The sequence below is a fragment of the Modestobacter sp. I12A-02662 genome (genome assembly GCF_041028325.1).
In the GTDB taxonomy this organism is placed as follows: Bacteria; Actinomycetota; Actinomycetes; order Mycobacteriales; family Geodermatophilaceae; genus Modestobacter.
The window spans coordinates 229,870-287,183 of the sequence record NZ_JABGDE010000008.1; the positions used below are offsets into that span (position 1 = coordinate 229,870).

55 protein-coding genes (1 of these 55 running past the window's edge) are annotated in these 57,314 nt (G+C 74.2%); 30 read left to right on the forward strand and 25 right to left on the reverse strand.

The window, feature by feature from the left end; genetic code table 11:
* Both HL189_RS13870 and HL189_RS13875 read right to left on the reverse strand, forming a co-directional pair.
* Positions 1-409, reverse strand: partial view of an SCO7613 C-terminal domain-containing membrane protein gene (locus HL189_RS13870; RefSeq protein WP_369134294.1) — the beginning only. Its footprint begins 1,418 nt before the window's first position; the window shows 409 of its 1,827 coding nt (coding positions 1-409); the start codon lies at positions 407-409; the stop codon falls past the left edge of the window.
* 68 nt (positions 410-477) lie between these two features.
* On the reverse strand, positions 478-2,559 hold the full coding sequence (locus tag HL189_RS13875; protein ID WP_369134295.1) for a DUF2157 domain-containing protein: 2,082 nt from the start codon (positions 2,557-2,559) through the stop codon (positions 478-480).
* 193 nt (positions 2,560-2,752) lie between these two features.
* Here HL189_RS13875 and HL189_RS13880 point away from each other — a divergent pair, with 193 nt between their 5' ends.
* The 8 genes from HL189_RS13880 (at position 2,753) to HL189_RS13915 (ending at position 9,722) form a co-directional block, all read left to right on the forward strand.
* Entirely contained in the window at positions 2,753-4,354 is a 1,602-nt protein-coding gene (locus tag HL189_RS13880) for an ABC-F family ATP-binding cassette domain-containing protein (protein ID WP_369134296.1), read from the forward strand.
* Positions 4,355-4,616: 262 nt separating this feature from the next.
* Positions 4,617-4,847: a helix-turn-helix domain-containing protein gene (locus HL189_RS13885; protein ID WP_222267087.1), complete on the forward strand. Its 231-nt coding sequence runs from the start codon at positions 4,617-4,619 to the stop codon at positions 4,845-4,847.
* Positions 4,844-5,662, forward strand: a complete 819-nt coding sequence (locus tag HL189_RS13890) for an enoyl-CoA hydratase/isomerase family protein (RefSeq protein ID WP_369134297.1) — start codon at positions 4,844-4,846, stop codon at positions 5,660-5,662. Before HL189_RS13885 ends, HL189_RS13890 begins: the two co-directional genes overlap by 4 nt.
* Before the next feature lie 85 nt (positions 5,663-5,747).
* Positions 5,748-7,646, forward strand: coding sequence for an ABC transporter ATP-binding protein (locus HL189_RS13895; RefSeq protein ID WP_369134298.1), 1,899 nt, complete (start codon positions 5,748-5,750; stop codon positions 7,644-7,646).
* 139 nt (positions 7,647-7,785) lie between these two features.
* On the forward strand, positions 7,786-8,064 hold the full coding sequence (locus tag HL189_RS13900; protein ID WP_369134299.1) for a hypothetical protein: 279 nt from the start codon (positions 7,786-7,788) through the stop codon (positions 8,062-8,064).
* Between the two features lie 109 nt (positions 8,065-8,173).
* Entirely contained in the window at positions 8,174-8,626 is a 453-nt protein-coding gene (locus HL189_RS13905; protein ID WP_369134300.1) for an SgcJ/EcaC family oxidoreductase, read from the forward strand.
* Positions 8,623-9,456 (forward strand): sulfurtransferase, encoded by an 834-nt coding sequence (locus HL189_RS13910; RefSeq protein WP_369134301.1) that lies wholly within the window; start codon positions 8,623-8,625, stop codon positions 9,454-9,456. Before HL189_RS13905 ends, HL189_RS13910 begins: the two co-directional genes overlap by 4 nt.
* Positions 9,453-9,722: a hypothetical protein gene (locus HL189_RS13915; RefSeq protein WP_369134302.1), complete on the forward strand. Its 270-nt coding sequence runs from the start codon at positions 9,453-9,455 to the stop codon at positions 9,720-9,722. The genes HL189_RS13910 and HL189_RS13915 overlap by 4 nt, the downstream gene beginning before the upstream one ends.
* Before the next feature lies 1 nt (position 9,723).
* Here HL189_RS13915 and HL189_RS13920 read toward each other — a convergent pair whose 3' ends face one another.
* The 3 genes from HL189_RS13920 to HL189_RS13930 all read right to left on the reverse strand — a co-directional run bounded on the left by HL189_RS13920 (position 9,724) and on the right by HL189_RS13930 (position 14,149).
* The gene (locus HL189_RS13920; protein WP_369134303.1) at positions 9,724-10,416 is read right to left on the reverse strand and encodes a sirohydrochlorin chelatase; all 693 of its coding nucleotides are present in this window, start codon (positions 10,414-10,416) and stop codon (positions 9,724-9,726) included.
* A 119-nt stretch (positions 10,417-10,535) separates the two neighbouring features.
* Entirely contained in the window at positions 10,536-11,297 is a 762-nt protein-coding gene (locus HL189_RS13925) for an SDR family oxidoreductase (RefSeq protein WP_369134304.1), read from the reverse strand.
* The gene (locus HL189_RS13930) at positions 11,297-14,149 is read right to left on the reverse strand and encodes an aconitate hydratase (protein ID WP_369134305.1); all 2,853 of its coding nucleotides are present in this window, start codon (positions 14,147-14,149) and stop codon (positions 11,297-11,299) included. Before HL189_RS13930 ends, HL189_RS13925 begins: the two co-directional genes overlap by 1 nt.
* Before the next feature lie 273 nt (positions 14,150-14,422).
* On the opposite strand from HL189_RS13930, the gene HL189_RS13935 reads away from it, so the two are divergent.
* The 6 genes from HL189_RS13935 to HL189_RS13960 all read left to right on the forward strand — a co-directional run bounded on the left by HL189_RS13935 (position 14,423) and on the right by HL189_RS13960 (position 21,508).
* A complete protein-coding gene (locus tag HL189_RS13935) occupies positions 14,423-15,955 on the forward strand; it encodes an AMP-binding protein (protein WP_369134306.1) in 1,533 nt (510 codons plus the stop codon).
* 238 nt (positions 15,956-16,193) lie between these two features.
* Positions 16,194-17,630, forward strand: coding sequence for an NlpC/P60 family protein (locus tag HL189_RS13940; protein WP_369134307.1), 1,437 nt, complete (start codon positions 16,194-16,196; stop codon positions 17,628-17,630).
* 272 nt (positions 17,631-17,902) lie between these two features.
* On the forward strand, positions 17,903-19,027 hold the full coding sequence (locus tag HL189_RS13945) for an AAA family ATPase (RefSeq protein ID WP_369134366.1): 1,125 nt from the start codon (positions 17,903-17,905) through the stop codon (positions 19,025-19,027).
* Complete coding sequence (locus HL189_RS13950; RefSeq protein WP_369134308.1) at positions 19,024-19,974, forward strand: DUF58 domain-containing protein; 951 nt, start codon at positions 19,024-19,026, stop codon at positions 19,972-19,974. Before HL189_RS13945 ends, HL189_RS13950 begins: the two co-directional genes overlap by 4 nt.
* Positions 19,971-20,927 carry a VWA domain-containing protein gene (locus HL189_RS13955; RefSeq protein ID WP_369134309.1) on the forward strand — a complete coding sequence of 319 codons (957 nt, stop codon included), beginning with the start codon at positions 19,971-19,973 and terminating at the stop codon, positions 20,925-20,927. Before HL189_RS13950 ends, HL189_RS13955 begins: the two co-directional genes overlap by 4 nt.
* Before the next feature lie 80 nt (positions 20,928-21,007).
* A complete protein-coding gene (locus HL189_RS13960; RefSeq protein ID WP_369134310.1) occupies positions 21,008-21,508 on the forward strand; it encodes a phosphohydrolase in 501 nt (166 codons plus the stop codon).
* A 13-nt stretch (positions 21,509-21,521) separates the two neighbouring features.
* Here the strand turns inward: HL189_RS13960 and HL189_RS13965 are convergent, their stop codons facing one another.
* The 4 genes from HL189_RS13965 to HL189_RS13980 form a co-directional block, all read right to left on the reverse strand.
* Positions 21,522-22,493, reverse strand: coding sequence for a zinc-binding alcohol dehydrogenase family protein (locus tag HL189_RS13965; protein ID WP_369134311.1), 972 nt, complete (start codon positions 22,491-22,493; stop codon positions 21,522-21,524).
* Positions 22,494-22,690: 197 nt separating this feature from the next.
* Positions 22,691-23,554, reverse strand: a complete 864-nt coding sequence (locus HL189_RS13970; protein ID WP_369134312.1) for a PhzF family phenazine biosynthesis protein — start codon at positions 23,552-23,554, stop codon at positions 22,691-22,693.
* Positions 23,551-23,931 (reverse strand): nuclear transport factor 2 family protein, encoded by a 381-nt coding sequence (locus tag HL189_RS13975; protein ID WP_369134313.1) that lies wholly within the window; start codon positions 23,929-23,931, stop codon positions 23,551-23,553. The genes HL189_RS13970 and HL189_RS13975 overlap by 4 nt, the downstream gene beginning before the upstream one ends.
* 13 nt (positions 23,932-23,944) lie before the next feature.
* A complete protein-coding gene (locus HL189_RS13980) occupies positions 23,945-24,571 on the reverse strand; it encodes an FMN-dependent NADH-azoreductase (protein ID WP_369134314.1) in 627 nt (208 codons plus the stop codon).
* 157 nt (positions 24,572-24,728) lie between these two features.
* Between HL189_RS13980 and HL189_RS13985 the strand changes: the two genes are divergently transcribed.
* The 7 genes from HL189_RS13985 to HL189_RS14015 all read left to right on the forward strand — a co-directional run bounded on the left by HL189_RS13985 (position 24,729) and on the right by HL189_RS14015 (position 32,734).
* The gene (locus HL189_RS13985) at positions 24,729-27,644 is read left to right on the forward strand and encodes a BTAD domain-containing putative transcriptional regulator (protein ID WP_369134315.1); all 2,916 of its coding nucleotides are present in this window, start codon (positions 24,729-24,731) and stop codon (positions 27,642-27,644) included.
* 200 nt (positions 27,645-27,844) lie between these two features.
* Positions 27,845-28,015 carry a hypothetical protein gene (locus HL189_RS13990; RefSeq protein WP_369134316.1) on the forward strand — a complete coding sequence of 57 codons (171 nt, stop codon included), beginning with the start codon at positions 27,845-27,847 and terminating at the stop codon, positions 28,013-28,015.
* Between the two features lie 2 nt (positions 28,016-28,017).
* On the forward strand, positions 28,018-28,230 hold the full coding sequence (locus tag HL189_RS13995; RefSeq protein WP_369134317.1) for a hypothetical protein: 213 nt from the start codon (positions 28,018-28,020) through the stop codon (positions 28,228-28,230).
* The gene (locus HL189_RS14000; protein ID WP_369134318.1) at positions 28,227-29,696 is read left to right on the forward strand and encodes an MFS transporter; all 1,470 of its coding nucleotides are present in this window, start codon (positions 28,227-28,229) and stop codon (positions 29,694-29,696) included. The genes HL189_RS13995 and HL189_RS14000 overlap by 4 nt, the downstream gene beginning before the upstream one ends.
* 109 nt (positions 29,697-29,805) lie before the next feature.
* Complete coding sequence (locus tag HL189_RS14005; protein ID WP_369134319.1) at positions 29,806-30,864, forward strand: ABC transporter substrate-binding protein; 1,059 nt, start codon at positions 29,806-29,808, stop codon at positions 30,862-30,864.
* Positions 30,865-30,938: 74 nt separating this feature from the next.
* On the forward strand, positions 30,939-31,946 hold the full coding sequence (locus HL189_RS14010) for a FecCD family ABC transporter permease (protein WP_369134320.1): 1,008 nt from the start codon (positions 30,939-30,941) through the stop codon (positions 31,944-31,946).
* Positions 31,940-32,734, forward strand: coding sequence for an ABC transporter ATP-binding protein (locus tag HL189_RS14015; protein ID WP_369134321.1), 795 nt, complete (start codon positions 31,940-31,942; stop codon positions 32,732-32,734). Before HL189_RS14010 ends, HL189_RS14015 begins: the two co-directional genes overlap by 7 nt.
* 264 nt (positions 32,735-32,998) lie before the next feature.
* On the opposite strand, the gene HL189_RS14020 is transcribed toward HL189_RS14015, so the two are convergent.
* On the reverse strand, positions 32,999-33,484 hold the full coding sequence (locus HL189_RS14020; RefSeq protein WP_369134322.1) for a MarR family winged helix-turn-helix transcriptional regulator: 486 nt from the start codon (positions 33,482-33,484) through the stop codon (positions 32,999-33,001).
* An 84-nt stretch (positions 33,485-33,568) separates the two neighbouring features.
* Between HL189_RS14020 and HL189_RS14025 the strand changes: the two genes are divergently transcribed.
* The 3 genes from HL189_RS14025 (at position 33,569) to HL189_RS14035 (ending at position 37,499) form a co-directional block, all read left to right on the forward strand.
* On the forward strand, positions 33,569-35,695 hold the full coding sequence (locus HL189_RS14025; RefSeq protein WP_369134323.1) for an MMPL family transporter: 2,127 nt from the start codon (positions 33,569-33,571) through the stop codon (positions 35,693-35,695).
* Positions 35,696-35,832: 137 nt separating this feature from the next.
* The gene (locus tag HL189_RS14030; protein ID WP_369134324.1) at positions 35,833-36,477 is read left to right on the forward strand and encodes a HEAT repeat domain-containing protein; all 645 of its coding nucleotides are present in this window, start codon (positions 35,833-35,835) and stop codon (positions 36,475-36,477) included.
* A complete protein-coding gene (locus HL189_RS14035) occupies positions 36,471-37,499 on the forward strand; it encodes a MerR family transcriptional regulator (RefSeq protein WP_369134325.1) in 1,029 nt (342 codons plus the stop codon). The genes HL189_RS14030 and HL189_RS14035 overlap by 7 nt, the downstream gene beginning before the upstream one ends.
* Before the next feature lie 67 nt (positions 37,500-37,566).
* On the opposite strand, the gene HL189_RS14040 is transcribed toward HL189_RS14035, so the two are convergent.
* Positions 37,567-37,725 (reverse strand): excisionase family DNA-binding protein, encoded by a 159-nt coding sequence (locus HL189_RS14040; RefSeq protein ID WP_369134329.1) that lies wholly within the window; start codon positions 37,723-37,725, stop codon positions 37,567-37,569.
* Positions 37,726-38,193: 468 nt separating this feature from the next.
* The gene (locus HL189_RS14045) at positions 38,194-39,258 is read right to left on the reverse strand and encodes a DUF2332 domain-containing protein (protein WP_369134326.1); all 1,065 of its coding nucleotides are present in this window, start codon (positions 39,256-39,258) and stop codon (positions 38,194-38,196) included.
* Positions 39,259-39,522: 264 nt separating this feature from the next.
* Here HL189_RS14045 and HL189_RS14050 point away from each other — a divergent pair, with 264 nt between their 5' ends.
* The gene (locus HL189_RS14050; protein ID WP_369134327.1) at positions 39,523-41,259 is read left to right on the forward strand and encodes an ABC transporter ATP-binding protein; all 1,737 of its coding nucleotides are present in this window, start codon (positions 39,523-39,525) and stop codon (positions 41,257-41,259) included.
* Entirely contained in the window at positions 41,256-43,265 is a 2,010-nt protein-coding gene (locus tag HL189_RS14055; protein ID WP_369134328.1) for an ABC transporter ATP-binding protein, read from the forward strand. Before HL189_RS14050 ends, HL189_RS14055 begins: the two co-directional genes overlap by 4 nt.
* Before the next feature lie 48 nt (positions 43,266-43,313).
* On the opposite strand, the gene HL189_RS14060 is transcribed toward HL189_RS14055, so the two are convergent.
* From HL189_RS14060 to HL189_RS14080, 5 genes are all read right to left on the reverse strand, one after another.
* Positions 43,314-43,472, reverse strand: a complete 159-nt coding sequence (locus tag HL189_RS14060; protein WP_369134329.1) for an excisionase family DNA-binding protein — start codon at positions 43,470-43,472, stop codon at positions 43,314-43,316.
* 446 nt (positions 43,473-43,918) lie between these two features.
* Entirely contained in the window at positions 43,919-46,150 is a 2,232-nt protein-coding gene (katG, locus tag HL189_RS14065) for a catalase/peroxidase HPI (RefSeq protein WP_369134330.1), read from the reverse strand.
* Positions 46,147-46,620: a Fur family transcriptional regulator gene (locus HL189_RS14070; RefSeq protein ID WP_369134331.1), complete on the reverse strand. Its 474-nt coding sequence runs from the start codon at positions 46,618-46,620 to the stop codon at positions 46,147-46,149. Before HL189_RS14070 ends, katG begins: the two co-directional genes overlap by 4 nt.
* A 109-nt stretch (positions 46,621-46,729) precedes the next feature.
* A complete protein-coding gene (locus HL189_RS14075) occupies positions 46,730-47,158 on the reverse strand; it encodes an RICIN domain-containing protein (protein ID WP_369134332.1) in 429 nt (142 codons plus the stop codon).
* 240 nt (positions 47,159-47,398) lie between these two features.
* Positions 47,399-47,884, reverse strand: coding sequence for a CAP domain-containing protein (locus HL189_RS14080; protein ID WP_369134333.1), 486 nt, complete (start codon positions 47,882-47,884; stop codon positions 47,399-47,401).
* A gap of 801 nt (positions 47,885-48,685) precedes the next feature.
* Here HL189_RS14080 and HL189_RS14085 point away from each other — a divergent pair.
* Entirely contained in the window at positions 48,686-48,865 is a 180-nt protein-coding gene (locus HL189_RS14085) for a hypothetical protein (RefSeq protein ID WP_369134334.1), read from the forward strand.
* A gap of 19 nt (positions 48,866-48,884) precedes the next feature.
* On the opposite strand, the gene HL189_RS14090 is transcribed toward HL189_RS14085, so the two are convergent.
* Positions 48,885-49,745: an AraC family ligand binding domain-containing protein gene (locus HL189_RS14090; RefSeq protein WP_369134335.1), complete on the reverse strand. Its 861-nt coding sequence runs from the start codon at positions 49,743-49,745 to the stop codon at positions 48,885-48,887.
* Between the two features lie 39 nt (positions 49,746-49,784).
* On the opposite strand from HL189_RS14090, the gene HL189_RS14095 reads away from it, so the two are divergent.
* On the forward strand, positions 49,785-50,381 hold the full coding sequence (locus HL189_RS14095) for a LysE family translocator (RefSeq protein ID WP_369134336.1): 597 nt from the start codon (positions 49,785-49,787) through the stop codon (positions 50,379-50,381).
* 15 nt (positions 50,382-50,396) lie between these two features.
* Here the strand turns inward: HL189_RS14095 and HL189_RS14100 are convergent, their stop codons facing one another.
* Genes HL189_RS14100 through HL189_RS14120 form a run of 5 tightly spaced genes read right to left on the reverse strand, consistent with a single transcriptional unit; the run spans position 50,397 to position 53,050 of the window.
* A complete protein-coding gene (locus tag HL189_RS14100) occupies positions 50,397-51,194 on the reverse strand; it encodes a hypothetical protein (RefSeq protein ID WP_369134337.1) in 798 nt (265 codons plus the stop codon).
* On the reverse strand, positions 51,191-52,132 hold the full coding sequence (locus HL189_RS14105) for an ABC transporter ATP-binding protein (protein ID WP_369134338.1): 942 nt from the start codon (positions 52,130-52,132) through the stop codon (positions 51,191-51,193). The genes HL189_RS14100 and HL189_RS14105 overlap by 4 nt, the downstream gene beginning before the upstream one ends.
* Entirely contained in the window at positions 52,129-52,326 is a 198-nt protein-coding gene (locus tag HL189_RS14110) for a hypothetical protein (RefSeq protein ID WP_369134339.1), read from the reverse strand. The genes HL189_RS14105 and HL189_RS14110 overlap by 4 nt, the downstream gene beginning before the upstream one ends.
* Entirely contained in the window at positions 52,323-52,571 is a 249-nt protein-coding gene (locus tag HL189_RS14115) for a helix-turn-helix domain-containing protein (protein ID WP_369134340.1), read from the reverse strand. Before HL189_RS14115 ends, HL189_RS14110 begins: the two co-directional genes overlap by 4 nt.
* Positions 52,571-53,050, reverse strand: coding sequence for a DUF2975 domain-containing protein (locus HL189_RS14120; protein ID WP_369134341.1), 480 nt, complete (start codon positions 53,048-53,050; stop codon positions 52,571-52,573). The genes HL189_RS14115 and HL189_RS14120 overlap by 1 nt, the downstream gene beginning before the upstream one ends.
* Positions 53,051-53,247: 197 nt before the next feature.
* Here HL189_RS14120 and HL189_RS14125 point away from each other — a divergent pair, with 197 nt between their 5' ends.
* Both HL189_RS14125 and pntB read left to right on the forward strand, forming a co-directional pair.
* Positions 53,248-54,783 carry a Re/Si-specific NAD(P)(+) transhydrogenase subunit alpha gene (locus HL189_RS14125; protein WP_369134367.1) on the forward strand — a complete coding sequence of 512 codons (1,536 nt, stop codon included), beginning with the start codon at positions 53,248-53,250 and terminating at the stop codon, positions 54,781-54,783.
* Entirely contained in the window at positions 54,780-56,186 is a 1,407-nt protein-coding gene (gene pntB / locus HL189_RS14130; RefSeq protein ID WP_369134342.1) for a Re/Si-specific NAD(P)(+) transhydrogenase subunit beta, read from the forward strand. The genes HL189_RS14125 and pntB overlap by 4 nt, the downstream gene beginning before the upstream one ends.
* A 19-nt stretch (positions 56,187-56,205) precedes the next feature.
* On the opposite strand, the gene HL189_RS14135 is transcribed toward pntB, so the two are convergent.
* Both HL189_RS14135 and HL189_RS14140 read right to left on the reverse strand, forming a co-directional pair.
* A complete protein-coding gene (locus HL189_RS14135; RefSeq protein WP_369134343.1) occupies positions 56,206-56,505 on the reverse strand; it encodes an AzlD domain-containing protein in 300 nt (99 codons plus the stop codon).
* Positions 56,502-57,233: an AzlC family ABC transporter permease gene (locus HL189_RS14140; protein ID WP_369134344.1), complete on the reverse strand. Its 732-nt coding sequence runs from the start codon at positions 57,231-57,233 to the stop codon at positions 56,502-56,504. Before HL189_RS14140 ends, HL189_RS14135 begins: the two co-directional genes overlap by 4 nt.
* Positions 57,234-57,314: the final 81 nt, after the last annotated feature.

Sequence of the window (57,314 nt, forward strand, 5' to 3'; positions counted from 1 at the left end):
CCGACAGCGGCCACGCGACGGAGGTCCGCCGGACCAGGCCCAGGACGAGGCACGCGACCGCGAGGCCCCCGAGCACGGTGACCGCCGCCGACGTGCCGTCCGCGGCCCGGCTGCTGATCAGGACCAGCACGACGGCCGACGCGGCGAGCGTCTCCTCCGACGCCCGCAGGCCGCGGCGGCCGCACAGCAGCGACGCGGCGGCGGTGGCGAGCGCCAGCGTGGCCTGCAGCAGCCAGCCCCGGGGGCCCAGCGAGGCGGATCCGGCGGCGACCAGGGCGACGGCGCCCGCGCCGAGCAGGACCTGCTGGAGGGTGAGCTGGCCGAGCCCGTCCTCGTCGTCGGGCGCGGGCGGCGGGGTGGGCAGCGAGCCGACCGGCGGTGGGTAGACGACCTCCGGGGTCCGCGGCACGCTGCACCTCCTCGTCCGGCCGGCTGCGGCTCACGCTACGGCCCGCGGGGCCGGCGCGGCGGCCGGGCTCAGCTCATCTGGGCCACCCAGGCGACCGCCTCGCGGGCCTGCTGCCGGCGGCGCTCGTAGGTCGCGCCCACGACGAGCAGCAGGAGCCCGGCCGTGGCGAGCACCACCCAGCGGGGGAGCAGCGGCGCGTACGGGCCCAGCCGCCCCAGGACGACGAACGCCAGCGTCGCGGCGCCGAGGACGAAGGGCGCCTGCCGGTGGTGCAGCGCGCCACCGGCGGTGAGGACGGCCGCCGTGGCGACGACCAGCACCAGGCGCAGCGCGGTGGGTTCGGCGACCACGACGAACGCCGAGGGCAGCAGCCCGACGGCCACCGCCGCCCCCTCCGCCGACCAGGACGGGGCACCGTCCCGCAGCCGGGGGACGGCGACGAGCAGGAGTCCCGCCGCTGCGGGCAGCGTGTAGGCCTCCGGGGTCTGCACGCCGGCTCCGGCGATCGCCACCCAGCTCGCGGCGACGAGGTCCGCCACCGCCACCGCGCCGACCCACCGGCGGCCGCCGACGAGGGCATAGCAGCCCGCGGCGGCCCCCACGACGGCGAGCTGCAGGCCGACCTGGCCCCAGGCGCCGACGTCGCTGCTGATCGCCGCCGCGGCGACCCCGGCGAGCGAGCCGGCGGCCGGCCCGGCCCACTCGTCCGGGAGTCCGGACCGCAGCGCGCCGACCGCGAAGCCGACCGCGCCGAGCAGGGCCAGCAGCAGGCCGGCGGGCACGGCCGCCAGCCAGCCGTCCTCCAGAGCCAGCTCGACGGCGACCGCCGGCGCGAGCAGGGCGGCGACGGTGGCCCAGGCCCGCACGCCGGGCAGCCGGACCGCGGCCGTCGCGGCCGGCACCGCCGCGGCCAGGGCGAGCAGGGCCAGCGGCCGCAACCGCCCCGCGTCGTCCAGCAGGAGGCAGCCGGTCGCGGTGAGCGCCGTCCCGGCCGCCAGCAGCGCGGCCCCGGTGGTCCCCGTGCGCGTCAGCACGGCGCCGGCGCCGGTCAGCGCGGCCAGGCCGAGCGCGCCGGCGACCACCGGACCCGGGGCGCCCAGCGTGCGCAGCGACCCGGCGAGAGCGAGCCCGGCGACGCCGGACGCGGTCGCGACGACGACCACCGTCGAGGGCAGCCGGGAGGCGAGGCGCGGCTGCCGGCCGAGGACGGTCGCGGCGATCCCCGCGGCGACCAGGGCGGCGGTCGCCCCCCACGACTCGGCCGCGTCGTCGCCGGCGGCGAGGACGAGCCCGCCGAGCACCCCGACGGTGACCCAGACGCCGGCCAGCACCTGCGCGACCCGGTCCACACCGGGGCGCAGCACCGCGGTGGCGGCCAGGTCGGCCGCCGCGACCCCGAGCACGACGGCGACTCCATCCGGGCTCCCGAGCAGGTCCGGCGGGAGGAGCAGCGCCGCCACCGGCTGGGCTGCCAGCAGGCACACCAGCGGCCAGGTGGTGGTGGAGCGGGTGACCCGGTGCAGCCCGCCGGCGGCCGCGGCGACGACGGCGCAGGACAGCGCGGTCCACAGCCGCAGCGGTACGGCGTCCGCGCCGAGCAGCCCCAGGGCGTGGGCCGCGCCCAGGTCGACCGCCAGCAGGGCGGCGCCCGCGGCGGCCAGCGCCTCCTCGGTGGCACGCAGGCCGCGGCGCGCGGCCCAGGCCGACGCAGCACAGGCGGCGGCGGTGACCGCCAGCATCACGAGCGCCTGGAAGGTCATGCCCAACCGGGTCCAGGCGACCGCCACGAACGCCAGCGCGCCGGCCACGACCAGCAGGGCACCCAGGCCCAGGAGCACCTGCTGCGGGCTCAGCCGCGGGCGGTGCGGCCGGGGAGGTGGTGCGGCGGCGGGCGGCGTCCACGGGGGCGGCGGTGGTGTCGGCGGTGGCGTCCGGGCCGGTGGCGGATGCGGCGGGGCCCAGTCGGTCGGGACAGCCGGAGGAAGCGCGGCGGCGGGGCCGGGCGCGGCCGCCCGGAGCGTGACGAGCAGGGCGTCCCGGTCGCGGGCCAGTTCGTGCAGGGTGGCGCCGATCCGGGCGACCACCGTCGCGGCCTGGCCGGCCGCCGGGAGCCCGCACACGGGGCAGGCCGCCCCGGGTGCGCTGGTCACCGGCGTGAGGCAGACCGGGCAGGGCGGACCGGGAGGACCGGACGGCCTCGGGCGCGGGAGCATGGACGCATCCTGGCGGGCGCGCCGCCGGTCGAGGCCGGTTGTCCCCAGGACGTGCCCCGGACGGGCAATGCCGTCCACATCACCGGAAACCCGGTCGGAACCTGGGCCCGGAGCGCCTACCGTGGGATCAGTGATAACGACGACCGGCCTGGAGCTGCGCGCCGGCGCCCGCATCCTCATCAGCGACGCCGACCTGCGCGTGCAACCCGGCGACCGGATCGGGCTGGTCGGGCGCAACGGTGCCGGCAAGACCACCACCCTCACCACCCTCGCCGGCGAGCGTGTGCCGCACGCGGGCAAGGTCGAGGTGACCGGCGAGCTCGGCTACCTGCCGCAGGACCCGCGCAGCGGCGACCTGGACATCACCGCCAGCGACCGGGTGCTGTCCGGCCGGGGCCTCGACGTCCTCAAGGCCCAGCTGACCAAGGCCCAGATCGCCATGGCCGAGCCGGCGGACGACGCCGAGCGCGACCGCGCGGTGCGCCGGTACGGCCGGCTCGAGGACCAGTTCGCCGCGCTCGGCGGGTACGCCGCGGAGAGCGACGCCGCCCGCATCTGCACGAACCTGGGTCTGCCGGACCGGATCCTGGAGCAGCCGCTGCGCACCCTGTCCGGCGGTCAGCGCCGCCGCGTGGAGCTGGCCCGGATCCTGTTCTCCGACGCCGACACGCTGCTGCTCGACGAGCCGACCAACCACCTGGACGCCGACTCGATCACCTGGCTCAAGGGCTTCCTGGCGAGCCACCGCGCCGGGTTGATCGTGATCAGCCACGACGTCGAGCTGCTGGACGCGGTGGTCAACAAGGTGTGGCACCTGGACGCCAACCGCGCCACCGTCGACGTCTACAACCTGGGCTGGAAGCGCTACCTGCAGGCCCGGGAGACCGACGAGCGCCGCCGCAAGGCCGAGCGGGCCAACGCGGAGAAGAAGATCGACGCGCTGACCGCCCAGGCGGACAAGATGCGCGCGAAGGCGACGAAGGCCCGGGCCGCGCAGAGCATGGACAAGCGGGCCGCCCGCCTGGCCGCCGGGCTGGCCGAGGTCCGGGTGCAGGACAAGGTCGCCAGGCTGCGCTTCCCGACCCCGGCGCCCTGCGGCCGGACGCCGCTCACCGCCGAGGGGCTGAGCAAGAGCTACGGCTCGCTGGAGATCTTCACCGACGTCGACCTGGCGATCGACAAGGGCACCCGGGTTGTCGTCCTCGGTCTCAACGGTGCCGGCAAGACGACCCTGCTGCGGATGCTGGCCGGCACCGAGACCCCGGACACCGGCGCGGTCGTCGCCGGGCACGGGCTGCGGGTCGGCTACTACGCCCAGGAGCACGAGACGATCGACATGGACCGCACGCTGCTCGAGGTCATGCGGTCCGCGGCGCCGGAGTCCACCGACACCGAGCTGCGGCGCATCCTCGGCGCGTTCCTCTTCTCCGGGGACGCGGTCGACCAGCGGGCGGGCACCCTCTCCGGCGGTGAGCGCACCCGGCTGGCGATGGCCACGCTGGTCGTCTCCGGCGCGAACGTGCTGCTGCTGGACGAGCCGACCAACAACCTCGACCCGGCCAGCCGGGAGCAGGTCCTGCAGGCGCTGCGCACCTACGCCGGGGCGATCGTGCTGGTCACCCACGACGAGGGCGCCGTCCGCGCGCTGAGCCCGGACAAGGTGATCCTGCTCCCTGACGGCACCGAGGACACCTGGAGCGAGGACTTCGCCGACCTCGTGTCGCTCGCCTGACGGCAGCCCCGGGAGCCTCGCAGCGAGGAACGAGCGAGGAGCGGACCGGGGCGCGGAGTCAGGCCCACGGGCTCGCCTGAACGGGAGGTCGGGTCACTGGCCCGACGTCTCCGTTCCGTGATCGGCCGCTTGCAGTGGCCGACCCTGTGCGCCTGGGTGATCATCAGTCGTGGGACGCCGAGGTCACTGGGACCGCGGCGCCGGGGGAACAGCGGGCACCGTCGGTGCAGAGCCGACGGCACCCCTGACACGGAGGAGAGTCATGGCCGACTCGAGCACCACGGACCTGAGCAAGGGCAAGCGGATCACCGGGGACGACCGGTCGTCGCTGGCTGACGAGCTGCGCAACCGGTACGACGGCGGTGAGAGCATCCGCTCGCTCGCCACCTCGACCAACCGCTCCTACGGATTCGTGCACCGCCTCCTGTCCGAGTCGGGGGCGACGTTGCGTGGCCGGGGCGGTGCGAACAGGAACGCGAAGAAGACTGCGTGACGGAGGCCGACCCCGGGTGGGTGAGGACGGCGCGGAACGGCGCCGTCCTCACCGTCACCCTCGATCGGCCGGACCAGCTCAACGCGCAGACCCCCGCGACCTGGGCCGCGCTGCGGTCCGCCGGTGAGGGTCTCGACGACGACGTGCGGGTGGTCGTCGTGCGCGGCGCGGGGCGGGCCTTCTCCGCCGGCCTGGACCGCCGCATGTTCGACCTCGCCGGGCAGGCCGACGGTGGGCTGGGCGGCGGTGGGCTGGGCGGCGGTGGGCTGGGCGGCGGCGGGCTGGGTGAGCTCGCGGCGCTGCCGGCCGAGGACGCCCAGGAACGCATCCGCGGCTACCAGGCGGCGTTCCGCTGGCTGCGGTCGCCGGGGATCGTGTCGGTGGCCGCCGTCCAGGGCCATGCCATCGGCGCCGGCGCGCAGCTCGCCCTCGCCTGCGACCTCCGGGTGGTCGCCGAGGACCTGCAGCTCCGGCTGCCGGAGACCACGTTGGGCCTCGTCCCCGACCTCACCGGCACGAGCACCCTGGTGGAGCTGGTCGGGTACAGCCGCGCCGTGGAGATCTGCCTGACCGGCCGGGCCGTCGGGGCCGCGGAGGCGGTCGGCACCGGGCTGGCGAACGTCGCCGTCCCGATGGAGCAGCTGGACGGCGCCGTCGCCGACCTGGTCGCGGCGCTGCTGGCGCCCGACGCCGGCGCCGCCCGGGAGACCCTCGCGCTGCTGCGGTCCGCGGTGCGCAACGAGCCGGCGGCACAGGACGTCGCCGAGCGCGCCGCCCAGGTCCGCCGACTGGGGGCGCTGGCGGCCGGCCGCTGAGGAACAGCCCCCGTTCCGTCGGTGTTGACCGCGACACTCGGACCGTGCCGGCACCCGGCCGGCGCGGAGGGAGAAGGAGGCCGCGGTGGACTCCCCGATGACCTCCATGGCGGCGATGCGGTCGTTCCGTCAGGACGCGTCCGTGACCGCGCGGCAGATCCCCGAAGGGACGGTCCGGCGCATCCTCGGCATCGCCGGGCCCTACCGCCGCGAGCTGGTCGCCTTCCTCGCGCTGGTGGTGTTCTCCTCGGTGATCGGCGTGGTCACGCCGCTGCTGGCCGGGGACATCGTCAACCGCATCGCCGGGCTCACCGGGTCGGCAGGTGACGTCGTCCGGATCGCGCTGTTCATCGCCGGGCTGGCCCTGCTCGACGCGGTCGGCTCGCTCGCCCAGCGCTGGTACTCCGCCCGGATCGGCGAGGGAGTCATCTACGACCTGCGCAGCCGGGTGTTCGAGCACGTGCAGCGCATGCCGGTCGCCTTCTTCACCCGGACCCAGACCGGCGCCCTGGTCAGCCGGCTCAACAACGACGTCATCGGCGCGCAGCGGGCCTTCACCTCGACGCTGTCCGGCGTCGTCTCCAACGTGATCGCGCTGGTGCTCACCGCCGGGGTCATGTTCAGCCTGTCCTGGCAGATCACCCTGCTGTCGATCGTGATGGTGCCGCTGTTCGTGCTGCCGGCGCAGCGGATCGGCAAGCGGCTGCAGGAGATCACCCGGGAGTCCTACGGCCTCAACGCGTCGATGAACGCGACGATGACCGAGCGGTTCAACGTGGCCGGGGCGCTGCTGGTGAAGCTGTTCGGGCGCCCGGAGGCCGAGGCGGAGTCCTTCCGTGGCCGGGCTGCCCGGGTCCGCGACATCGGCGTGCTGTCGGCGATGTACGGGCGGGTCTTCTTCACCTCGCTCACGCTGGTCGCGGCGCTGGCCACCGCGCTGGTCTACGGCCTGGGCGGGGCGCTGGCGTTCACCGGGTCGCTGTCGGCCGGCGACGTCGTGGCGCTGGCCCTGCTGCTGTCCCGGCTGTACGGCCCGCTGACCGCGCTGGCCAACGTGCGGGTCGACGTGATGAGCGCGCTGGTCAGCTTCGACCGGGTGTTCGAGGTGCTCGACCTGGCACCGATGATCGCGGAGGCACCCGACGCCGTCCCGGTGCCGGCCGGCGAGCGGTCGATCGAGTTCGACCACGTGTCCTTCCGCTACCCGGCACCCGCGGACGTGTCGCTGGCCTCGCTCGAGGACGTCGCCGTGCCCGAGCAGCACAGCGGCACGGACGTGCTGCACGACGTGTCGTTCCGGGCCGAGCCGGGCGAGCTGGTCGCCCTGGTGGGCACGTCGGGGGCGGGCAAGTCGACGATGGCCGCCCTGGTGTCCCGTCTCTACGACGTCACCGGTGGGGCGGTGCGGGTCGGCGGGGTCGACGTCCGGCAGGTCACCAGCGCCTCGCTGCGCGAGGCCATCGGCGTCGTGACCCAGGACGCGCACCTCTTCCACGACACCATCCGCGCGAACCTGCGCTACGCCCGGCCCGAGGCCACGGACGACGAGCTGTGGGCGGCGCTGACCGGAGCCCGGATCGCCGCGCTGGTCGCGGCGCTGCCCGACGGGCTGGACACCGTCGTCGGCGACCGCGGGTACCGGATGTCCGGTGGGGAGAAGCAGCGGCTGGCGATCGCCCGGGTGCTGCTCAAGGCGCCGGGCATCGTCATCCTCGACGAGGCGACCGCGCACCTGGACAGCGAGTCGGAGGTGGCGGTGCAGCACGCGCTGGACGCCGCGCTGGCCGGCCGCACCTCGCTGGTGATCGCCCACCGGCTGTCGACCATCCGCGGTGCCGACCAGATCCTGGTCGTCGACGAGGGTCGGATCGTCGAGCGCGGCACCCACGACGAGCTCCTCGCGGCGGGCGGGCACTACGCGGACCTGTACCGCACGCAGTTCGCGCCCGCTGAAACCGCGCACAGCTCATCCGCCGCTGTGTGACGGGAGGATGACGTTCCGGATACATTCCGTCGCCGTCGTGGGCGCGGCGGCACCGGCGGTTCGACCCCGCGGCCGCCGGCGTGGCACCGTGGACAGGTGTCGGCGACCGTCGGCACATCGTCCCGAGAACAGGGTTCTAATGACTGCTCGCACCCCGCTGTCCGTCGCGTCCGGCAAGCCCTACCCGGTCGTGGTGCCGCCGGCCGGCGACCCCGTGTCGCTGGACCTCTTCCTGGGTGACGCGGAGTTCACCATCGACGGCACCGACGGCCAGCTGCTGATCCGCGGTCACGGGGTTCCCCTGGGCGACCTGGTCCGCTTCCACGAGAAGGACAGCATGGGCGGCAAGGACGTCCGGGTCTGGCACGTGTCCCAGCAGCGCGACGGCTTCGTGGCGGAGACCGTCGCCGCCTTCTGATCGTCGGAAGGGCCGTCCTCGGCCGGCCGCGGCGCGGGGTGGGCGGTGCGCGCCGGGAGGCCACTAGCGTGGACTCCTGTCCCACCCGCACCACCGGCAGGAGCAGTCGTTGAGCGCAGGCCATCCGCAGGACACCCAGATCCGGGCGTTGTACGCCCGCTTCCTCGCCGGGTGGAACCAGCGCAGCGGGGTCACCGTGTCCTCGGTGTTCGCCGATGACGGCGAGATGATCGACCTCGACGGCACCCTGCGCAGCGGCCGGCTGACCATCGCCGCCGACATGCGGCGGCTGTTCACCGAGCACGCCACCCCCACGTTCGTCGGGATCGTCCGCTCGGTCCGCCGCCTCACCGAGGGGGTCGCCGTGCTGCACGCGGTCGCCGGCATGGTCCCGCCGGGCAGCAACGCGCTCGAGCCCTCGCTGCACACGGTGCACTCGCTGGTCGCGGTGGAGGACGACAGCCGCTGGAAGATCGCCGTCCTGCAGAGCACGCCGGCCCGCTACGGGGGCCGGGCGGACGTCCTGGCCGCACTGACCGCGGAGCTCGAGGCCGCCCGGTGACCGTGCTGACGCCGGTCGCCGACCTGCTCGCCGACCCGGCGGCGGCCGTGCTGCTGGACGTCCGCTGGGCGCTCGGCGACCCGCACGGCCGGCAGCAGCACCTCGAGGGGCACCTGCCCGGCGCGGTGTACGTCGACCTGGAGACCGAACTCGCCGCACCCGGGTCGGTGGCCGAGGGGCGGCACCCCCTTCCCTCGGTGCAGTCGCTGCAGGCAGCTGCGCGGCGGTGGGGCGTCTCGAACGGCTCCCGGGTCGTGGTCCACGACGCGGGGCCGGGGCTGGCCGCCGCCCGCGCCTGGTGGCTGCTGCGCTGGGGCGGGCTGGCCGACGTGACGATCCTGGACGGCGGGCTCGCGGCGTGGACGGCGGCCGGCGGGCCGGTCGAGGCCGGCGAGGTCGTCCCCGCGCCGGGGGACGTCACGCTGACCGGCGGGTGCCTGCCGGTCCTGTCGATCGAGGACGCGGCCGCGCTGACCGGCGGCGGTGGCGTGCTGCTCGATGCCCGGGCCGCCGAGCGGTACAGCGGTCAGGTCGAGCCGGTCGACCCGCGGGCCGGGCACGTGCCCGGTGCGGTGAGCGCACCGACGACCGGCAACGTGGGTCCGGACGGCCGTCTCCTTCCCGTCGCTGTACTCGCCGAGCGGTTCGCCCAGCTCGGGGTCCGGCCGGGCACGACGGTCGGCGTGTACTGCGGCTCAGGCGTCACCGCGGCCCACGAGGTGGCCGCCCTCGCCGAGGTGGGCATCGACGCGGCGCTGTGGCCGGGCTCCTGGTCCCAGTGGTCGGCCGATCCGGGACGGCCGGCCGCGACCGGCCCGGACCCACGGTGAGCCGCCCGAACACGGCGACCTGGCTGCTGGCCGGGCTGGCCGCGATCGGTCACGCCGCCGTCGGGGTCCTCTACGCCGCCTCGGGGCTGCTCGCGCCGCTGTGGGCGATCGTCCTGCTCGGCGTCTGGTGGCTGGTGCTGGGGGCGGCGCTCATCGTGCTGGCCCGGCGCGGGTCGTGGTGGACGCCCGCCGTCCCCGTCCTCGCGTACGGCACGTGGTGGCTGGCCATCACCGCGGGGGAGCGGCTGCTCGGCTGGACGGCCTGAGTCAGGCCGGGACGGTCGTCAGCGCGGCGTCGAAGCGGTCGAGCAGCACCGCGGCGATCCGCTCGTCGGGGAGCAGAGGCGCTGTGACGGAATCCGCGCCCGCTCCCCGCAGCTTGTCGTGGAAGTGCCCCGGCGCGAGCAGGTAGGCCGCGACCACCACCCGCTCGGCGCCCGCCCGCCGCGCCGCGGTCACCGCATCGGCGACGGGCGGCTGCGCGGCGGAGCCGTACCCGGTCGTCACCGGCCCCGCCCAGCTCCGCTGCAGCAGGCCGGCGGTGTCCTCGACGTCCCGGACCGACCGGGGGTCGCTGGACCCGGCGGCGGCGAGCACGATCGCGGTGCGCGGGTCGCGGGGGTCGGCACCGGCCCCGGCCAGCCGGTCGGTGAGCACCGCGACCAGCCGGGGGTCCGGGCCCAGCGGCCGCGCGGCCACCGCTCGCGGGTGGGCGGCGACCGCACCCGCGATGTCGACGTGCACGTGGTAGCCGCCGGACAGCAGCAGCGGGACGACGACCGCCGGGGTGGCTGCGTCGGCCAGACCCCGCACCACGTCCACCACGGTGGGCGGCTGGACGTCGACGAACGCGGCGGTCGTCCGCAGCCCGGGGCGGAGGTCACGGGCCGCCAGCGCCAGCTCGGCGATCAGCCGGCGTCCCGTCGGGTTGCGCGTACCGTGCGCGCACGCCACCAGCACCGGTCGGCCCCCTCCCAGGGGCCCGCCGCGAGCTCGGATGGCCCCGTCCAGGGCACCGCCCTGAGCCTGCGAAGGGATGGGAGGACGGGGTCCTTCCCCGGGGGCGAGGGGGTCCTTCGTCACAGCGACCGGATCAGCCCGCCGTCGACCGGCAGCATGATGCCGGTCAGGTAGGAGGCGGCGGGGGACAGGGCGAAGGCGGCCACCCGGCCGAACTCGGCGGGCTCCCCGTAGCGGCGCAGCGGGATGGTCGACTCGGCGGCCCGCCGGGCCGCCGCGGGATCGCGCTGCCGGCCGTCGATCTCGACCACGCGGTCGGTGGCGATCCGGCCGGGCAGCAGGCCGAACACCCGGATGCCGCGCGGGCCGAGCTCGTCGGCCAAGGCCTTCGCGGTCATCGCCAGCCCGGGCCGCAGCCCGTTGGAGATGGCCAGGTGGCCGATCGGCTCGCGCACCGACGAGGAGAGCACCAGGCCGATCGCGGCACCCCGGCCCAGCACCGGCACCAGCGCCTTGACCAGCCGCACGGTGCCCAGCAGCACCGCGTCGAAGGCGGCCCGCCAGTCGTCCTCGGCCACGTCGAGCACGCTGCCCGGCGTCGGCCCGCCGACGGAGACCAGGGCCCCGTCGACCCGGTCCAGGCGCGCGGTGGCCGCCTCCACCAGTGCCGGAGCCGCCGCGGGATCGGCCAGGTCGGCCGTCAGCCCGGACGCCGCCGGCGCCCCACCGAGGGAGGCGACGGCGGCGTCCACGGAGTCGGCGCCGCGGGAGCTGATCAGCACCCGGGCGCCGTCGTCGACCAGGGCCCGGGCGGTCGCCAGCCCCAGCCCCCGGCTCGCGCCGGTGAGCAGGTAGCCGCGACCGCCCAGTCCCAGGTCCATCAGGCGGCGACGGTCCCGCGCAGCGAGCGCAGCACGAACTGCATGATCCCGCCGTTGCGGTAGTAGCTCGCCTCACCGGGGGTGTCGATCCGGACCCGGGCGTCGAACTCGACGGCAGGGCCATCGGACGGCTGGGCCTTGACCTTCACCGTGCGCGGGATGCTGCCGTCGTTCAGCGCGGTCACCCCGGTGATCTCGAACGTCTCGTCCCCGGTCAGGCCGAGGGACTCCCGGTCCTGGCCCTCCGGGAACTGCAACGGGAGCACGCCCATGCCGATCAGGTTCGACCGGTGGATCCGCTCGTAGCTCTCGGCGATGACCGCCTTGACCCCGAGCAGCGCCGTCCCCTTGGCCGCCCAGTCGCGGGAGGAGCCGGAGCCGTACTCCTTGCCCGCGAGCACGACCAGCGGGATGCCGGCGTCGATGTAGGCGCGTGAGGCGTCGTAGATCGACGTCGTCTCGCCGGTGAGGTGGTTCTTGGTGACGCCACCCTCGGTGCCGGGCGCGAGCAGGTTCCGCAGCCGGATGTTGGCGAACGTGCCGCGGATCATGACCTCGTGGTTGCCGCGGCGGGACCCGTAGGAGTTGAAGTCGCGGCGCTCGATGCCGTGCTCCTGCAGGTACTTCCCGGCGGGGGAGTCGGCCTTGATCGAGCCGGCCGGGGAGATGTGGTCGGTCGTCACCGAGTCGCCCAGGACGGCCAGCGCGCGGGCGCCGGTGATGTCCTGGACCGGGGTCGGCTCGGCCGGCATGCCCTCGAAGTACGGGGGCTTCCGCACGTAGGTGCTCTCGGGGTCCCAGTCGAAGGTGTCCCCGGACGGCGTGGGCAGGTTCTGCCACTGCTCGGTGCCGGCGAAGACGTCCTCGTAGCTGCGGCCGAACTGCTCCGCCGAGACCGCCTGGTCGATGGTCCGCTGGACCTCCTGCGGCGACGGCCAGATGTCGTGCAGGAAGACGTCGTTGCCGTCGGCGTCCTGGCCCAGCGGGTCGTTGTTCAGGTCGACGTCCATGGAGCCGGCCAGCGCGTAGGCGATGACCAGCGGCGGGGACGCCAGGTAGTTCATCTTGACGTCGGGGTTGATCCGGCCCTCGAAGTTCCGGTTGCCCGAGAGCACCGAGACGACGGCGAGGTCGGCGTCGTTGACCGCCTTGCTGACCGGCTCCGGCAGCGGGCCGGAGTTGCCGATGCAGGTGGTGCAGCCGTAGCCGACCAGGAAGAAGCCCAGCTTCTCCAGGTAGGGGGTCAGCTCCGCCTTCTCGTAGTAGTCCATGACGACCTTGGACCCCGGCGCCAGCGTCGTCTTCACCCACGGCTTGGTGGTCAGGCCCCGCTCGACGGCCTTCTTGGCCAGCAGTGCGGCGCCGATCATCACCTGCGGGTTGGAGGTGTTCGTGCAGGAGGTGATCGCGGCGATCACGACGTGGCCGTGGTCGACGAACGTCTCGGTGCCGTCCTCCATGACCACCCGGGTCGGGCGGGAGGCCCGCTCGGTGTTCGGGCTGCCGTGGACGGCGGTGTGCGGCTTGCCGGCCGCGCCGTTGCCGGAGGCGAACGGGCTGGCCGGGTCGGAGGCGGGGAACGACTCCTCGGACGCCTCGTCGACCGTCGACTCGGCCTCCGGCGCGACGTCGGGGTCGTGCGAGACCTGGTCGACCTGGGCGTAGGTGGGCAGCGCCTCGCGGAACGCCTCCTTGGCCTCGGTGATCGCGACCCGGTCCTGCGGGCGCTTCGGGCCGGCGATCGACGGGACGACCGTGGCGAGGTCCAGCTCCAGGTACTCGGAGAACGCCGGCTCGCGGGACGCGTCGTGCCAGAGGCCCTGCTCCTTGGCGTAGACCTCCACCAGCCGGACCTGCTCCTCGCTGCGGCCGGTGAGCTGCAGGTAGGTGATCGTCTCCCCGTCGATGGGGAACATCGCCGCGGTGGAGCCGAACTCCGGGCTCATGTTGCCGATCGTGGCCCGGTTGGCCAGCGGGACGGCGGAGACACCGGCGCCGTAGAACTCCACGAACTTCCCGACCACGCCGTGCTGGCGCAGCATCTCGGTGATGGTGAGCACCAGGTCGGTGGCGGTGGCACCGTCGGGCAGCTCGCCGGTGAGCTTGAAGCCGACCACCCGGGGGATGAGCATCGAGACCGGCTGGCCGAGCATCGCGGCCTCGGCCTCGATGCCGCCGACGCCCCAGCCCAGCACGCCCAGGCCGTTGACCATCGTGGTGTGGGAGTCGGTGCCCACGCAGGTGTCGGGGTAGGCCAGCGTGCGGTCGCCCTCCGCACGCGGGAAGACCACGCGGGCCAGGTGCTCGATGTTGACCTGGTGGACGATGCCGGTGCCCGGGGGGACGACCTTGAAGTCGTCGAACGCGCCCTGGCCCCAGCGGAGGAACTGGTAGCGCTCGCCGTTGCGCTGGTACTCGATCTCGACGTTGCGCTCGAAGGACTCCGGCGTGCCGAAGACGTCGGCGATGACCGAGTGGTCGATGACCAGCTCGGCCGGGGCGAGCGGGTTGATCTTCTGCGGGTCGCCGCCCAGGTCGGCCATCGCCTCGCGCATGGTGGCCAGGTCGACGATGCAGGGGACGCCGGTGAAGTCCTGCATCACCACGCGCGCCGGGGTGAACTGGATCTCCTGGTCGGGCTCGGCCGACGGATCCCAGTTGGCCAGGGCACGGATGTGGTCGGCGGTGATGTTCGCGCCGTCCTCGGTGCGGAGGAGGTTCTCGAGCAGGACCTTCAGGCTGAAGGGCAGCTTCTCAGCTCCCTCCACCGCGTCGAGCCGGAAGATGTCGTACTCGGTGCCGTCGACGTCGAGCGTCGACCGGGCTCCGAAGCTGTCCTTGCTGGCTGCCACTGCTGCGCCTCACCCTCAACTCGTCCCGCGCGCGCTACTGCTGCGCCTCGATGTTCCACCGGACATCTTCCCAGCCCCGTGCCGGGTTCGCGGACCAAGGCCACCCTTTCCTCACCCTGCGTGAGACGGGTCACCGCTGGGTGCGCGCCGCCCACCGCGGGACGGCTGCTCGCCCGCGACGGCGGGTCGTCCGGCGGCCCCTTGGCCGGTTAGCGTGACGCCCACCACGTCAAGCGGCCGGCGGCGCAGCCGGCCTCGGCACCGGGAGCCGGCATGCGCGTGCCCCTCACCACCCGTGACTTCCTCGACCGCGCCGAGCTCGTCTACGGCGACCGCGTCGGCATCGTCGACGAGCCCGCCCAGCCGGCGCCGTCCCTCGGCGAGCTGACCTACCGGGAGGTGGCCCGCCGCGCCCGCGCCGTGCAGGCCGGCCTCGACGCGCTCGGCGTGGGGGAGGGCGAGCGGGTGGCCGTGGTCAGCCACAACTCGGCCCGGCTGCTGGAGCTGCTGTTCGGCGTCCCGTCGTCCGGCCGGGTGGTCGTGCCGATCAACTTCCGGCTGCAGCAGCAGGAGGTGCGCTACATCGTCGAGCACAGCGGCGCGCAGGTGCTGGTGGTCGACCCCGAGCTGGAGCCGCTGCTGAGCGGGGTCGGCGCGAAGCACCGTTTCGTGGTGGGGGAGGAGTACGAGTCCGGGCTGCTGCGGTTCGACGCCGAGCCGGCGCCGTGGGCCCAGCCCGACGAGGACGCCACCGCCGCCGTCAACTACACGAGCGGGACGACGGCGCGGCCCAAGGGCGTGCAGATGACCCACCGCAACCTGTGGGTGGACGCGGTGACCTTCGGCCTGCACATGCAGGTGGGCGACCGCGACGTCTACCTGCACACGCTGCCGATGTTCCACTGCAACGGCTGGGGGCTGCCGTACACGGCGGCCGGCGTGGGGGCGACGCAGGTGGTCCTGCGCAAGGTGGACGGCGCGGAGATCCTGCGCCGCGTCGAGCGGCACGGCGTCACGCTGATGGCCGGGGCGCCGGCGGTGTGGAACGCCGTCCTCGACGCCGCCGCGGAGTGGGACGGCGAGGTCCCCGGGCGGGACCGCGTCCGGATCATCGTCGCCGGGGCCCCACCGCCGTCGCGCACCATCGCCCGGGTCGAGGAGGAGCTGGGCTGGGAGTTCAACCAGATCTACGGCCTCACCGAGACCGCGCCGCTGCTGACCATCAACCGACCGCGGGCCGAGTACGACGACCTCGATCCGCAGGACCGGGCGAAGGCGCTGTCCCGGGCCGGGGTGCCGGCGCTGGGCACCCGGCTCTCCACCGACAAGTCCGGCGAGGTGCTGGCCCAGAGCAACACGGTGCTCGCGGGCTACTGGGAGAACCCGGAGGCGTCCGCGGACGCGCTCGTGGGCGGCTGGTTCCACACCGGGGACGGCGGTTCCCTCGACGACGGCGGCTACCTCACGATCTCCGACCGGAAGAAGGACGTGATCATCACCGGCGGGGAGAACGTGTCCTCGATCGAGGTGGAGGACGCCGTCTTCAGCCACCCCGCGGTGGCCGAGGTCGCGGTGATCGGGGTGCCCGACGACAAGTGGGGCGAGATGGTCACCGCGCTGGTGGTGCTCGCCGAGGGCGCGACGGCCACCGACGCGGAGATCATCGCGCACTGCCGCGCCCGGCTGGCGCACTACAAGGCGCCCAAGCGGGTGGAGTTCCGGGAGGCGATCCCGCGGACCGCCACCGGCAAGATCCAGAAGTTCAAGCTCCGCCAGGACTTCTGGACGGCGTCCGACCACCAGTAGGAGGACCCCCGCCGCCACGTCTCGCAGCCTCGGCGCGGGCCCCTGCGACGGGGCTCCGCCAGGAGGAGCCCGGCTGCGCCGTTGCGCATCCTCCCTTCGGGGGAGAAGCGCCCGTGGCGCTCGGTCCGTAGCCCGAACCGGTCGATGACCAGGTCGAGAGCACACCCCGACGGGTGTGCCTGGACTGGTCGAGACCGGGTCCGCCGTGCGGTGGACCGGGCAACGGAGGAGCAACCCAGTGCGCGAGCAGGTCGGGACACGGATCGGACACCGGACGAGGAGCCGCTGGGCCCGCCGGGTGATCGGGGCAGGAGCGGTCGCCGCCGTCGGCCTCCTCGGGATCCCGGGCACGGCGACGGCCGCGCCGGTGAACCCCAGTGACGCCCAGATCAGCGCGGCAGAGCAGGCGAAGGCCGACGCGGCGACGCGGATCGGTGAGATCACCGCCCAGCTCGCCGAGGCCCAGACCGCCGCCGACGCCGCCTCCGCGGCCTCGCACATCGCGCTGCAGGACTACGAGGAGAAGCAGGAGGCCTACGACGCCGCCCGCGCGACCGCGGACACGGCGGCCGCCGCCGCGGTGCAGGCCGCCGCCGACCTGGACCAGGGGCGCGCCGACGTCGCGACCTTCGCCCGGGAGAGCTACATCGAGGGCAGCACCGCGTCGGGCACCGTTGCGCTGCTCAGCGCGGAGGGCCCGGCGCAGCTGATCGAGCGGGCGGCGCTGCTGGACGCCGCCGGCGCGCACCGGACCGACGTGCTCGCCCAGCTGACCGTGCTGGAGGAGCAGGCCACCGCGGCCGACGAGGCCGCCAGGGCGGCGGTCGCCCAGGCCGACACGCTGAAGTCCGAGGCCGAGACGCTGCTCGCCGCGGCGCAGGCCCAGGAGGTCGCCTCCCGCGGCCAGGCCGACGCCCTCGCCGCGCAGCAGGTGTCGGTGCAGGCCGAGCTCGAGCAGGCGCAGCAGACGCTGTACGGCCTGGAGGGTGCCCGTGCGGCTGCCGAGGCCCACGCGCGGCAGCAGGCCGCCGCAGCCGCGGCCGCCGCGGCCGCCCAGCGGGCCACTGCGGCCGCGCCCCCGCCCGGCGGGTCGTCGTCCGGGTCGTCCGCGTCCCGGCCGCCGTCCGGTGGGTCGTCGTCCGGGTCGTCGGCGTCCCGGCCGTCGTCCGGGAGCGCGCCGTCGGGGGGCTCGTCGTCCGGGGGCTCGTCGTCCGGGAGCGCGCCGTCGGGCGGGGGGACGACGGCGGGCGCGCCGTCCGGGTCCGCCGTCCAGACCGCGATCGCCGCCGCCAGGAGCCAGCTGGGCCTGCCCTACTCGTGGGGCGGTGGTGGCAGCAGCGGCCCCAGCTACGGCATCGCGCCGGACACCGCCATCTGGGGCTTCGACTGCTCGGGCCTGACCCAGTACGCCTACGCCAAGGCCGGCATCGCGATCGGTGGCACCAGCCGGGAGCAGTGGAACCGGTTCAGCGGCAACACGGTCGCGAAGTCCGACCTGCAGGCCGGTGACCTGGTCTTCTGGGGCACCGGGAGCTCGTACACCTCGATCTACCACGTGGCGCTCTACATCGGCGGCGGCCAGGTGGTCCAGGCCCCGCAGAGCGGCGACGTCGTCAGGATCAGCAGCATGTGGTACGGCGGCGACTACTTCGGGGCCGTCCGGCCGACCGGCTGAGGGGGCCGAACACATGAGGGCGTCGGGCAGCCACGGGGGGAGCTGCCCGACGCGCTGATCAGGCTAGCAGTCAAGCCGGTACGAAAGTGCGCTCACGACGCGCCCGATGCACCCTGCATCCATCGTGGCGTGTCGCAGCGGAGCGCGACGGCGGACCCGCTGTGCGCACCGGGTGCCCGCACAGCCGGTTGTAGGAGACTGGCGGCGTGACCGCCGCCAGCAGCGCTCCCTCCCCGGATCAGCACACCCCGCCGTCGGTCGACGCCGCACGCATCGAACGCGCCCTGTTCGAGATCAAGCGGGTCATCGTCGGGCAGGACCGGCTGGTCGAGCGGATGCTGGTGGGCCTGCTGTCCCGCGGGCACGTGCTGCTCGAGGGCGTGCCGGGCGTGGCCAAGACCCTCGCCGTCGAGACGCTCGCCCGGGTCGTCGGCGGCAGGTTCGCCCGGCTGCAGTTCACCCCCGACCTGGTCCCGGCGGACATCATCGGCACCCGGATCTACAAGGCCGGGCAGGACGCCTTCGACACCGAGCTCGGCCCGGTGTTCGCCAACTTCGTGCTCGCCGACGAGATCAACCGGGCCCCGGCGAAGGTGCAGTCCGCGCTGCTGGAGGTGATGGCCGAGCGGCAGGTCTCGATCGGCGGGGTCACCCACCCGCTGCCCGACCCCTTCCTGGTGCTCGCCACGCAGAACCCCATCGAGAACGAGGGCGTCTACCCGCTCCCCGAGGCGCAGCGCGACCGCTTCCTGCTCAAGGTGCTCGTCGACTACCCGAGCCCCGAGGAGGAGCGGGAGATCATCTACCGGATGGGCTCGGTGCCCCCGGTGGCCGAGCCGGTCCTCGGCCCCGACGACGTGCGACGGCTGCAGCGGACCGCCTCGGAGGTCTTCGTGCACCACGCGCTGGTCGACTACGTCGTGCGCCTCGTCGTCGCCACCCGCGCCCCCCGGGAGCACGGCATGCCGGACGTCGCCGGCTGGGTGTCCTACGGCGCCAGCCCGCGCGCCTCGCTCGGCCTCATCGCGGCCAGCCGGTCGCTCGCGCTGATCCGCGGCCGCGACTACGTGCTGCCCCAGGACGTCCTGGACGTGACCGCCGACGTGCTACGGCACCGGCTGGTGCTCTCCTACGACGCGTTGGCCGACGGGGTGCCGGCCGACCACGTCGTCAAGCGGATCGTGCAGAGCGTGCCGCTGCCGCAGGTCACGCCGCGGCAGCGGGCCGACGGCTACGGGCCGGGTTCACCCGGTGGGCCGGTCGCCCCGTTCCCGGCCGGCCCCGGCGGCTGGCAGCCGCCCGGCCTCCCGATGCCGGCTCCCCAGTACGGGGCCGGGCCGGGTGGGCAGTCGGACGGCGGCCGGGCCGACGGCGGCCCGGGTCCGCAACGGGTGTGACCGGGCACCCCTCCCCGCCGCCGGGCGCGCCGCCGCACTTCGGCAGCGGCGGCCCGGCCGCCGAGGCGCTGCTCCGCAAGCTCGAGCTCACCGTCCGCCGCCGGCTGGACGGGCTGCTGCAAGGCGACCACCTGGGCCTCGTGCCGGGTTCGGGCAGCGAGGCCGGCGACGCCCGCGCCTACCACCCGGGCGACGACGTCCGCCGGATGGACTGGCCGGTCACCGCGCGCACGCAGGTCCCGCACGTGCGGGAGACCATCGCCGACCGGGAGCTGGAGACCTGGGCGGTCGTCGACCTGTCCGCGAGCCTGGACTTCGGCACCGCCGGGTGCGAGAAGCGGGACCTCGCCGTCGCCGGGCTCGCCGCGGTCGGCCACCTCACCGTGCGCGGCGGCAACCGGCTGGGCGCGATCGTCACCACCGGCGAGCGGGTCGACCGCTACCCGGCGACGGCCGGCCGGCTGGCCGCCGACCGGCTGCTGCGCTCCGTCGTCGCCACGCCCCGCGCGGGCGGTGGACGGCGCGGGGACCTGGCCGCCGCGCTGGAGCTGCTGCGCCGCCCACCGCGGCGCCGCGGGCTGGTCGTGGTGATCTCCGACTTCCTCGGCGACGCCGACTGGGAGCGGCCGCTGCGCGGGCTGGGCGCGCGGCACGAGCTGCTCGCCATCGAGGTGCTCGACCCGCGGGAGCTGGAGCTGACCGACGTCGGGCTGCTCACCGTGGTCGACCCGGAGAGCGGGCAGACGCTGGAGGTGCCGACCGGGGACGCCGCGTTCCGCCGCCGCTTCGCCGAGGGCGCCGCCGCCCAGCGCGCGGAGATCGCCGCCGCGCTGCGCCGGGCGGGTGCCGCGCACCTGCGGCTGCGCACCGACCGGGACTGGCTGGCCGACGTCGTCCGCTTCGTCGCCGACCGCCGGCGCGCCGGCACCGGAGGAGCCTCCCGATGACCTTCCAGTCCCCGTGGTGGCTGCTCGCCCTGCTGGCGGTGGTCGCGCTCGTGGCGCTGTACGTGCTGCTGCAGCTGCGGCGGGCCCGCTACGCGGCGCGGTTCACCAACGTGGCGCTGCTGGGCTCGCTGGTGCCGAAGCGGGCCGGCTGGCGGCGGCACGTGGCCTTCGGGCTCGTGGCGCTGGGTCTCGCCGTCCTCGTCGCCTCGCTGGCCGCGCCGAGCACCGAGGTGCGGGTCCCGCGGGACCGCGCCACGGTGATCATGGCGGTGGACGTGTCCCTGTCCATGCAGGCCACGGACGTCGAACCCGACCGGTTCGCGGCGATGCAGATCGCGGCCAAGCAGTTCGTCGGCGTGCTGCCTGCCCGGATCAACCTGGGGCTGGTCTCCTTCGCCGGCACCGCCACCACGCTGGTCACCCCGACCACCGACCGGGACCAGGTGAGCACCGCGATCGACAACCTGGAGCTGGCCGAGGCGACCGCCATCGGTGACGCCGTCTTCACCTCGCTCACCGCCATCGCGAACTTCCAGTCCAGCCTCGAGTCCGACGGGCAGGCGGCGCCGCCGGCCCGGATCGTGCTGCTGTCCGACGGGTACAGCACCGTTGGCCGGGACGCGACGCAGGCGATCGACGCGGCCAACGGCGCGGAGGTGCCGGTCTCGACGATCGCCTTCGGCACCGACTACGGCACCCTGGACCTCAACGGGGAGACCGTGCCGGTGCCGGTGGACCGGGCGACGCTGGAGCAGATCGCCGAGGAGACCGGCGGCAGCTACAGCGAGGCGGCCAGCCAGCAGGAGCTGGAGGAGGTCTACGAGGACCTCGGCAGCCAGATCGGCTACACCACCGAGCCCCAGGACATCAGCCCGTGGTTCGTCCGCGGCGGCCTGCTGTTCGCCTTCCTCGGCATCGTCGCCTCGCTGCTGTGGACGTCCCGCCTGCTGTAGCCCCGGCCCGGAGCGGTTCCGGCACCGTGCCGTTCACCGGGACCGCCATCCGGGTGCCCGCGCCTCCTAGCCTCCATCCCGTGCTGTTCACGGTGGCGTCGGCCCACCTGCTGGCGATGGAGGCGCACGAGGGTCAGGTGGACGAGCACGGCCGCGACTACTACCTGTACCGGCTGCTCCCGCTCGCCGAGTCGGCCGTGCCGTACGGCGTCCTCGCCGAGATGGCGGCCGTTCTGCACCGCGTCATCGAGGACACCCGTGACCACCCCGACGTGACCCGCCGCTACGACGTCGACCGGCTGCGCGCCCTGGACGTGCCCGAGGAGGTCGTCCAGGCGATCGACGCGGTCACCCGGCGGCCGGGCGAGCGCTACCTCGGCGGGGTCATCCAGCGCTCGGCCGCCGACCGGCTGGGCCGGCTCGTCGCGCTGCTGGACAACAAGCGGGAGCTCGACCAGACCCTGGTCCTGGCCCGGACCGACCCGGACCGGGCCCGCAGCCTCCGCGAGGGCCGCTACCTCCCGGCCCGGCGGATCCTGCTCAAGGCCGAGGCGGCCGACGGGCACCGCATCCTGGCCTGAGCGGCCGGGGCCGTCAGCGGCGGGGGTCGAGGACGAGCTTGCCGGTGGAGCGGCGGGCGAGCAGGTCCTGGTGCGCCTCGCGGACGGCGGACAGCGGGTACTGCCCGCCCGCGACCGGCCGGAGGGCGCCCTCGGCCACGAGCGGCAGCAGCTCGCCGATCGCCTCGTCCAGCATCTTCGGGCGACTGAAGCAGTGGGCGAGCCAGAACCCGAGAACGGCCCGGCTGGTGCCCATGAGCGCGTGGGGGTCGACCGGCTTCGGGGGCACGCGGCCGGCGGTGCCGTAGGCGACGAGCCGACCGAACGGGGCCAGCGCGGACAGCGAGCCGTCGAAGACGTTGCCGCCGGTCATCTCCAGGACGACGTCGACCTTCCGGCCGCCGTTGGCCTCGCGCAGCGCGGCGGTGAACTGCTTCGGGTCGTCGTCGGCGAGGGCCGGGTCGACGGTGGCGTCCGCGCCGAGCTCCTCGGCGAGGGCCCGCTTCTCCGCGCTCGAGGCGGTGGCGATCACCCGGCCGGCGCCCCAGCGCTGGGCGAGCTGGACGGCGAGGGAGCCGACGCCGCCGGCGCCGGCTATGACGACGACGGACTCGCCGGGGGAGAGGTGCGCGCTGGTGCGGAGCAGGTGCCAGGCGGTCGTGCCCTGCAGGACGACGGCGAGCGCCTGGTCATCGGTCACGCCGTCGGGCACCGGCCAGGTCAGCCGCGGGGACGCCGCCACCTTCTGCGCGTAGCCGCCGCCGGCGAGCAGGCCGACCACCCGCGGGCCGCCGTCCGCCGGCATGCCGACGAACTCGGCTCCCGGGACCAGCGGCAGCTCCTGCGGGGCCAGGTAGCTGTTCTCGGTCTGGTGCGTGTCGGCGAAGTTGATGCCGGCGGCGCTGACGTCGTAGAGCTGCTGGCCCTCGCCGGGGACGGGGTCGGGCAGGTCGACGACGTCGAGGACCTCGGGTCCGCCGAAGCGGGTGATCTGCACGGCACGCATGTGCCTGAGGCTAGGTGAACGACCGCATCGAGCTGTGTGTCCGGCCACCGCAGCGCCGTGGCGGGAGGGACCGACCCCGCGCCAGTCGACCCGGTTCGGGAGGGGCGGTCAGGTTGCGTCAGCGGCCTGGGTCCGTGTCTCGAGTCGTCGGGAGGATCCGGGCCGTCCCCTCACCTCGTAGCCGGCCGAGGGTAGGGCTACGCGATCGCTTCCAGCGCGACAGCGGTCCCCGTCACGTCGATGCCGCTCGAGATGTCGGCGGGGATGCCGACCTCCAGCACCCCGGGGCGTCCCATGTCGGCGCCCTGGAACACCGTGACCGTGGTGGGCACGCCGACGTGCCCACCCTCGCGCAGGTATCCGCCGAAGGCCGCGGCGGCTGCACCGGTGGCCGGATCCTCCACGACCCCGCCCGGCGGGAAGGGATTGCGAGCGTGGAAGGTGGTGGGGCCCTCGCGCCACACGAGGTCCACCGTGGTCCACCCACGCGCGTCCATGAGGGCGGCGAGGGCATCGAAGTCGTAGTCCAGCGCACGCAGCCGGTCGCGGGTCGCGGCGGCGAGCACGGGGTGCCAGGCCCCCGCGTAGGCCACCCGCGGCGGCAGTGCCGGGTCGAGATCGGAGTGCGACCACCGCAGCGCGACGAGCAGGTCGCGGAGGTCGTCGTCCCCGAGGTCGACCGTCCGTGGCGCAACGCTGGTGAGCGTCGCCCGGACGGTTCCGTCGTCCGCCGTCCCTGCGACGACGTCGACCTCGCCGGCGGGAGTGTCCAAGCGCAGCCGGCCCGGGCCGTGCCGCTGTGCCCAGGCCACGGCCGAGGCGATGGTGGCGTGCCCGCAGAAGCTGACCTCGGCCCGCGGGCTGAAGTAGCGGACGGCGAAGCGGTCCTCCCGCGGCTCGAGGAACGCGGTCTCGGAGAACCCGACCTCGGTGGCGGTCGCGAGCATCTGCTCGGTGGTCATCCCGCGGGCGTCGAGCACCACGCCCGCCGGATTGCCGCCGTCCGTGGTGGCGCTGAAGGCGGTGTACCACAGGACCTGGGGCTCGGGTGTGCTCGTCACCGGAGTGCTCCTCCCGGGCTGGCGACGTCGTGACGGAACTCGATCCAGTACTCGATGATGCGATCGTCCTCGACCCGGTAGCGCGCCCCGCCGTGCTCGACGACACGGCCGGTCTGCCGCCACGACGCCTCCACCAGGTCGCCGCACGCAGTCAGGTGGAGCACCTGTAAGGTCCACGGCCCGACCGAGGAGAGCATCTCGCGCACGTGCCGGACGTGCTGATCGGGGTCGCGGACCGCCGCTGTGCGTTTCGCGCCGGGCCGTCCCTGGCGGGCGACGACCCAGCGGGCGAGGTGGTCGTGGACGCGCTCGGGCCGTTCTCCGGAGCGGACGTCCAGCAGGAAGCCCAGGACGACCTCCTCGGGCGAGCGGCTCACCGAGCTCCCCCGCTCAGAACTTGGCCGCGAGCCGCCGGGCGTCCTCGTGCGCCCGCTCACGGCCGGCCGCGGCGTCCTCAGTGGCCAGGTTGGGTCGGAACTGCACCTCCGCGATCTCGCGGACGCCTGCCCACTGCAGCCAGTCGCGGAGGAAGGGGGACTGGAAGTCCGAGCCGAAGGACGCCGGCCGGCTCGGGCCGTACACCGCGCTGGTCAGCAGGAGGACCGCCTTCTTGCCGCGCAGCAGGCCGGTGTAGCCGGCCACCGGGTCGAAGCCGAACACCATGCCCGGCTGGCTCACCACGTCGATGAACTGCTTGAGGATGTAGGGAACACCGGCATTCCACATCGGCACGCTGAAGACGTACTTGTCCGCGGCGTCGAAGCGCTCGAACGTGGTGCGCGCAGCGTTCCACGCCTCGGCCTCGGGGCCCGCAGGAACGCCACCCCCGAAGATCGTCATCTTCGCGCCGGCGGCAGCCGGGCCGAATTGCGGCAGCGTGCCGTCCCACAGGTCGAACCGCTCGACGGTGTCGAGCGGGTTCAGCTCCCGGTAGGTCTCCAGGAACGTCGATGCCAGGGCGAGCGACTCGGACCGTGCTCCGCGCGGGGAGGCGGAGATGTGCAGGAGGCGGGACATGGGAACTCCTCGGATCGTGCGCGGCCCCTCGCCGCGTCCGTGGAGACCGTCGGTCCGAGGGCTGTCGCCGTCCTGTTGCGCCGGTGTCGCGGGCGGCCGCCGGAGCGGTAACTTCGCGGCCGTCGTCGTCATCCCACGCGTCGAACGGGGCCGGTCGGTGTCGCTGCTGGTGCTGGGGCCGCTGGAGGTGGCGCACGCCGGGCGGTCCCACCCCGTGCGCCGCGGCCGACCCCGCCGCCTCCTGCTGGCGCTGCTCGTGCGTCGCGGCGACGCCGTGCCCCGGGACGTCCTCATCGACCAGCTGTGGGGAGACGAGCCGCCGGTCAACGCCGACAACGCTCTGCACCTGCTGATCTCCTACCTGCGCCGCGCGCTGGCCGACACGGACGTGAAGGTCGACCGCACGCCCTCCGGATACCGGCTCGTGGTACCGCGAGACGGCGTGGACATGTTCCGCTTCGAAGACCTGGCGCGGGCCGCCACCGCGGCCTCGATGAACGCAGCCCAGCAGCTGCGGTTCGCCGCGGAGGCGCTCGCGCTCTGGCGTGGCCCGGCACTGAGCGAGGCGGCCGACGACGCATTCGCCCAGGGGGAGATCACCCGGCTCGACGAGCTCCGCCTCCAGGCCCACGAGGCGCGGGCCGCCGGCCTCCTGGCGCTCGGGCGGCACGACGAGGCGCTGGCCGACCTCGCCCAGCTCGTCCGCGAGCATCCCTTCCGCGAGCGGCTGCACGGCCAGTTCGCCCTCGCGCTGTACCGGTCCGGACGACAGGCCGACGCGCTCCGGGCGTTGGAGGCCACCCGAGCGGCGCTCGTCGACGAACTCGGCCTCGACCCCAGCCCGGCGCTGCAGACGCTCGAGCGGCAGATTCTGCGTCAGGACCCCGCGCTCGACCCGCCACCGGCCGCCGAGCCGGACCCCGTCGCCGACGTCGCGCCGCCGGGGATCCCGGCGGCGCCGTCGGGCTCGCCGGAGCTCCCGGTGCCGCTGACCCCCCTGATCGGGCGGGAGGAGGAAGCCGCCGGGGTGCGCCGGCTGCTGGCCGGCCACCGGATGGTCACCGTGACCGGTCCGGGCGGCGTGGGCAAGACCCGGCTCGCCGTGGAGGCGGTGCAGGGGCGGGACGGCGTCGTGTGGTGGGCCGATCTCGCGACCGTCGCACGTGGACCTGGCGTCGGGATGGCTCTCGCCACAGCCGCGGGCACGGGATTGGCCACCGGCGATGCCGTCTCGGAGCTCCGCCGCTGGATCGGCAGCCGGGAGGTGCTGCTCGTCCTCGACACGTGCGAGCACGTGGCTGAGGACCTCAACGGGCTGCTCGCGCCGCTGCTCGCCGGCTGCCGGGGGCTGCGCGTCCTGGCGACGAGCCGGCGCCCGCTGGGCGTGCCGGGCGAGATGACGTGGCCGGTGCCGCCCCTCGCCCTGCCGGACGCGATGCGGCTGTTCCACGAGCGCGCGGCCGCGGTACGCCCTGCCCTGGTGCTGGACGAGGGCACTGCCCGCGACGTCGCCACGGTCTGCCGGCTGCTCGATGGTCTCCCGCTGGCGATCGAGCTGGCCGCGGCCCATGCCGCTGCGCTCAGTCCCGCGAAGATCGCCGGCGTCCTGGGCGACCGCATGCGACTGCTCGGTGGCGGCTCCGGCACGCCCGCCCGCCATGCTGGCCTCCGGGCAGCCGTCGAGTGGAGCTACGACCTGCTGGCCGACGAGGAGGCGGTGTTCCTGAACCGGTTGTCCGTCTTCGCCGGCCCCTTCTCCCTGGAGGCCGGGGTGGAGGTTGCCGGAGCGGGTCTGCGGACCGATGGCCTCCGGCTGCTGGTGGGTCTGGTCCGGCAGTCCCTGGTGTCGCCGACCGACGACGACCACTTCCGGTTGCTGGACACGATCCGGGCCTACGCCGCCGACCGCCTGGCGACGCAGCCGGACGAGGTTCGAGCCGCAGGGGACCGCCACGCCCGGTGGTACGCCGCGTTCGCCGAGGAGGCCGACCGCAACATCCGCGGTGCCGATCAGGCGGGCTGGTTCGCCGAACTGCGCACCGCCTCGGCCGACCTGCGCACGGCGCTGCGGCACTGCCTGGACGGACCCCCGCCTCGGCCCACCCTGGGCGCTCAGCTGGTCTGCTCGCTGTCGTGGTTCTGGTCCTACGAAGGGTCGTTCGCCGAGGCTCGGCGGTGGATCGCGGAGGCGCGGGCCGCCGGAACGCACGGCGCCCGCATCGACGCCTCGCTGCACCTCGCGACCGGCATGCATGCGGAGTCCATGGGTGAGCTGGGCACGGCCGAGGAGGAGTGCCGGCGCGCGGCGGCCGGCTTCGCCGCCATCGACGACGTCCGGGGCGAGGCCCGGAGCTTGCTGCACCTCGGGACGGCCACGTGGGCACTGGGCCGGCTGGACGAAGCGGCCGACGCCCAGGACAGGGCGGTCACCTTGTTCCGCTCGGTCGCCCACGACAGCGGGACCGGTCTGGGACTGGTGCTGCGCGCCCGTACCGCGCTGGACCACGGGGAGACCGAGCTGGCAGGGCAGCTGCTGGTCGACGCGCGGCACGTGCTGCGCCGCGTGGGCGACCAGCACCTCGTCGGCCTGTGCCTCGAGCAGCTCGCCCGTACCCACCTGGCCGCCGGGCATCCGACGGAGGCCGCCGCGCCGGCACGGGAGAGCCTCGAGATCTTCGAGTCGGCCGGCTATCCCGAAGGCGTCACGGCGGCCCTGCAGACGCTGGGCCAGGTCCACCTGGCCGGCGGCGACCCGGTCACTGCCCTGAGCCTCTACCGCAGGGCGGCCGACACCGCCCGCGAGCTGGGCCAGCCGACGGCACTCGCCGAGAGCGTGGAACTGCTCGCCGAGGCGCTGCTCACCGACGACGCCGTGCGCGCGGCGCAGCTCCTCGGTCGTGCCGAGCAGCTGCGGATCGAGGTCGGTGCACCGCGCACGCGGCTCCAGCTGCGCCGACTCGACCGCTGGTCCCCTCGGCTGCGGCGCGCTCTGGGTGATCGGTACGAGGCCGCTGTCGCGGAGGGGCGTCAGCGATCGGTCGAGGAGTTGCTGGACGGGACCTGCGACCGCTGACCGCCGGTCGGCTCCGCCCGACCCGCGACCCGCGGCAGCTGCACCGCCGGACCGGCGGCCGCTGCCGCGAGGGCGGATCCCGCGACGCCTGCACCGACGGCACCCACCGACGGACTTCGGGACGGCCTCGCTGCCCGGTCCCTCGCCATCGACCCACCGGGGTCGCTGTTGCGAAACCGTGGCAATAGGCTGTCTACCCGGTGGGCCGGTCCACGTCCCACGGCCGCCGTGGGGGAGTTCCGCTGGTCACCCATCGCACTGCCTCCGGCCGCCCGGTCTGCGCCGCCCGCCCGATGCGGCTGCGCGCGCCGATCCGGGAGGTCCTGGTGGCCGACGAGTCGGTGAGCGCGCTGGATGCAGGGGGCGGCTGAAGATGGTGCGCTCGCTGCGGGAGGCCATCCAGCGCGTCGCGCCGCTGGTCGTCCCGCACGGCCCCGGTGTGGTCTCCGGGCTGTGCTCCGTCGTCGTGGTGCTGGCCCGGGGACGGATCGTCGACAGCGGCCCGGACGGCGAGGTGGTCACCGCACCCGGGAGCGCGCCCGGGCGGGCGCTGGTCGCCGCCGGGCCGCGGCTGGTGCTGTCGTGAGCTGGACCCCGCTCGTGCTCTTCCGCCGGCTCCCTCCGGTGCCGCGCCTGCTGCTCGCCTCCGAGCTCGCGTTCAACATCGGCTTCTACCTGGTGGTGCCCTTCCTCGCGGTCCATCTGACCCAGGACCTGGCACTGGCTGGCAGCGTCGTCGGGCTGGTGCTCGGGGTGCGGACGTTCAGCCAGCAGGGGTTGTTCTTCCTCGGCGGCGGACTGGCCGACCGGTTCGGGGTCAAGCCGGTGGTGGTCGTGGGTGTGACCGTCCGGATCGTGGGCTTCGCCGTGCTCGCGCTGACCACCTCGCTGGCCGGCGTGCTCGCCGGGACGGTGCTGGTGGGGTTCGCCGCCGCGTTGTTCTCCCCGGCGGTGGAGTCGGCACTCGCCGCCCAGGGCAGCGCGCTCGAGGCCGCCGGCGTGGCCACCCGTGCGGAGGTGTTCGGGCTCGACGCGATCGCCAGCCGGCTCGGCTCGGTCACCGGGCCGGTGCTCGGGGCGGTGCTGCTGGCAGTGCCCTTCGCGGTCACCTGCTGGGTGGCCGCCGGCGTCTTCGGTCTGGTCCTGCTCGCCCATGTGCGCTGGCTCCCGGGCGACGTGCGCACCGAGGGCGCCCTCGAGGGCGGCGTACGGGAGAGCGTGATGGCGGGGTGGGGCCACGTGCTGCGCAACCGCACGTTCCTCGCCTTCACCGCCTGCTACTGCACCTACCTGCTCAGCTACAACCAGCTGTACCTGGCCCTCCCCGTCGAGCTGACCCGGGCGACCGGCAGCCAGGGAGCCCTGGGCTGGCTGTTCGTCCTGGCCGCGATCTCCGTGGTGGTGTGCCAACTGCGGATCACCGCCCGCGCCCGGCGGGCGGGTCCCCGCCGGGCGCTCCCGTTCGGCTTCGGGCTGATGGCGGCCTCGTTCGCGCTGGTGGCCGTCTGCGCTCCGCTCGCGCCGCCACCGGGGCCCTGGGCGCTCGCTCCGGCGGTGGGCATGGTGCTGCTGCTCTGCCTCGGGCAGATGGTCGCCGTCCCGATGGCCCAGGACCTCGTTCCTCGCCTCGCCGGCGAACGGCGGCTGGGCGCGCACTTCGGATTCCTGGCCTCGGCCGGTGGCCTGGCGGTGCTCGTGGGCAGCACGGGCATCGGTGCGCTGCTGGACCGCGCCGCGCAGCCGGGACCGGCTGCAGCGCTGCCGTGGCTGGTGCTGGCCGTCCTGCCCGCGCTCTCGGCGGTCGGGCTGTGGCTGATCACCCGCCGCATCGACCGCGCGCCGGGCGCCGTCCCCAGCGGTGCCGGCCGTGCCCGCCGAGGAGCCCGCCAACCGGTGACCGCCCGCCCTGGCCGCCCGTCCGGCCTGCGCGCCGGCCCGGGGCCCGGTACACGGGTTCACGGCCTGCTGCGGGCACCGATGCCGGGGGTGGGGACCACGTCCTGCCCGGCGCCTGGGGCGGCCCGGCCTCCTCGGCAGCGGCCCAGCCCATGATGAGTTAGGTTAGCCAAAGCTCAAGCACCCGGGCGTCCACTGCGACTCAGCATGTCGACGCGCCGGTTCCTGGCGAGCAGCACCTGACCCACACGAAGGAACGACGCACATGAGCACGTCCACTCGACGGTTGCGGGTCGCGGCCGTCGCACTGGCCTCCGCTTGCGCCCTCACCGCCTGCGGCGCCTCCGAGCCGGTGGGGCCGGCGACCCCCGACGGGGGCGTGGGCGAGGGCGAGGGCGTCACGGAATACCCGCTGGTGATCGACAACTGCGGCACGGAGTTGACCATCGACGCCCCGCCGCAGCGTGTGGTGTCCCTCGACCAGGGCTCCACCGAGATCCTCCTGTCCCTCGGGCTCGGGGACCGCGTCGTCGGAACCGCCTCGTGGACCGACCCGGTGCTGCCCGACCTGGCCCAGGCCAACGAGTCCGTCCCGCGGCTGGCCGACAACGCGCCCGGCTACGAGGCGGTCCTCGGTACCGATCCGGACCTGGTCACCGCCTCCTTCGGTCGGCACTACGCCACCGGTGGGGTCGCCGAACGTGCCCGGTTCGCCGAGACCGGCATCGAGCCGTACCTCTCGCCCACCGACTGCGAGGACGGCCAGAGCATCAACGGCGGTGGCACGCGTACCCGGCTGCTGGAGATCGACTCGCTGTACCAGGAGATCCGCGAGCTCGCCCAGGCCTTCGACGTGCCCTCCCGCGGGGACGAGCTGATCGCCGAGCTGCAGGAGCGTGCCGCAGCGGCGACTGCCCGGATCGATCAGCGCGACGTCACGATGGCGTTCTGGTTCGCCGACACCAAGAGCCCCTACGTGGCCGGCGGCTTCGGCTCCGCAAGCCTGCTCGCCACCACGGTGGGGGCGTCCAACGTCTTCGCCGACCTGGACGAGGACTGGCCGGCCGTGGGCTGGGAGACCGTCGTCGAGCGGGACCCGGACGTGCTCGTGCTGGGTGACCTCCTGCGCGACCGGTTCCCGGGTGACCGTCTGGAGGACAAGAAGGCGTTCCTGGCTGCCGATCCGCTCACCAGCACCATGGAGGCGGTCCGCGGCGAGCGGTACATCGCTCTGCACGGCGCGGAGATGAACCCGTCCATCCGCTTCGTCGACGGACTGGAGAAGCTCGCCGACGGACTCGAGCAGCTCGGGACCGCGTCCTGAGCGCAGGGTCGGCCCTCGCCGGCACGCGCCACGTCGGCACGGGCGACGCCGGTACGGGTCGGCGCCGACCCGGGGTGGGCGGGGTCCTCCTCGCCACTGCCGGGCTCGCCGCTGTCCTGCTCTCTGTCGCCGGTGCCATCACGCTGGGTCCGGCAGACGTCTCACTGGTGAACATCCGCGACGTCCTGCTCAACCACGTCGGCCTCGCCGACGTCCCGGTCCGGGCGGTGAAGGACGCCATCGTGTGGGAGGAGCGACTGCCGCGGGCGCTCACCGCGGCCGCCTGCGGTGCCGGGCTCGGCATCTGCGGCGCCGTGCTGCAGGCGCTCCTGCACAACCCGCTCGCCGACCCCTTCCTGCTGGGCATCTCCTCCGGAGCGTCCACCGGCGCGGTCCTGCTGGGCGTGCTCGGTCTGGGCGGGTCGGTACTGGGTCTGTCCGGCGGTGCGTTCATCGGCGCGCTGGTGGCCTTCGGCCTGGTCGTCCTGCTGGCCGGGCTGTCCGGGGGAGGCACCGACCGGGTCATCCTCGCCGGCGTGGCGGGCACCCAGTTCTTCTCCGCCCTCACCTCCTTCGTGATCTTCGCCTTCGCTGACTCCGATGAGACCCGAGGGGTGATGTTCTGGCTGCTTGGCTCCCTGGAGGGGGTGCGCTGGGACGACGTCGCGCTGTGTGCTGCCGTGGTGCTCGTCGGCACGATCTGGTGCCTGTGCCAGACGCACGCGCTGGACGCCTTCTCCTTCGGCGACGACGTCGCCGACTCACTGGGCATCCACGTCGCGCGCACGCGGATGCTGCTGCTCGTGCTCACTGCGGTCATCACCGCGACGCTGGTCAGCATCGCGGGGGCCATCGGCTTCGTGGGGCTCGTCCTGCCGCACGCCGCCCGGTTCCTCGTGGGGCCGCGCCACTCCCGGCTCGTACCGGCCACGGTGCTGATCGGCGGGGTGTTCATGGTGTGGGTGGACGCCGTCTCGCGGGTGGCGTTCCAGCCCACGCCCCTGCCCGTCGGCGTGGGGACGGCACTGATCGGTGTGCCGGCCTTCGTCTTGATCCTGATCCGGAAGCGGCGGGCGTGGTGACCCTCGAGGCACAGCGGGTGGGGTGGCGCCGAGGCGGCGTGCTGGTCGTCGACACGGTGACGTTGACGCCGGCACCGGGCACGACCGTCGGCCTGCTGGGACCCAACGGCTCCGGGAAGTCCTCGCTGCTGCGTCTGCTCGCGGGCACGTCCAAGCCGGACTCCGGTGTCGTGACCCTCGACGGCGAGGAGCTGGGCTCGTTCACCCGGCGCGACGTCGCGCGTGTCGTCGCGGTGGTCGGCCAGCACGCACACACCGACACCGACATCCGGGTGAGCGACGTCGTGCGACTGGGGCGCATCCCGCACCGCGGGTTCCTCGGCGCGACCGCGTCCCGCGACGAGGCGGCCGTCGCCGCAGCGCTCGAGCACACCGGGCTCACCGACAAGGCCGACCGGTTGTGGCACACCCTGTCCGGCGGGGAGCGGCAGCGGGCGCACATCGCCCGAGCGCTCGCGCAGGAGCCGCGCGAGCTGCTGCTGGACGAGCCGACCAACCACCTGGACATCCGGCACCAGCTGGAGCTGCTGTCGCTGGTCCAGCGGCTGCCGGTCACGACCGTCATCGCGCTGCACGACCTGAACCTGGCGGCCACCTTCTGCGACTCGGTCGTCGTACTGGCTGGAGGGAGGGCGGTGGCCGGCGGTCCGCCGGCCGAGGTGCTCACGGCCGAGCTCATCGGCGAGGTGTACGGGGTGCGGGCGCAGGTGCACCTGGGCGCGCGCGGCCGCCCCACGGTCCTGTTCGAGCCCGGCCCGCCGGGGTCGGCCGCGACGCCGCGGCCCTGAACGGGCTGGGGCGCTGGCATGGTCGATCGTCGACCTCGGCCAGAGCAGCGGCCCGCGTGCGGCTACCGGCGCTGACGTCGTAGAGCTGCTGGCCTCACCGGGGACGGGGCGGGCAGGTCGACGACGTCGAGGACCTCGGGCCCGCAAGCGGGTGATCTGCACAGCGTGCATGCCCAGCAGGCCAGGAGTGTCCGTCCGGCGGGCAGCGGCGGGGCTCCCCTCGACCCGTGGGCACGCCTCGCGACCGAGGGCGTCCACTCCCCGCTAGCGCTGGGCGTCCTCGCCGTCGGCAGTGCGCGCGTACCGGCTGGCGACGGCGGTCATGTCCCGCAGGAAGCGTTCCACCAGAGCCAGCTCCTCGTCGGTGTAGGCATCCATCGCCGCGGCCAGGTCCCGCTGCAGCCCGCCGAAGTACTCGGCGCCCGCGGCCATGGCCGACTCTGACATCTCCAGCACCACCCGGCGGCCGTCCGCGGGGTCGCGCACCCGGCGCAGATGGCCCACGCGCTCGAGACGGTCCAGCAGCGCGGTGGTCGAGGCCGAGGCGAGCTCCACCGCGTCGCCGAGCCGGCCGGCGGTCATCGGTTGCCCGCTGCGCGCCGCGTCCATGATCGCGACGAGCGCGCGGACATCGGTCCGGTTCAGCCCGTGCGCCTGGGCGAACCGCCCGCCGACTGCATCCAGTTCGACGGTCAGCCGGCGGAGGAGGAGCGAGATGTCCAGCCGGGCGCGCGCTGCGTCATCCGACACAGGTCACCTCCGTTCGCCGTCGGTCGCCGATCGTCGTACCGTGAGATCTCTCGACGATCGAGATTACCCACCCCGAGGACCACGATGCCCCGCCGCACCTCTGTACTCCGCTGGTTGCTCCCGGCGGTGATCGCCCTGCTCTGGCTCGGCCTCGCCGGCCCGCTGGGCTCGTTCAGCGGCAAGCTCGCGACCGTGTCGGAGAACGACTCCGCCGCCTTCCTGCCCGACAGCGCGGAGTCCACCCGCGTCACCGAGCTGCAGGAGGGGTTCCGCACCGAGCGCACCCTCCCGGTGATCCTGCTGTGGGAGAGCGAGGACGGCGCCCTCGACGAGGCGGCGCTCGCCGGGGTGGCCGAGCGGGTGGGTGACGCGGTCGCGGTCGCCGAGGAGGCGGGCGCCCTGGACGGCGAGGCATCCCCGCCGATCCCGTCCGAGGACGGCGTCGCGGTCCAGGCGGTCCTCCCGTTCGACCCCGACCTGGGCGACACCCTGGGCGAGGTCATCACCGAGCTGCGCGCCCTGCCCGGCGTCGAGGGCACCACCGCCTACGTCACCGGGCCCGGTGCGGTCTTCTCCGACTTCGCCGAGGGCTTCTCCGGCATCGACGGGCTGCTGCTCGTCGCCGCCTTCGGCGTCGTGCTGCTCATCCTGCTGGTGGTCTACCGGAGCCCGCTGCTCCCGCTGCTCGTCATCGGCACCGCGGGCATGGCCCTGGTCGTCTCGCTCGCGGTCGCGTACTTCCTCGCCGACCAGGGCTGGATCAAGGTCAACGGGCAGAGCCAGGGCATCGCCTCGATCCTCGTCGTCGGCGCGGCCACCGACTACGGGCTGCTGCTGGTGGCCCGCTACCGGGAGGAGCTGCGGCTGGAGCAGTCCCGCTTCGCCGCGATGCGGGTGGCGCTCAAGCAGTCCTGGGAGCCGATCGTCGCCAGCGGCGGCACGGTGATCCTCGGCGTCCTCTGCCTCCTGTTCTCCGATCTCGGCTCCAACCGTGGCCTCGGCCCCATCTCCGCGGTGAGCATCGCCTTCGCCATGCTCGCGGCCCTCACCTTCCTGCCGGCCGTCCTCGTCCTGTTCGGGCGGGCGGCGTTCTGGCCGTTCCGGCCGCGGTACGGCGACGAGCAGCGCTCCGGCCGCGGCTGGGAGCGGGTGGCCACCGCGGTCGGCCGCCGTCCGGCCCGCGTGCTGATCTGGAGCCTGGTGGGTCTGTTCGCCCTCGCGGCGTTCCTGCCCACCTTCGACGACGACGGCATCCCGCTGTCGGAGGCGGTGCGCGGCGGCTCGCAGTCCGCGGCCGGGCAGGAGGCCCTGGCCCGCCACTACGACGCGGGTGGGGCCAGCCCGGCGAGCATCATCACGCCGGCCGACGGGTGGGAGGACGTCGCGGACGCCGCCACCTCCGTCGACGGCGTGGTCGACGTCGTCCCCTACACCGGTGAGCCGGGGCCGCCCGGGGCCGGTGGCGGTGCGCCGGTCGAGTCCGACGGGCTGGTCCGGCTGGACGCCACCCTCGGCGACGCGCCCGACAGCGCCGCCGCGCAGGCCGCCGTCGCGGACCTGCGGACGACGCTGCGCGACGTCGACCCCGAGACGCTGGTCGGTGGCTCGACGGCGCAGGACCTGGACACCCAGGAGACCGCCGCCCGGGACCTGGCGGTGATCGTGCCGCTGGTGCTGCTGGTGATCACCGTCGTCCTGGCGCTGCTGCTGCGGGCGATCGTGGCGCCCCTGCTGCTGGTCGCGACCGTCGCGCTCAGCACCGCCGCGACCGTCGGCCTCGGCGCGCTGGCCTTCGAGCACCTGTTCGACTTCCCGGGCAGTGATCCGCAGGTGCTGCTGATCGGTTTCGTCTTCCTGGTGGCGCTGGGGATCGACTACAACATCTTCCTGATGACCCGCGCCCGCGAGGAGTCGATGGTGCACGGGACCAGGGCGGGCATGACCCGTGCGTTGACCGTCACCGGCGGGGTGATCACCAGCGCCGGACTGGTCCTGGCCGCGACCTTCGGCGCGCTCACCGTGCTGCCGCTGGTCATCCTGATCCAGCTCGGCTTCCTCGTGGGCGTCGGCGTGCTGATCGACACGTTCGTCGTCCGCTCGCTGCTCGTGCCGGCCGCCGTCCACCTCATCGGTGAGCGGATCTGGTGGCCGAGCAAGCTGGCGAAGGGCCCGACCGCCGCGGAGCCGGAGCGCGAGCTCGCCCGCGTCTGAGCCGTCCGGCCGGGCATCCGTCACGACACCTGCGGGACACCGCCGGACCGCTCTTGACCTTGACACGGTGACAACGTGTCTCCTGGGTGCAGGAGGTCGATGTGAACACACCACACGGAACGGGAGTCGGCACGAGGTTGCGGCAGGCCCTGAGCTCGCCGGAGCCATCACGGCGCCTGCAGACCGCCCTCTCGGCCGGTACGCACCCCGAGGGAGGCCACGTCGAGGCACTGGTCGAGAGGTGCGCGGTCGAGCCGGACTTCTACGTGCGCGACATGCTCAGCTGGGCGCTGACCAGGCTCCCCGCGTCCGTCACCGTCCCGCGTCTGCTCGAGGAGACGAAGGCGGCGGGAGGCCAGGCGCGGAGCCAGGCGCTGCACACCCTCTCCAAGGTCGGCGACCCACGGGGGTGGGCGGCGATCACACCGGAGCTCCTGCACGATGCCGACGACGAGGTGGCCCGCAGCGCGTGGCGCGCCGCCGTCGTGCTCGTCCCGTCGGGTGGCGAGGGGCAGCTCGCCGCGGCGCTCGCGGCCGAGCTGGGGCGCGGCGGCCGGGACGTGCAGCTGAGCCTCAGCCGGGCCCTCACCGACCTGGGCGACGCCGCCGTGCCGGTCCTCGCGGACGCCGCTCGGCACGGGGACGCCGGCGTGCGGGCGCACGCCATCGCGACCGAGCGTCTGCTGCGCGACCCCGAGGCGGGCTTCGACGCAGCGGTCTTCGAGGCGAAGCGGGTCGTCGCCCTGGAGAACGCCCCGACCGCGGACGAGGGACCGTGCTGATCGGTGACGTGGCGCGGCATGCAGGCATCAGTGCCCGCATGCTGCGCCACTACGACGCCCTCGGGCTCGTGTCACCGACGGGACGCACGGCGGGCGGGTACCGGGAGTACTCGTCGGACGACGTCCGGCGGCTCTTCCACGTGGAGAGCCTCAGGTCGCTCGGACTGGCGCTGCGCGACCTGCGGCGCGCCTTGGACGACCCCGGCTTCACGCCGTCCGATCTCGTGGGCGAGCTCATCGCCAGCACGGAGGAACGCATCGCCCGTGAGCAGGAGCTGCTCCGGCGACTGCGTCACGTGGAGGACGGCCGGCCCACGGAGTGGACCGACGTCCTGCGCATCGTGTCGTTGATCCGCGGCCTGGGTTCGGACGACCCGTCCTGGCGTCAGCGGAGCGCGCTCTCGACGGTGGCCGACGCGAGCCCGCCCGGAGGTCTCCTCGCCGAGGCGGTGCTGGAGGAGGCGGATCCCCACGTGGCGGGTGCGCTGCGGTGGGCGCTGGCGCGCTCGGACGACGAGGCGTTGCGTGTCCTCGGGCCCGCCCTCCACTCCCCGGACGCGGAGAGACGACGGCGAGCCGTGACCGCGATCGCGGAGCTGGACAGCGACGGGGCGACCGCACTGCTGACCGACGCGCTGGCCCACGCCGACCCGGCCGTCCGCGGGCACGCTGCTCTCGCGGTGGGGGCCCGCGGCGACGTCCGCGCGATCCCCGTGCTCATCGGCATGGTGGTGGCGGGCATCCAGGACGTCGAGTCCGCCGAGGTGCTCGGCGCGGCCGCCCGCGCGTCGGACGTCGACGACCAGGTCGCGGCCGCGCTCGCCGAGGAGCTCGGCCGCCAGGGGACCGCGCTCGGTGCGCGCCTGCGACTGGTGCAGGCGCTCGCCGAGATCCGCGGCCCGGTCGCCGATCGGACGCTGGAGGCGCTCACCGAGGACCCAGAACCCCGCGTCGCACGGACGGCTGCGTTCATCAGGACGGCGCGCGCCCGGCCGGGACCGGACGCCGACCGGTCCTCCTAGCCGGCCCGGGTCTCCAGCTCGCCGCCCGATGTCGCCGATCGGCTGCGTGGGTGGCGTGGCCGGGCTGTCAGGCGACGTCGGTGCGGGCGCCGCTGAGGTAGTCGCGGACGGCCGGCTCGGGGACGCGGAAGGAGCGGCCGACGCGCACGGCGGCCATCTCCCCGCCGTGCACGAGGCGGTGGACGGTCATCTTGGACACCCGCATGATCGCCGCGACCTCGGCCACGGTGAGGAAGCTGACCGCGGCGCGCGGAGCGGGCGCCGCGGCGACCGGTCGCGGAGCGAGCGGGCGGGCCGGTGCCGGTCGGGGGGCGAGGGGCCGCTGACCGATCGGGCCGGCGCCGGGGTGCTGGCGGACGCCGGCCGGGCGGGAGTGGGGCTGGCCGTAGGCGGCCTGACGGGGGAGAGCCGGAGCGGGGGAGCGCTGGGGCAGGGTCATGTCGGTCTCCTCGAGGGGCGCGGGATGCGGTCTGCCGTCTGGCGACGGTTCGCGTCTGTGCTGCAACAGACAGTAAGGAAGTTGCTGCGGGCACGCGAGTGGGAGGAGGACGAGACGAACCGGTCCGATTCGGCAGTAGTTGGCCCTGGCGCAGCCGGGGATCGATGCATCGCCGCAGGTGACGCGCGCAGTGCGCGGGGTTCCGCGAGCGGTCGTCAGCGGGCTCCCCGCGGCGTGTCGGGGGACGTGGCCGAGCTACGAGTCGGCCAGCCACGCCAGCAGGCGGCCCCGCGACCAGCAGCGGCCGACGGCCTCGGCGTGCAGGGCCGACCCGTCGAACACCGCCAGGCCGATGATGCTGTGGCCGGAGGCGCGACGATCGCCGAGGGTCGGGATCGCCGGCGCGACCCCGACCCCCTCGACGGAGACCCACGCCACCGCCCGCCCGGCCGCCGCCCCGTCGAGGCGCTGCAGGAAGCGCAGGCGGTCCTCGAGCGGGGAGCGGGACAGCGACCACGTCGTGATGACGACGGGGAGCGCGTCCGCGGGTACCCGGGCGAACGCGTCCGGCAGGACCTCGACGGCGTCGCCCCGCAGCAGCAGCGGAGGGGCCGTCGCCGCCAGCCCCAGCTCGGCGTCGAGCCGCGCGGCCCGGTCGGGCTGGTCCGGCGCCAGGCACGCGCGCAACCACCGGGCGTCGTCCGGGTCGGCCGGGTCCACCGGATCGAGGCCGACGCCGATCCGGGTGACGACCTGCGGCAACGCCCGGGACGGGACGGGCCGGTGCCCGACGAGCGCCGCAGACAGCTGCACCGGAGCGGACGGGTCACCCAGTGATCGCCCGTCGCTGTACGCGATGCCGACGCGGTCGACATGGAGGTTGAGCCCGGCCGCGGAGCCCACGTCGACCAGCCCGACCGCATCCGCGCCCGCCCGGCGCGCCGCCTCGGCGAGCGCGGGGTACAGCACGGCGCAGCGTCCGGCCTCGAGGGTCTGCGGCTTCCGGCGCACGGCGATGGCCACGACCGCGTCGGTCATCCGGAGCAGCGTGTCGATGGCCGCGGCAGCGGCCGCGTCGCCGTCCGCGGCGGCGTAGGCCGCGGACAGCGCCGGGGCGCGTCCGGCGAGGGCGAGGTCGTGCAACGCGGCGAGGACCAGCGCGGGGTGCCGCGTGCGTGCCGGTGCCGCCTCGAGGGCGCCCAGCGCCTCGGCGGACTCGCTCAGCGCGACGGCGACGCGCTCGTACAGCGGCGAGGTCCCGGCGGAGTCGACCGCACCGAAGTGCCGGTACACCGAGGCGAGCGTGCGGGCCTCACCCATGGGGTCGGCGCCTCCTCGGTCCGGGCATGCTCCCCGACGATCCCCTCATCGGGACGACGACACCTCCGCCGGGACCGGTGGACGCCGGAAAACCCCTGGAGCCGTCCACGGGCGAGGTGGAGACTCGAGGATGATCGGTGACCTCCGCAACGAAGCGGCCGGCGATCCACCCACCTGACGCGGGAGTGCCTCGTGCGGCACCGTGCGCGACCGGGACGGAAGCGCCGCTCCGCGCTTCCGTCCGCACCGACGAAGGGACCGCCCGTGCTGCTCCGGCTGCTCCGCACCCACCTGGGGGCCTACCGTGGCCCGCTGCTGGCGGTCGGCGGGCTGCAGCTGGTGAGCACCATCGCCTCGCTGTACCTGCCCCGGCTCAACGCCGACATCATCGACAACGGGATCGCCCGGGGCGACACCGGGTACATCGTGTCCACCGGCGGCTGGATGCTGACGGTCACGCTGCTGCAGATCGTGTGCTCGGTCGGCGCGGTGTGGTTCGGTGCGCGCACCGCCATGGGCTTCGGGCGCGACCTCCGGGCCGCCGTGTTCCACCGGGTGGGCACCTTCTCCGCGCGGGAGATGAACCGTTTCGGGGCCCCCTCCCTGATCACCCGCAACACCAACGACGTCCAGCAGGTCCAGATGCTGGTGCTGCTGTCGTGCACGATGCTCGTCGCCGCGCCGATCATGTGCATCGGCGGCGTCGTCATGGCGCTCAACGAGGACATCGGCCTGTCCTGGCTGATGGTCGTCTCGGTGCCCGTCCTGGTCATCTCGATCGGTCTGGTGATCCGGCGGATGGTGCCGCTGTTCTGGCTCGTGCAGACGCGCATCGACGTGGTCAACCGCGTGCTCCGCGAGCAGATCACCGGCATCCGGGTGGTGCGGGCCTTCGTCCGCGAGCCGCAGGAGGTCGCCCGCTTCGCCCGGGCCAACGCCGACATCACCGACGTCGCCACGGCGGCGGGCCGGTTGCAGGCGCTGATCTTCCCGATCGTGATGCTGGTGCTCAACGTCTCCAGCGTCGGGGTGCTCTGGTTCGGCGCCGGCCGCATCGACGCCGGGCAGATGCAGATCGGCGCGCTGACCGCGTTCCTCGCCTACCTGCTGCAGATCCTGATGGCGGTCATGATGGCGACCTTCATGGCGATCATGATCCCGCGGGCGTCGGTCTGCGCCGACCGGATCGGCGAGGTGCTGGACACCGTGGGATCGGTGGAACCGCCCGCCGCACCGGTCGCGCCGCTGCGCTCGGACGGGGAGCTCGTCTTCGACGCGGTCACGTTCAGCTATCCGGGGGCGGTCGCGCCGGTGCTGTCCGAAATCTCCTTCACCGCGTCGCCGGGGCAGACCACCGCGGTCATCGGCAGCACCGGCGCCGGCAAGACGACGCTGCTCTCGCTGGTCCCGCGGCTCTTCGACGCCACGGGCGGCGCGGTGCTGCTCGACGGCGTGGACGTCCGGCAGCTGGACCAGGAGGTGCTGTGGAGCCGGATCGGCCTGGTGCCGCAACGGCCGTACCTGTTCTCCGGCACCGTGGCCGGCAACCTGCGCTACGGCCGTCCCGACGCCTCCGACGACGAGCTGTGGGCCGCGCTCGAGGTGGCGCAGGCGGCCGACTTCGTGCGGGCGATGCCCGAGGGCCTGCGGACCGCCGTGGCGCAGGGGGGCACCAGCGTCTCCGGTGGGCAGCGGCAGCGGCTGGCGATCGCCCGGGCGCTGGTCCGGCGCCCCGAGGTCTACCTCTTCGACGACTCCTTCTCCGCGCTGGACCTCACCACCGACGCCCGGCTGCGGGCGGCGCTGGCGCCGGTCACCGCGCAGGCGACGGTGGTCATCGTCGCCCAGCGCGTGTCGACCATCGCCGACGCCGACCAGATCATCGTGCTCGACGACGGCGTCGTGGTCGGGACCGGCCGCCACGAGGAGCTGTTGACGTCCTGCGCGGCCTACGGGGAGATCGTCGCCTCCCAGCTCAGCGCCGAGGGAGCGGTGGCATGAGCACGTCGACCAGGGGCCGTGGCCAGGCCGGGAAGGCGCCGCGGCAGGACGCCGACACGGCGCGCGCGGCCCGCGGCATGGCGGCTCAACGCCGGGGCGGTGGGCCGCCGTGGGCCGGGGTCGGACAGCCGGCGGAGAAGCCGTCGGACTTCGGCCCGTCCGCCCGCCGGCTGATCGGCCGGCTGCGGCCGGAACGGGCCGGCGTCCTCACCGTGCTCGTGCTCTGCGTCGTCAGCGTCGCGCTGAACGTGATCGGTCCCCGGGTGCTCGGGCACGCCACGGACGTCATCTTCGCCGGCGTCATCGGCAGGCAGCTCCCGTCCGGCATCACCGAGGCCGAGGCCGCGGACCAGGCGCGGGCGGCCGGGAACGACACCGTGCTGGGGGTGCTCGAGTCCCAGGACGTCGTCCCCGGTGCCGGCATCGACTCCCGTGCCCTCGGTCTGGTGCTGCTGGGCGTGATCGCCATCTACCTGTGCGCGGCGGTCTTCGGTTACGGGCAGGGCCACCTGCTCAACGGGATCGTGCAGCGCACCGTCTACCGGCTCCGCGAGGACGCGGAGGCGAAGCTGAACCGGCTGCCGCTCGCGTACTTCGACGGGCAGCAGCGCGGCGAGGTGCTCTCCCGGGTGACCAACGACATCGACAACGTGTCGACCAGCCTGCAGCAGACGCTGAGCCAGCTGCTGACCTCGCTGCTCACCGTGGTCGGGGTCCTGGTGATGATGGTGCTGATCTCGCCGCTGCTCGCGCTGATCGCGCTGGTCACCGTGCCGGTGTCGCTGCTGCTCACCCGGGCGATCGCCAAGCGCAGCCAGCCCTACTTCGTGGCGCAGTGGCGGCACACCGGGGCGCTGAACGGGCTGATCGAGGAGTCCTTCACCGGGCACGAGCTGGTGCGCGTCTTCGGCCGCCGGCGGGAGGCCGGGGAGGAGTTCCGGACCAAGAACGACGAGCTGATGTCCGCCGGCTTCGGCGCGCAGTTCGTCTCCGGGCTGATCATGCCGTCGATGATGTTCATCGGGAACCTGAACTACGTCGCCATCGCCGTGGTCGGCGGGCTGCGGGTCGCCTCGGGGTCGATGAGCCTGGGGGAGGTCCAGGCGTTCATCCAGTACTCGCGGCAGTTCACCCAGCCGCTCACCCAGGCGGCGTCGATGGCCAACGTGCTGCAGTCCGGCGTCGCCTCGGCCGAACGGGTCTTCGAGCTGCTCGACGCGCCCGAGCAGTCGCCCGACCCGGCCGTGCCCGCGGTGCGCGCCGAACGTCGCGGCCGGGTCGAGTTCGACCACGTCGCGTTCTTCTACCGGCCCGATGCACCGCTGATCCGCGACCTGTCGCTGGTCGCCGAGCCGGGCCAGACGGTCGCGATCGTCGGCCCCACGGGGGCGGGCAAGACGACGCTGGTCAACCTGGTCATGCGGTTCTACGAGATCGATGCGGGCCGGATCACCCTCGACGGCGTCGACATCGCGACGATGAGCCGCGCCGACCTGCGGTCCGGGGTGGGGATGGTGCTCCAGGACACCTGGCTGTTCGGCGGGACGATCTTCGACAACATCGCCTACGGCAACCCCGGGGCCTCGCGGGAGCAGGTCCTGGAGGCGGCGCGGGCGACCTACGTCGACCGGTTCGTGCACAGCCTCCCCGACGGCTACGACACGGTGATCGACGAGGAGGCCTCGAACATCTCCGCCGGGGAGAAGCAGCTGATCACCATCGCCCGGGCGTTCCTGTCGGATCCGTCGCTGCTGATCCTCGACGAGGCCACCAGCTCGGTCGACACGCGCACCGAGCTGCTGCTCCAGCACGCGATGGCGGCCCTGCGCAGCGACCGCACGAGCTTCGTGATCGCCCACCGGCTCTCCACGATCCGCGACGCCGACCTCATCCTGGTGATGCAGGACGGCGCCATCGTGGAGCAGGGCACCCACGAGGACCTCCTCGCCGTGCGCGGCGCCTACTGGCGGCTCTACAACGCGCAGTTCGCCGGCGCGCCGACCTGACCCCGAGGGAAGTCCCGGATCGGCTGCGTGGGTGGCGTGGCCGGGCTGTCAGGCGACGTCGGTGCGGGCGCCGCTGAGGTAGTCGCGGACGGCCGGCTCGGGGACGCGGAAGGAGCGGCCGACGCGCACGGCGGCCATCTCCCCGCCGTGCACGAGGCGGTGGACGGTCATCTTGGACACCCGCATGATCGCCGCGACCTCGGCCACGGTGAGGAAGCTGACCGCGGCGCGCGGAGCGGGCGCCGCGGCGACCGGTCGCGGAGCGGGCGGGCCGGCGCCGGTCGCGGGCGAGGGGCCGCTGACGCTCGCTGCGTCGCCCCAGGTGACACGCGGTGCGCGGCGTCCCGCGAGCGGTCGTCAGCGGGCTTGCCACGGAGCGTCGCGCACCGGCTCGCCGGCTGTGCGACCCCCGGATCAGCTCGCCGGCACTGTCACGGTGCCGCTTCCGCCGTCTTCGTGCACACGGCACCTGGGAGGGCGAGGCCACGACCTGGAGCGACCCGGGCACCGACGAGGAGTACGGCTACCCGGGACCGAGTGACCCGGGACGGCGTCAGTCAGCTGCCCTGCGTGGGTCGCAGGAGACACCCCGCCGCATCGCTCGGCTGCCCCGGCCCGCGCGATGCGGGCCGGGGCGTCCGGACACGTGGTGCCTACCGCAGGTCGAAGCGGTCGAGCTCCATGACCTTCACCCAGGCGGCGACGAAGTCCTGCACGAACCTCTCCTGGGCGTCGTCGGCCGAGTAGACCTCGACGATGCCGCGCAGGATGGAGTGCGAGTTGAGGACCAGGTCCACCGCGGTCGCCGTGCGCACGACCGTGCCGTCGGCGTCCAGGCCCTCGTAGACCCCCTCGGCCTCTGCCGAGGTGCGCCACGAGATGCCCAGGTCGAGCAGGTTGCGGAAGAAGTCCTGCGAGAGCACGCCGGGCCGGTCGGTGAAGACCCCGTGCGTCACGCCGCCGGTGTTCGCGCCGAGCACGCGGAGCCCGCCGAGCAGGACCGTCATCTCCTTCGCGGTCAGCTCGAGCATGTAGGCGCGGTCGATCAGCAGCGTCTCGGGGGCCAGCTTGCTGCCCGGCGCGATCCAGTTGCGGAAGCCGTCGGCCCGCGGCTCCAGCCAGCGGAAGTTGTCGACGTCGGTCTGCTCCTGCGAGGCGTCGGTGCGGCCGGGTGTGAACGGCACGGTCACCTGGACGCCGGCGTCGGCCGCGGCCTTCTCCACCGCCGCCGAGCCGCCGAGCACGATGAGGTCGGCCAGCGAGACCCGCTTGCCGGTCTGCGACTCGAACTCGCCCTGCACCCGCTCGAGCACCGGCAGGACGTCCTGGACGCCGGCGTTGACCGCCCAGCCGACCTGCGGCTCGAGGCGCAGCCGGGCGCCGTTGGCCCCGCCACGCTTGTCGGTGCCGCGGAACGACGCCGCGGCCGACCAGGCCGTGTGCACCAGCTGCGCGACGCTCAGGCCGGAGGAGAGCAGCCGCTGCTTGAGGTCGACGACCTCGGCCTCGCCGACCAGCTCGTGGTCGACGGCCGGGACCGGGTCCTGCCAGATGAGCTCTTCGCTCGGCACGTCCGGGCCGACATAGCGGCTGCGCGGACCCATGTCCCGGTGCAGGAGCTTGAACCACGCCCGGGCGTACTGGTCGGCGAAGTGGTCGGGGTCGGCGTAGAACCGCTCCGAGATCTCCCGAAACCCGGGGTCGGCCAGGAGCGCGACGTCCGTGGTCGCCATCATCGGCGGGTTCTTCTTGCCCTCGATGTGCGCATCGGGGACGAGCTCCTGCGCCTCCGGGTTCTTCGGCTTCCACTGCTTGGCCCCGGCGGGGCTCTCGGTCAGCTCCCACTCGTAGCTGAACAGCATCTGGAAGTAGGTGTTGTCCCATGTCGTCGGCGTCGGCGTCCAGGCGCCCTCGAGGCCGCTGGTGATGGTGTCGGCGCCCTTGCCGGTGCCGTGCTGGCTGATCCAGCCCAGGCCGTTGCCGTGCACCGGGCACCCCTCCGGCTCCGGCCCGACGAGCTCAGGGTTCCCTGCTCCGTGCGTCTTGCCGAACGTGTGCCCGCCGGCGATGAGCGCGACGGTCTCCTCGTCGGTCATCCCCATCCGGCTGAAGGTCACCCGGATGTCGTGGGCGGATGCGAGCGGGTCGGGCCGGCCCTGCGGGCCCTCCGGGTTGACGTAGATCAGGCCCATGGTGACCGCCGCGAGGTGGCCCTCGTCGAGGTCGAGCGGGACGTCCCCGCCGTAGCGCTCGTCACCGAGCCAGGTGTCCTCCGGACCCCAGAAGATCTCCTCGGGCTGCCAGGCGTCTTCGCGGCCGAAGGCGAACCCGAAGGTCTTCAGGCCCATGTCGTCGTGCGCGACGTTGCCGGCCAGCAGGAGCAGGTCGGCCCAGGAGAGCTTGCGGCCGTACTTCTGCTTGATCGGCAGCAGCAAGCGGCGGGCCTTGTCCAGGTTGGCGTTGTCCGGCCAGCTGTTCAGCGGGGCGAAGCGCTGCGCGCCGGTGGCGCCGCTGCCGCGGCCGTCGGCGATGCGGTACGTGCCGGCCGCGTGCCAGGACATCCGGATGAACAGCGGGCCGTAGTGGCCCCAGTCGGCCGGCCACCAGTCCTGCGAGGTGCGCATGACCTGGACGAGGTCGCGCTTGAGCTCCTCGACGTCGAGCTTCGCGAACTCGGCCCGGTAGTCGAAGTCCTCGCCCAGCGGGTCGGAGTCCTTCGAGGGCTTGTTGAGCACCGTCAGGTCGACCTGGTTCGGCCACCAGTCGCGGTTGGTGTGCGGCCGCTGGTCGGTGACCGCGGTCGGCGAGGGGATCGCCGGGTTCTCGCTCTCGCTGGTGCTCTCGGTCCGGGCCTTGCCGGCCTCGGTCTTGTCGTACTCGCTCACGGGGTGCCTCTCTGTGCTGCGGATCGGTCGGTGGTCGGAAGGCTGGCCAGGTCCGTCGCGCAGGACCGGCACCGGCCCCAGTAGATGACCTCGGCCTCGTCGACGAGGAAGCCCGCGTCGGCGGAGGGGATGAGGCAGGGTGCCTCCCCAACGGCGCAGTCGACGTCGCTGATGGCGCCACATGACCGGCACACCAGGTGGTGGTGGTTGTCCCCGACCCGCGCCTCGTAGCGCGCGACGGAGCCCTGCGGCTGGATGCGCCGGATCAGCCCCTTGTCGGTGAGTATCCGCAGCACGTCGTACACCGCCTGGTGGGACAACGCGCCCAGGCTGGCGCGGGCGGCGCCGATCAGCGCCTCGGTGTCGACGTGCGGGTGCTCGTGGACCGCGTTCAACACCGCCAGGCGCGGGCGGGTGACCCGCAGACCCGCCGCGCGCAGCGCCCGCTCGAGCTGTGCGACGTCCGGCACGGCCTCATCGTCACGGCCTTCCTGGAGCCAGTCAACATCCGGCCTGGCACGGCGGCGACGACCTCGGCCCGGGGCCGATGCCGTGCGTGGCGCCCGCCGATCAGCGGCATCACGTCGAGGCTCCGTGGCGCGGTCGGGGCATCAACCGGCGTCGCGGTGGCCCCGGTTGCTGCTGGATGTCGACACGGACCGTGTGGAAGGACTGGCTCGCGCCGGGGGCGACGCGGTCCGCGTTGCCCGGCTGGAGTCCGAGCCTGGTGTTCTCGTCCTGGGTGTTGCCGGGGACGTCGATGAACTCACCGGTGAGGACCGACTCGGAGCCGGCCGTGGGGTCGACGTCCCCGGCGTGCACCCGCCACAACTGACCGGTCGAGCCGTCGCAGTCCCGCTGCACGAGCAGGGTGCCGGCGGCCTCGCTGTCCTCGGCGACGGTCAGGCACTTGTCGCTGTTGGCGTTGCGGAGCTCGTAGCCGTCCGGCTGCAGCAGGGCCCGCCAGGCCTGGCTCGTGCTCTCCAGGTCGACCGCACGCTGCACCACCGGGGGTCGTCAGCGGTGGAGGAGGACTCGACGTCGATGGCGCGCGGACGACCCGCCGGTGATCAGGTGGTGGTCGCCGGAGAGGATCTCGGGAGGCGCGGCGGACGCGGCCGCAGCCCTCACGAGCATCAGGCCGGCGGCGGCCACGGCGGTCAGGACGGTCCTGCGGCGGCGCGAACGGAACATGACGACCTCTCTCGGGGGTCTCGACCGGGTCGCGGCTCGGCCGCTCGCGTGCTGTCAGTGGTCACCGAACATCACCGTCCAGGAGCCCGACTCGGCGTTGACGCCCAGGTAGGCGAACCCGACGCCGAAGGTTGTGAAGTCCCCACGGAGCATCAGCGCGTTGTGCGGCGGAGAGTTCTTCCACGCCTCCAGCGCGGCGGGACCCGAGCCGTAGTAGCAGGGGTTGTCGGCGGTGCCGCCTTCACCCCCGTACTCGATCTCCCCGATCAGCCCGGTGTGGCCGCCGCACAAGTCCGCGCGCTGGGCGATGCCCATGCCGCGTGAGTGGGTGTGGTCGACGGGGGAGGCGCCGTCGGTGCGGGTGGCGGAGTCGAGCGAGCCCCACATGGTCGGCCGGCGCAGCTGCTCGGAGATGGTGAGCGGCGCCAGCCCGTACTGGGCGCGGTAGGCGTTGATGTTGTCCGCCACCCACTGCTCGCTGGCGTCCAGCTGCAGACCCAGCTGGCCGGATAACGGCCACGCGTCGGCCGACGTCGTCACCGCACACCGGCAGAGCGTGCCCCGTCCACCGCAACCTCCGACGTGAGCACCGCGAGCCCGCGGCACGACCAGCTCTCCCTCCCGGAACACCCTCGCCCAGCGGCAGCCGGAGGCAGCCGGCTGCGCGACGGCGCGTCGGCCACGGGCCCGCGGGGCACGAGCGGACGAGGAGCCTGTGCGCCGCCGTGGCACGGCGGCGCACAGGCTCCTCGTCGGTGGTCTGCGCGGCGGGACGCCCACACGTGTCGTGGACGCCCTCCCGGCCGGGTCAGTCCCGGCTGGACAGCAGCACCGGGTCGGTGACCGGCCGGCCGAGGTGGGCCGCGTCGTGGTCCCGGGTGGCGCGGACGTCCCGGAGGTGACGGGCCATGGCGGCGCGGTACGAGGCGATCGAGGTCACAGCAGGCTCCCGAGGTGAGAAATGGTTTCGTTCTGCACCCGACACTAATCCTCGGCAATGGTCGAGAACCGCGGGGACCTTGTGATCATGGCCACGGGGATGGTAATTCTCGAGATTAGTCTGTGTGAGTGCTCACGTGCCACGACGCGCTTGTGACCTGCGCCTCCGTGCTGGACGTCGCGGCTGTTCCGCCCGTCACACGACCCCGGGACCCAGTTCTCCGGCCATTCGCGAAGTGTGTCGGAGTCGGCGCGGGTGGCGTGGACCGAGCATTTCCCTCGACCATTGTGCGCGCCGGGCGGGTGCCGGGCCGGCCGCCGACGGTCTGACGCCGGGCCTCCCGCGTGCGGCCCCTGGGGCGTTCCGGGCGTCAGACTGGGTGTCTCGACGGAGGAGGGGCGATGGTCGGGTACACCGCGACCGCGATCTGCGAGGGCGACCACTGGGTGATCGACGTGGACGGCGTCGGCACCACCGAGGCGGCGAGCGTCGAGGACGTCCAGGAGATGGCCGTCGACCTGGTCGTGGCCACGACCCACGCCGCCCACGAGGACGTGCAGGTCGACGTGCGCATCCTCTGACCCGGTCGCGACGGCCCGGTCAGCCGACGGCCGGGGCCTGGAGGTCGCGCCACCGGGCGGGGGTGAACCCGTACGTGCGCCGGAAGTGGCGGGTCAGGTGGCTCTGGTCGGCGAAGCCGGCGTCGGCGGCCGCGCGGGCGAGCGACGCGCCACCGGCGATGGCAGCGCGGGCCAGCGCGAGCCGCCGCTGCACGCGGTACCGGTCCGGGCTGGTGCCGTAGGTGCGACGGAACTGGCGCGCGAGGGTCCAGCGGTCGCAGCCGGCGATCGCCTCGAGGGTCGCGGCCGACGTGTGCTCCGGGGCCCGCTCCGCGAGGTGCCGCCGGACGGCCTCCACCGCCGCCACGTCGATCGGGGCCTGCCGGGGCGCGGCTGCGCCGCTCAGCGCCAGCAGGCAGTCCGCCACCGCAGCGGTGAGCGAGGCGGCGGCGAGGTCGTCGACCGGCTCGTCGATGTCCGCGAGCAGGGTGGCGACGATGCCGGTCGTGAGGGAGGGGTCCTGCACCGGATCGGGGACGAAGGGCAGGGGTCGCCGACCGAGGGCGTCGCGGACGAGTTCTGGGGCGATGTAGAGGATGCGGTAGCCGAACCCCTCGTCGGTGCCCTGTGCGCCGTCGTGGGTCTCGTCCGGGTGGAGGACGTGCACCTGCCCGGGCAGGCACACGCGGCGCTCGCCCCGGTAGGTGAAGGTCTGCACACCGGAGGTGGTCACGCCGATCGCGTAGACGTCGTGGCGGTGCGGCTCGAACGCGCAGTCCCGCAGGCGGACCTCGGCCCGTTCGAGGCCGGGTGCCGCCGGGCCGAAGCGCATCCAGCTGGGGTCGGCGTCGCACGATCGTGCAAGACCGTCGGCGTCCGTCCCGGTTCCCTCGGTGGACATGCAGGGACGCTACCGGGGGAGCCCGGCGCGGGTGTCGCGATGACCTGGGACGCGACGGGTCCGCTGCTGGTGACCGCGCTGGCGGTGATGGGCAGTCCCGGTCCCTCGACCGTCAGCCTCGTCGCCGCCGTCGCGGCGTTCGGGACCCGTCCCGCGCTCCGGTACGCGGTGGGCCTGGTCGCCGGGACGACGGCGGTGCTGGTCGGGGTGGCGACCGGGGTGACCGGCGTCCTCCTGACCGTGCCGGGTGCCGGCCCGGTGCTGCTGGCCGTCTCGGCGGCCTACGTGCTCTGGCTGGCGTACCGCATCGCCACGGCCCCGCCGCTGACGGACCGGAGGACGACGGCACCGCCACCGACCCTCGGCGCCGGTGCGCTGCTGGGGGCCGGCAACCCGAAGGCCTGGGTGGCGATCGCCGCGGTCTACGCCGGCTCGCCACGCGCCGGGGACCCGACCACGGACGCCGTCGGGACGATCGCGCTGCTGACGGGCGTGATCGTGGTCGTGCACGCGGCCTGGCTGGCCGCCGGCATCCCGTTCGCCGCGCTGCTTCGGCGACCGCGGCTCTCCCGCGTCGTGCACCTGACCCTGGCCGCGGCCCTGGTGGCCTCGGTCGCGCTGGTGGTCCCGACGTGAGAGAGCCGCGGGCGGTCACCGGTTCGCGTCGTCCCGCAGCAGGCGCAGCCAGCCGATCAGGAGCACGCCGCCGGCCCAGACGAGCAGCGTCGTCACCGACGACGTCCGGGTCATCCCCGGCACCTCGCCGAGCAGGAGGAACGCCGCGCCCGTCCCGGGCAGGAGCTGGGCGAGCTCGGCCATCCACTCGTAGCCGAACTGCGGCAGCAGCAGCGGGAGCAGCAGCATCAGCAGGAACACGGTGACCAGGGCGCCGGCCGTGTTCCGCAGCACGAAGCCGAGACCGACCGCCAGGGCGGTGCCGGCCGCGAAGACGAGTGCGATGGTGCCCAGCACGTCCAGACCCGCGTCGAGCGGCAGCGTGAGGCTCGGGCGGGCCGCGGTGTGGGCCGCGAGGGCCGAGCCGAGGCCCAGCAGCACGCCGAGGGTCGTGGCGGTGGCCACCGTCACGACCAGCCGGGCGAGCAGGAGGACGGTGCGGCGCGGCGTCCACTGCAGGGTCGGCACGATCCCGCCGGTCGCGTAGTCCGACGTGACGGCGATGAGGGCGAGCGCCAGCAGGGCGAACTGCGCCGGCATGGCGGTGACGGGCACGATCGCCCAGGCCGGGTCGCCGTGCGGAGGCGCCGGGTCGGTGGCCGCGTCGAACCCGGCGGCGGTGCCGATCCCCACCATGACCACGGCGGCCGCCGCCAGGAAGAGCCCGGTGGTCCGCACCGTCCAGAGCCGGGTCCACTCGGCCGCGCAGGTGCGCGCGAACACCCGCCAGGACGGGACGTCGGTCCCGCGGACCGGTGTGGCCAGTGCCGTCACCGTGCTCCCTCCGTGGTCGTCAGGACCGGTTCGTCCCGGCCCCCGTGGTACTCCACGCTCGTGCCGGTCAGCGCCAGGTAGGCGTCCTCCAGCGACTGGGCCACCTCGGACAGGTGGCGCAGCGGGATGTGCGCGGCGTTGGCCAGGTCGCCCACCAGTTCCGCGGTGGCGTCCTCGACCTGCAGCTCGTCCGCGTCGATCCGGGCGACCGGGAGGCCGCGCTCCCGCAGCCGGGCCAGCAGCGCCTCGGACTCCGAGCTGCGGACCCGCACCTGCCCGTGCCCCAGCCCGCTGAGGATCTCCGCCGTCGTCGCGTCGGCGATCAGCCGGCCGCGGCCGATGACCACCAGCCGGTCGGCGGTCTGCTCCATCTCGCTCAGCAGGTGGCTGGAGACCAGCACCGTGCGCCCCTCGTCGGCGAGCTGGCGCAGCAGCCCGCGGATCCAGCGGACGCCGTCGAGGTCCAGCCCGTTGACCGGCTCGTCGAACAGCAGCACGGCCGGGTCCGCCAGCAGCGCGGCGGCGATCCCCAGCCGCTGCCGCATGCCGAGCGAGTAGCCCTTGATCCGGCGGCGGGCCGCGCGGCCGAGCCCGACCAGCTCGATCACCTCCTCCACGCGACGCAGCGGGATGCCGTTGGTCCGGGCCGCCACGCGGAGGTGGTTGCGACCGGTGCGGCCCGGGTGCACGGACCCCGGGTCGAGCAGCGCGCCGACCTCGCGCAGCGGCTCGGCCGCGGTCGGGAACGGCCGTCCGTTGACCAGGACCTCACCCGAGGTGGGCCGGTCCAGGCCCAGCACCATCCGCATCGTCGTGGACTTGCCGGCTCCGTTGGGCCCGAGGAACCCGGTGACCTTCCCCGGCTCGACGTCGAAGCTCAGGTCGTCGACGGCCAGGACGTCGCCGTAGCGCTTGGTCAGCCCGCGGACCTCGATCACCGGCGTCCCCCCGGCGGAGTGCCCTGCGACCGGCCGCGCCGGAGGGTCCGGACGGCGAGGAAGAGCGCGCCGAGGACGAGCAGTACGCCCAGACCCTGGAGGCCGGGGGAATCGTCGGACTCGCCGTACACGACGGCGAGCACGCCGACGGTGACGGCCAGGGCGGTGCCGAGGGCGAGCGGGACGTGCTTCACGGGGTCTCCTCCAGACGTGGGGTGTGCGCGGCGCCGTTCGGGTCGTCGACCCACTCGAGGAGGTCCCCGGGCTGGCAGTCGAGGACCCGGCACATGGCCTCGAGGGTGCTGAACCGCACGGCCTTGGCGCGGCCGTTCTTCAGCACCGCCACGTTCGCCGGCGTGAGCCCGACCCGGTCGGCGAACTCGCCGACGCTCATCTTGCGTCTGGCCAGCTCCACGTCGATGCGGACGACGATGGCCATCAGATGACCGCTTCCATGTCGGTCCGGAGCGTCGTGGCCTGCCGCAGCAGCTCGCGCATGACGACCATCAGCAGCCCGAGCACGGACAGGCCCATGCCCACGAGGAGCAGGAGCAGCGGGAGCCCGGGGTCGTCCGCGTGGAAGGCGACGTAGAGGGAGAACCCGCCGAGCGTCACCCAGGCGGCGGCGATGGCCGCCACGATCGCGTCCACCCACACCATGGACGCCTCGCTGAAGATGCGGTCGTCGCGGACCAGGGTGAGCAGCTTCCAGGTGGAGACGATCACCGCCTGCACGCACAGCACCCAGAACACGGTGAGGGCGGTCATCGGCCACCGGAGGTACGCCATGTCCGGGTTCTGCTCGGCCATGTACGCGAACTGACCGGGCAGCGACATGACCTGGAACAGGACCAGGAGGGCGAACAGGAGCACGAGGAAGACCCGGAGCGGAGCCACCGCTCGATGTGCGATCAACATGGATCGACTGTCACGTGCTACCTATCGAAAGTCAATAGGACACGCTCGTGCGGATGACGAGTCGCGCGGCCGGTCGCCGGGTCGCACACCCCGCCGGCGGGTGAGGGGCGGCGGCGGTGCGGTGGACGGGACGGCGTCCCAGCGGGTACAGACGGTCACGACGGATCCCAGCCGGAGGAGTGGCCGTGCTCATCGGAGTGCCCAGAGAGTCCCGCCCCGGGGAGACACGGGTGGCCGCGACACCGGCGACCGTGGTGCACCTGATCGACCTCGGCTACGCGGTCGTCGTCGAGCGCGGCGCGGGCGCCGCGGCCAGCGCGCGGGACGAGGACTACGCGGCCGCGGGCGCTCGGGTCGGCGACGCGGCCGAGGCGTGGGGTGCCGACGTGGTGCTGCACGTCGGCAAGCCGGCTCCCGGGGAGATCGACGCGCTCCGGGACGGTGCGGTGCTGATCAGCGTGCTGGCCCCGGCGCTGGACCCCGAGCTGGTCGCCCGGCTGGCCACCCGGCCGATCACCGCGCTGGCGGTGGACGCCGTGCCCCGCATCTCCCGGGCGCAGGGCATGGACGTGCTCAGCTCGATGGCGAACATCGCCGGCTACCGGGCGGTCATCGAGGCGGCGCACGCCTTCGGCCGGTTCTTCACCGGCCAGGTCACCGCGGCCGGGAAGGTGCCGCCGGCGAAGGTGCTCGTCTGCGGCGCCGGCGTCGCCGGTCTCGCCGCCATCGGCGCGGCCAGCAGCCTGGGTGCGATCGTGCGGGCCACCGACGTCCGGCCGGAGGTGGCAGAGCAGGTGCGCTCGGTGGGCGGCGAGTACGTCGCCGTCCGGGCCGCCGAGCAGCAGGTGAGCGCGGACGGCTACGCCCGGGAGGTGTCCGAGGACTTCGCCCGGCGGGCTGCCGAGCTGTACGCCGAGCAGGCCCGCGACGTCGACATCGTCGTCACCACGGCGCTGATCCCCGGCCGGCCGGCCCCCCGGTTGATCACGGAGGAGATGGTCGCGAGCATGCGGCCGGGCAGCGTCGTCGTGGACATGGCCGCCGCGCAGGGGGGCAACGTCGCCGGCTCGGTGCCCGACCAGGTCGTCGTCACGGCCAACGGCGTCACGATCATCGGTTACACCGACCTGGCCGGGCGGCTGCCGGCGCAGGCCTCCCAGCTGTACGGCACGAACCTGCTCAACCTGCTGAAGCTGCTCACCCCGGCCCGGGACGGGCAGCTGGTGCTCGACCTGGACGACGTCGTGCAGCGCGCCATCACCGTGGTCCGGGACGGCGAGACGCTCTGGCCGCCACCGCCGGTCCAGGTCTCCGCGGCGCCCGCCGTCGCGGAGCCACCGCCGGCCCCGGTCAGGGCCCCGGCGCGGGAGCGGATGACCCCTGCGCGGCGCTCGGCGCTGGTCGGGCTCGGGGCAGGGGTGCTCTTCCTGCTGACGGCGTTCGCACCCGGCCAGCTGGTCGGCAACCTCACCGTCTTCGCGCTCGCCGTGGTGGTCGGCTTCTACGTCATCGGGCACGTGCACCACGCCCTGCACACCCCGCTGATGAGCGTCACCAACGCCATCTCGGGGATCATCGTCGTCGGCGCGCTGCTGCAGGTCGGGCACGGGAGCACCGTCGTGACCGTGCTGGCCGTCGTCGCGGTCCTGCTGGCCAGCATCAACGTGTTCGGCGGCTTCGCCGTGACCCGCCGCATGCTCGCCATGTTCACGCCCACCCGGTCCGCCCGATGAGCGCCACCACCGCGGCCGGGGCCGCCTACCTCGTCGCCGCACTGCTGTTCGTGCTCAGCCTGGCCGGGCTGTCCCGCCACGAGACGGCGCGGGCCGGCAACCGCTTCGGCATGGCCGGCATGGCGCTCGCCCTCGCCGCCACCGTCGGTCTCGCCGCCCGCGACCTCGAGACGGTGGCGATCGCGCTGATCGTCGCCGCCATGGGCGCGGGCGCGGCGATCGGCCTCTGGCGGGCCGGGCGGGTCGCGATGACCGGCATGCCCGAGCTCATCGCGCTGCTGCACAGCTTCGTCGGCCTGGCCGCGGTCCTGGTCGGCTGGAACGGCTACCTGGCGGTCGAGGGCGCGCCGGCCGGCGAAGCGGAGCTGCTCGACCTGCCGGTCGGCATCCACTCCGCGGAGGTGGGGATCGGCGTCTTCATCGGCGCGGTCACCTTCACCGGTTCGATCGTGGCCTTCCTCAAGCTGTCGGCGCGGATCCGCTCGAACCCGCTCATGCTGCCCGGCCGCAACGCGCTCAACCTCGGCGCGGTGGCCGCCTTCGCCGTCCTGACCGTGGTGTTCGTCGTCGAGCCGAGCCTGCCGGTGCTGGCCGCCCTCACCGTGCTGGCGCTGGCGCTGGGCTGGCACCTGGTCGCCTCGATCGGCGGCGGCGACATGCCGGTCGTCGTCTCGATGCTCAACAGCTACTCGGGCTGGGCCGCCGCGGCGTCGGGCTTCCTGCTCGACAACGACCTGCTGATCATCACCGGCGCGCTGGTCGGCTCCTCGGGCGCCTACCTGTCCTACGTGATGTGCCAGGCGATGAACCGGTCGTTCCTGTCGGTGATCGCCGGTGGGTTCGGTACCGAGGGTGGCAGCGTGGCCGCCACCGAGGACGGCGAGTACGCCGAGGTCACCGCCGACGAGGTGGCCGCCCTCCTCCGCGACGCCGAGTCGGTGGTCATCACGCCGGGCTACGGCATGGCGGTGGCGCACGCCCAGGGCCCGGTCGCCGAGCTCACCCGCAAGCTGACCGAGGCCGGGGTGCAGGTGCGCTTCGGCATCCACCCGGTCGCCGGCCGGCTGCCGGGGCACATGAACGTGCTGCTGGCCGAGGCCAAGGTGCCCTACGACATCGTCCTGGAGATGGACGAGATCAACGACGACTTCGCCAAGACCTCGGTCGTGCTCGTCATCGGCGCCAACGACACGGTCAACCCCGCCGCCACCGAGGACCCCGCCAGCCCGATCGCCGGCATGCCGGTCCTCACCGTGTGGGAGGCCGAGCACGTCGTCGTCCTCAAGCGGTCGATGAGCACCGGCTACGCCGGCGTCCAGAACCCGCTGTTCTTCAAGGAGAACACCCGGATGCTCTTCGGGGACGCCCGGGAGCGGGTGGAGGACGTGCTCAAGGCGCTCTGACCGCAGCGCACGTGGGACCTCAGAGCAGGTGGAGCAGTGCGACCGTGCCCAGCCCGCAGGCGGTCGCCAGCACGACGCTGCCCCGGCGCCAGGCCACCGCGGCGGTGACGACGGCTCCGGCGAGGAAGGCCGGGTCCACACCGCCCGGGCCGCCGACCAGCGCGGCGGCGATCACCGCGGCCAGGACGGCCGGGCCGACGTGGGGGAGCGCGCGCCGGACCGGCCCCGGCAGGTGCCCGGCCGGGACGACGGTGATGAACAGGACCCGCAGCAGCCAGGTCACCGCGGCGGCGCCCGCGCAGGCGATGAGCGCGGTCACGACGCCCTGCCCTGGACGAGGACGGCCGCCGCGATGCCGGCCGCCGCGCCGATCAGCACCGGCGTCCCGGCGGGCAGGGCGCCGCCGACGGTGAGCGCGCCGGTGACCACCCCTGCCGTGCCGGCCGCCACCAGCCCCGGGCGGTCGGTGACGCGGGGGACCAGCATCGACAGGAAGACGGCGGCCGGGGCGAAGGCCAGGACGGGCGCCGCGGCGGCGAGCACCGGCCCGGCGACCACGCCGAGGGCGACCAGGCCGGTCCAGGTGAGGGCCAGCGCGCCGCCCAGCGTCGTCCAGTAGCGGCGGAAGCCGGTGGCGTCCCGCAGGTCGTCGCGGGCGGTGACCAGCACGAAGGTCTGCTCGACGATCCAGTGCGGGGCCAGCCAGCGGAACCAGCGGGGCTGGCCGCGGAAGTGCGGCTCGAGCACGGCCGCGTACATCACCAGCCGGGCGTTGATCACGGCCACCGAGGCGACCACCGTGCCCACGCCGGCCCCGGACGCCAGCAGCGTGAGCAGGCTCAGGTGCGCGGTGCCGGCGTAGATCGCCGGGGCTCCGGCGATGCCGAGCAGGGCGCCGGTGCCGGTCTGCGCGATCGTGAGACCCACGACCAGCCCCAGCGGGGCCAGCGCGAGGACGACGGGTCCCATGTCCCGCACGGCCACCCCGCCGGCCCGGGACCACGACCAGACCCCGCCGGTCGTGGGCAGGGTCGCCTCGACGCTCATGCCGCCGTCTCCTCCGCTCGTGCTCGTCCCACGGTCGGACGGTAGGAGGTCCGGCTTCCCGTGCCCTTCCCGCGCGGCGGT

What these genes read in the sequence shown, in the direction of transcription:
- HL189_RS13925 (WP_369134304.1), bottom strand. Translation starts at nt 11,297, where the DNA reads ATGGACCTGGGACTGGGCGGTCGCGGCTACCTGCTCACCGGCGCGAGC.
- HL189_RS14045 (WP_369134326.1), bottom strand. Translation starts at nt 39,258, where the DNA reads ATGGGTGAGGCCCGCACGCTCGCCTCGGTGTACCGGCACTTCGGTGCG.
- HL189_RS14025 (WP_369134323.1), top strand. Translation starts at nt 33,569, where the DNA reads ATGCCCCGCCGCACCTCTGTACTCCGCTGGTTGCTCCCGGCGGTGATC.
- HL189_RS14055 (WP_369134328.1), top strand. Translation starts at nt 41,256, where the DNA reads ATGAGCACGTCGACCAGGGGCCGTGGCCAGGCCGGGAAGGCGCCGCGG.
- HL189_RS14005 (WP_369134319.1), top strand. Translation starts at nt 29,806, where the DNA reads ATGAGCACGTCCACTCGACGGTTGCGGGTCGCGGCCGTCGCACTGGCC.
- HL189_RS14085 (WP_369134334.1), top strand. Translation starts at nt 48,686, where the DNA reads ATGGTCGGGTACACCGCGACCGCGATCTGCGAGGGCGACCACTGGGTG.
- HL189_RS14095 (WP_369134336.1), top strand. Translation starts at nt 49,785, where the DNA reads ATGACCTGGGACGCGACGGGTCCGCTGCTGGTGACCGCGCTGGCGGTG.
- HL189_RS13935 (WP_369134306.1), top strand. Translation starts at nt 14,423, where the DNA reads ATGCGCGTGCCCCTCACCACCCGTGACTTCCTCGACCGCGCCGAGCTC.
- pntB (WP_369134342.1), top strand. Translation starts at nt 54,780, where the DNA reads ATGAGCGCCACCACCGCGGCCGGGGCCGCCTACCTCGTCGCCGCACTG.
- HL189_RS13980 (WP_369134314.1), bottom strand. Translation starts at nt 24,571, where the DNA reads ATGTCCCGCCTCCTGCACATCTCCGCCTCCCCGCGCGGAGCACGGTCC.
- HL189_RS13995 (WP_369134317.1), top strand. Translation starts at nt 28,018, where the DNA reads ATGGTGCGCTCGCTGCGGGAGGCCATCCAGCGCGTCGCGCCGCTGGTC.
- HL189_RS14120 (WP_369134341.1), bottom strand. Translation starts at nt 53,050, where the DNA reads ATGTTGATCGCACATCGAGCGGTGGCTCCGCTCCGGGTCTTCCTCGTG.
- HL189_RS13965 (WP_369134311.1), bottom strand. Translation starts at nt 22,493, where the DNA reads ATGCGTGCCGTGCAGATCACCCGCTTCGGCGGACCCGAGGTCCTCGAC.
- HL189_RS14090 (WP_369134335.1), bottom strand. Translation starts at nt 49,745, where the DNA reads ATGTCCACCGAGGGAACCGGGACGGACGCCGACGGTCTTGCACGATCG.
- HL189_RS13955 (WP_369134309.1), top strand. Translation starts at nt 19,971, where the DNA reads ATGACCTTCCAGTCCCCGTGGTGGCTGCTCGCCCTGCTGGCGGTGGTC.
- HL189_RS14140 (WP_369134344.1), bottom strand. Translation starts at nt 57,233, where the DNA reads ATGAGCGTCGAGGCGACCCTGCCCACGACCGGCGGGGTCTGGTCGTGG.
- HL189_RS13900 (WP_369134299.1), top strand. Translation starts at nt 7,786, where the DNA reads ATGACTGCTCGCACCCCGCTGTCCGTCGCGTCCGGCAAGCCCTACCCG.
- HL189_RS13885 (WP_222267087.1), top strand. Translation starts at nt 4,617, where the DNA reads ATGGCCGACTCGAGCACCACGGACCTGAGCAAGGGCAAGCGGATCACC.
- HL189_RS14115 (WP_369134340.1), bottom strand. Translation starts at nt 52,571, where the DNA reads ATGGCCATCGTCGTCCGCATCGACGTGGAGCTGGCCAGACGCAAGATG.